Origin of the sequence: Rhizobium sp. Root491 (assembly GCF_001427205.1) — a bacterium.
In the GTDB taxonomy this organism is placed as follows: Bacteria; Pseudomonadota; Alphaproteobacteria; order Rhizobiales; family Rhizobiaceae; genus Agrobacterium; species Agrobacterium tumefaciens.
Genome location: NZ_LMFF01000017.1, coordinates 230,687 through 286,604, shown reverse-complemented (window position 1 = coordinate 286,604; position 55,918 = coordinate 230,687). Strand labels below are relative to the sequence as shown.

At 59.2% G+C, this 55,918-nt stretch carries 54 protein-coding genes (2 of these 54 cut by a window edge); 28 read left to right on the top strand and 26 right to left on the bottom strand.

Translation table 11 applies throughout. The features are described from left to right. From ASD46_RS21415 to pcaD, 11 genes are all read right to left on the bottom strand, one after another. On the bottom strand, nucleotides 1-757 hold the 5' portion of the coding sequence (locus tag ASD46_RS21415; RefSeq protein WP_013762364.1) for a shikimate dehydrogenase. Its footprint begins 131 nt before the window's first position; the window shows 757 of its 888 coding nt (coding positions 1-757); its start codon is at nucleotides 755-757; its stop codon lies off the left edge, out of view. Nucleotides 758-815: 58 nt separating this feature from the next. After that, complete coding sequence (locus ASD46_RS21410; RefSeq protein ID WP_004431018.1) at nucleotides 816-1,577, bottom strand: amino acid ABC transporter ATP-binding protein; 762 nt, start codon at nucleotides 1,575-1,577, stop codon at nucleotides 816-818. Between the two features lie 29 nt (nucleotides 1,578-1,606). Then, nucleotides 1,607-2,446, bottom strand: a complete 840-nt coding sequence (locus tag ASD46_RS21405) for a transporter substrate-binding domain-containing protein (protein WP_013762366.1) — start codon at nucleotides 2,444-2,446, stop codon at nucleotides 1,607-1,609. A 34-nt stretch (nucleotides 2,447-2,480) separates the two neighbouring features. After that, entirely contained in the window at nucleotides 2,481-3,317 is an 837-nt protein-coding gene (locus ASD46_RS21400) for a transporter substrate-binding domain-containing protein (RefSeq protein ID WP_004431022.1), read from the bottom strand. A 43-nt stretch (nucleotides 3,318-3,360) separates the two neighbouring features. Next, complete coding sequence (locus tag ASD46_RS21395) at nucleotides 3,361-4,011, bottom strand: amino acid ABC transporter permease (protein WP_004431025.1); 651 nt, start codon at nucleotides 4,009-4,011, stop codon at nucleotides 3,361-3,363. A gap of 10 nt (nucleotides 4,012-4,021) precedes the next feature. After that, the gene (locus tag ASD46_RS21390) at nucleotides 4,022-4,690 is read right to left on the bottom strand and encodes an amino acid ABC transporter permease (RefSeq protein ID WP_004431026.1); all 669 of its coding nucleotides are present in this window, start codon (nucleotides 4,688-4,690) and stop codon (nucleotides 4,022-4,024) included. Nucleotides 4,691-5,058: 368 nt separating this feature from the next. Then, the gene (locus tag ASD46_RS21385; protein ID WP_060642657.1) at nucleotides 5,059-6,120 is read right to left on the bottom strand and encodes a 3-carboxy-cis,cis-muconate cycloisomerase; all 1,062 of its coding nucleotides are present in this window, start codon (nucleotides 6,118-6,120) and stop codon (nucleotides 5,059-5,061) included. An 18-nt stretch (nucleotides 6,121-6,138) separates the two neighbouring features. Beyond that, a complete protein-coding gene (pcaG, locus tag ASD46_RS21380; RefSeq protein ID WP_025595017.1) occupies nucleotides 6,139-6,759 on the bottom strand; it encodes a protocatechuate 3,4-dioxygenase subunit alpha in 621 nt (206 codons plus the stop codon). A gap of 2 nt (nucleotides 6,760-6,761) precedes the next feature. Beyond that, nucleotides 6,762-7,502 (bottom strand): protocatechuate 3,4-dioxygenase subunit beta, encoded by a 741-nt coding sequence (gene pcaH / locus ASD46_RS21375; protein ID WP_060642656.1) that lies wholly within the window; start codon nucleotides 7,500-7,502, stop codon nucleotides 6,762-6,764. Further along, on the bottom strand, nucleotides 7,499-7,921 hold the full coding sequence (pcaC, locus tag ASD46_RS21370) for a 4-carboxymuconolactone decarboxylase (protein ID WP_004431033.1): 423 nt from the start codon (nucleotides 7,919-7,921) through the stop codon (nucleotides 7,499-7,501). The genes pcaH and pcaC overlap by 4 nt, the downstream gene beginning before the upstream one ends. A 3-nt stretch (nucleotides 7,922-7,924) precedes the next feature. Further along, nucleotides 7,925-8,722, bottom strand: coding sequence for a 3-oxoadipate enol-lactonase (gene pcaD, locus ASD46_RS21365; protein WP_060642655.1), 798 nt, complete (start codon nucleotides 8,720-8,722; stop codon nucleotides 7,925-7,927). Nucleotides 8,723-8,817: 95 nt separating this feature from the next. Between pcaD and pcaQ the strand changes: the two genes are divergently transcribed. Beyond that, entirely contained in the window at nucleotides 8,818-9,759 is a 942-nt protein-coding gene (gene pcaQ, locus ASD46_RS21360) for a pca operon transcription factor PcaQ (protein WP_019567002.1), read from the top strand. Here pcaQ and pobA read toward each other — a convergent pair. Then, nucleotides 9,756-10,928, bottom strand: coding sequence for a 4-hydroxybenzoate 3-monooxygenase (gene pobA / locus ASD46_RS21355; RefSeq protein WP_060642654.1), 1,173 nt, complete (start codon nucleotides 10,926-10,928; stop codon nucleotides 9,756-9,758). The genes pcaQ and pobA overlap by 4 nt on opposite strands. A 119-nt stretch (nucleotides 10,929-11,047) precedes the next feature. Here pobA and ASD46_RS21350 point away from each other — a divergent pair, with 119 nt between their 5' ends. Then, nucleotides 11,048-11,995 carry a helix-turn-helix domain-containing protein gene (locus ASD46_RS21350; RefSeq protein WP_060642791.1) on the top strand — a complete coding sequence of 316 codons (948 nt, stop codon included), beginning with the start codon at nucleotides 11,048-11,050 and terminating at the stop codon, nucleotides 11,993-11,995. Here the strand turns inward: ASD46_RS21350 and ASD46_RS21345 are convergent. Next, nucleotides 11,941-12,702: an IclR family transcriptional regulator gene (locus tag ASD46_RS21345; RefSeq protein WP_060642653.1), complete on the bottom strand. Its 762-nt coding sequence runs from the start codon at nucleotides 12,700-12,702 to the stop codon at nucleotides 11,941-11,943. The two genes, ASD46_RS21350 and ASD46_RS21345, sit on opposite strands and share 55 nt — an antisense overlap. A gap of 136 nt (nucleotides 12,703-12,838) precedes the next feature. On the opposite strand from ASD46_RS21345, the gene ASD46_RS21340 reads away from it, so the two are divergent. The 9 genes from ASD46_RS21340 (at nucleotide 12,839) to ASD46_RS21300 (ending at nucleotide 22,236) form a co-directional block, all read left to right on the top strand. Next, nucleotides 12,839-13,546 carry a 3-oxoacid CoA-transferase subunit A gene (locus tag ASD46_RS21340; protein ID WP_060642652.1) on the top strand — a complete coding sequence of 236 codons (708 nt, stop codon included), beginning with the start codon at nucleotides 12,839-12,841 and terminating at the stop codon, nucleotides 13,544-13,546. Then, nucleotides 13,543-14,238 (top strand): CoA transferase subunit B, encoded by a 696-nt coding sequence (locus ASD46_RS21335; protein WP_025595010.1) that lies wholly within the window; start codon nucleotides 13,543-13,545, stop codon nucleotides 14,236-14,238. The genes ASD46_RS21340 and ASD46_RS21335 overlap by 4 nt, the downstream gene beginning before the upstream one ends. A 10-nt stretch (nucleotides 14,239-14,248) precedes the next feature. Continuing rightward, nucleotides 14,249-15,454, top strand: coding sequence for a 3-oxoadipyl-CoA thiolase (gene pcaF / locus ASD46_RS21330; RefSeq protein WP_060642651.1), 1,206 nt, complete (start codon nucleotides 14,249-14,251; stop codon nucleotides 15,452-15,454). Nucleotides 15,455-15,857: 403 nt separating this feature from the next. Beyond that, a complete protein-coding gene (locus ASD46_RS21325) occupies nucleotides 15,858-16,886 on the top strand; it encodes a LacI family DNA-binding transcriptional regulator (protein ID WP_060642650.1) in 1,029 nt (342 codons plus the stop codon). 282 nt (nucleotides 16,887-17,168) lie between these two features. Continuing rightward, the gene (locus tag ASD46_RS21320; RefSeq protein ID WP_013762379.1) at nucleotides 17,169-18,110 is read left to right on the top strand and encodes a sugar ABC transporter substrate-binding protein; all 942 of its coding nucleotides are present in this window, start codon (nucleotides 17,169-17,171) and stop codon (nucleotides 18,108-18,110) included. Nucleotides 18,111-18,253: 143 nt separating this feature from the next. Next, nucleotides 18,254-19,153 (top strand): sugar phosphate isomerase/epimerase family protein, encoded by a 900-nt coding sequence (locus ASD46_RS21315; RefSeq protein WP_004431052.1) that lies wholly within the window; start codon nucleotides 18,254-18,256, stop codon nucleotides 19,151-19,153. Between the two features lie 10 nt (nucleotides 19,154-19,163). Then, the gene (locus tag ASD46_RS21310; protein ID WP_035200233.1) at nucleotides 19,164-20,174 is read left to right on the top strand and encodes a Gfo/Idh/MocA family protein; all 1,011 of its coding nucleotides are present in this window, start codon (nucleotides 19,164-19,166) and stop codon (nucleotides 20,172-20,174) included. A gap of 9 nt (nucleotides 20,175-20,183) precedes the next feature. After that, nucleotides 20,184-20,969, top strand: a complete 786-nt coding sequence (locus ASD46_RS21305; protein ID WP_035200234.1) for a TIM barrel protein — start codon at nucleotides 20,184-20,186, stop codon at nucleotides 20,967-20,969. Between the two features lie 220 nt (nucleotides 20,970-21,189). Further along, on the top strand, nucleotides 21,190-22,236 hold the full coding sequence (locus tag ASD46_RS21300) for a LacI family DNA-binding transcriptional regulator (protein ID WP_013762382.1): 1,047 nt from the start codon (nucleotides 21,190-21,192) through the stop codon (nucleotides 22,234-22,236). Between the two features lie 10 nt (nucleotides 22,237-22,246). On the opposite strand, the gene ASD46_RS21295 is transcribed toward ASD46_RS21300, so the two are convergent. Genes ASD46_RS21295 through ASD46_RS21270 form a run of 6 tightly spaced genes read right to left on the bottom strand, consistent with a single transcriptional unit; the run spans nucleotide 22,247 to nucleotide 30,393 of the window. Further along, entirely contained in the window at nucleotides 22,247-23,305 is a 1,059-nt protein-coding gene (locus ASD46_RS21295) for a carbohydrate ABC transporter permease (protein ID WP_013762383.1), read from the bottom strand. Nucleotides 23,306-23,307: 2 nt separating this feature from the next. Next, the gene (locus ASD46_RS21290) at nucleotides 23,308-24,303 is read right to left on the bottom strand and encodes a carbohydrate ABC transporter permease (RefSeq protein ID WP_004431062.1); all 996 of its coding nucleotides are present in this window, start codon (nucleotides 24,301-24,303) and stop codon (nucleotides 23,308-23,310) included. A gap of 1 nt (nucleotide 24,304) precedes the next feature. Then, entirely contained in the window at nucleotides 24,305-25,411 is a 1,107-nt protein-coding gene (locus tag ASD46_RS21285) for an ABC transporter ATP-binding protein (RefSeq protein ID WP_060642649.1), read from the bottom strand. Further along, nucleotides 25,411-26,763, bottom strand: a complete 1,353-nt coding sequence (locus ASD46_RS21280) for a glycoside hydrolase family 28 protein (RefSeq protein WP_025595002.1) — start codon at nucleotides 26,761-26,763, stop codon at nucleotides 25,411-25,413. Before ASD46_RS21280 ends, ASD46_RS21285 begins: the two co-directional genes overlap by 1 nt. Continuing rightward, nucleotides 26,760-27,854 (bottom strand): glycoside hydrolase family 88 protein, encoded by a 1,095-nt coding sequence (locus ASD46_RS21275; RefSeq protein ID WP_013762386.1) that lies wholly within the window; start codon nucleotides 27,852-27,854, stop codon nucleotides 26,760-26,762. The genes ASD46_RS21280 and ASD46_RS21275 overlap by 4 nt, the downstream gene beginning before the upstream one ends. A gap of 13 nt (nucleotides 27,855-27,867) precedes the next feature. Further along, nucleotides 27,868-30,393, bottom strand: a complete 2,526-nt coding sequence (locus tag ASD46_RS21270; RefSeq protein ID WP_060642648.1) for a hypothetical protein — start codon at nucleotides 30,391-30,393, stop codon at nucleotides 27,868-27,870. 194 nt (nucleotides 30,394-30,587) lie between these two features. Between ASD46_RS21270 and ASD46_RS21265 the strand changes: the two genes are divergently transcribed. Together ASD46_RS21265 and ASD46_RS21260 are read left to right on the top strand one after the other, a co-directional pair. Further along, entirely contained in the window at nucleotides 30,588-31,868 is a 1,281-nt protein-coding gene (locus ASD46_RS21265; protein ID WP_060642790.1) for an ABC transporter substrate-binding protein, read from the top strand. A 231-nt stretch (nucleotides 31,869-32,099) separates the two neighbouring features. Beyond that, on the top strand, nucleotides 32,100-34,082 hold the full coding sequence (locus ASD46_RS21260; protein WP_060642647.1) for a phosphatase PAP2 family protein: 1,983 nt from the start codon (nucleotides 32,100-32,102) through the stop codon (nucleotides 34,080-34,082). Between the two features lie 56 nt (nucleotides 34,083-34,138). Here ASD46_RS21260 and ASD46_RS21255 read toward each other — a convergent pair whose 3' ends face one another. Further along, nucleotides 34,139-35,287, bottom strand: coding sequence for an ROK family transcriptional regulator (locus ASD46_RS21255; RefSeq protein WP_060642789.1), 1,149 nt, complete (start codon nucleotides 35,285-35,287; stop codon nucleotides 34,139-34,141). A 145-nt stretch (nucleotides 35,288-35,432) separates the two neighbouring features. Between ASD46_RS21255 and ASD46_RS21250 the strand changes: the two genes are divergently transcribed. The 6 genes from ASD46_RS21250 (at nucleotide 35,433) to ASD46_RS21225 (ending at nucleotide 41,231) form a co-directional block, all read left to right on the top strand. Beyond that, nucleotides 35,433-36,662 carry an extracellular solute-binding protein gene (locus ASD46_RS21250; protein WP_060642646.1) on the top strand — a complete coding sequence of 410 codons (1,230 nt, stop codon included), beginning with the start codon at nucleotides 35,433-35,435 and terminating at the stop codon, nucleotides 36,660-36,662. Between the two features lie 85 nt (nucleotides 36,663-36,747). Continuing rightward, nucleotides 36,748-37,788, top strand: coding sequence for an ABC transporter ATP-binding protein (locus tag ASD46_RS21245; protein WP_025594997.1), 1,041 nt, complete (start codon nucleotides 36,748-36,750; stop codon nucleotides 37,786-37,788). Beyond that, nucleotides 37,788-38,642 (top strand): ABC transporter permease, encoded by an 855-nt coding sequence (locus ASD46_RS21240; RefSeq protein ID WP_060642645.1) that lies wholly within the window; start codon nucleotides 37,788-37,790, stop codon nucleotides 38,640-38,642. Before ASD46_RS21245 ends, ASD46_RS21240 begins: the two co-directional genes overlap by 1 nt. After that, a complete protein-coding gene (locus tag ASD46_RS21235) occupies nucleotides 38,642-39,505 on the top strand; it encodes an ABC transporter permease (RefSeq protein ID WP_060642644.1) in 864 nt (287 codons plus the stop codon). The genes ASD46_RS21240 and ASD46_RS21235 overlap by 1 nt, the downstream gene beginning before the upstream one ends. A 47-nt stretch (nucleotides 39,506-39,552) precedes the next feature. Next, the gene (locus ASD46_RS21230) at nucleotides 39,553-40,449 is read left to right on the top strand and encodes a glycerophosphodiester phosphodiesterase family protein (protein ID WP_060642643.1); all 897 of its coding nucleotides are present in this window, start codon (nucleotides 39,553-39,555) and stop codon (nucleotides 40,447-40,449) included. Beyond that, entirely contained in the window at nucleotides 40,437-41,231 is a 795-nt protein-coding gene (locus tag ASD46_RS21225; protein WP_162248397.1) for an inositol monophosphatase family protein, read from the top strand. Before ASD46_RS21230 ends, ASD46_RS21225 begins: the two co-directional genes overlap by 13 nt. 91 nt (nucleotides 41,232-41,322) lie before the next feature. On the opposite strand, the gene ASD46_RS21220 is transcribed toward ASD46_RS21225, so the two are convergent. Next, on the bottom strand, nucleotides 41,323-42,456 hold the full coding sequence (locus tag ASD46_RS21220; protein WP_004431088.1) for an ROK family transcriptional regulator: 1,134 nt from the start codon (nucleotides 42,454-42,456) through the stop codon (nucleotides 41,323-41,325). Nucleotides 42,457-42,750: 294 nt separating this feature from the next. Between ASD46_RS21220 and ASD46_RS21215 the strand changes: the two genes are divergently transcribed. From ASD46_RS21215 to ASD46_RS21200, 4 genes are all read left to right on the top strand, one after another. Next, nucleotides 42,751-43,743, top strand: a complete 993-nt coding sequence (locus tag ASD46_RS21215; RefSeq protein WP_013762397.1) for an ABC transporter substrate-binding protein — start codon at nucleotides 42,751-42,753, stop codon at nucleotides 43,741-43,743. Nucleotides 43,744-43,860: 117 nt separating this feature from the next. Further along, nucleotides 43,861-44,946 carry an ABC transporter ATP-binding protein gene (locus ASD46_RS21210; RefSeq protein ID WP_060642787.1) on the top strand — a complete coding sequence of 362 codons (1,086 nt, stop codon included), beginning with the start codon at nucleotides 43,861-43,863 and terminating at the stop codon, nucleotides 44,944-44,946. Beyond that, nucleotides 44,943-46,628 (top strand): ABC transporter permease, encoded by a 1,686-nt coding sequence (locus ASD46_RS21205; protein WP_060642642.1) that lies wholly within the window; start codon nucleotides 44,943-44,945, stop codon nucleotides 46,626-46,628. Before ASD46_RS21210 ends, ASD46_RS21205 begins: the two co-directional genes overlap by 4 nt. Nucleotides 46,629-46,727: 99 nt before the next feature. Beyond that, nucleotides 46,728-47,684, top strand: a complete 957-nt coding sequence (locus tag ASD46_RS21200; protein ID WP_060642641.1) for a hypothetical protein — start codon at nucleotides 46,728-46,730, stop codon at nucleotides 47,682-47,684. 185 nt (nucleotides 47,685-47,869) lie between these two features. On the opposite strand, the gene ASD46_RS21195 is transcribed toward ASD46_RS21200, so the two are convergent. From ASD46_RS21195 to ASD46_RS21180, 4 genes are all read right to left on the bottom strand, one after another. After that, a complete protein-coding gene (locus tag ASD46_RS21195; protein ID WP_060642640.1) occupies nucleotides 47,870-48,433 on the bottom strand; it encodes a flavin reductase family protein in 564 nt (187 codons plus the stop codon). Between the two features lie 11 nt (nucleotides 48,434-48,444). Then, the gene (fdxA, locus tag ASD46_RS21190) at nucleotides 48,445-48,780 is read right to left on the bottom strand and encodes a ferredoxin FdxA (protein ID WP_060642639.1); all 336 of its coding nucleotides are present in this window, start codon (nucleotides 48,778-48,780) and stop codon (nucleotides 48,445-48,447) included. A gap of 102 nt (nucleotides 48,781-48,882) precedes the next feature. Then, nucleotides 48,883-49,482 carry a superoxide dismutase gene (locus tag ASD46_RS21185; RefSeq protein ID WP_060642638.1) on the bottom strand — a complete coding sequence of 200 codons (600 nt, stop codon included), beginning with the start codon at nucleotides 49,480-49,482 and terminating at the stop codon, nucleotides 48,883-48,885. 164 nt (nucleotides 49,483-49,646) lie between these two features. After that, nucleotides 49,647-50,216, bottom strand: a complete 570-nt coding sequence (locus tag ASD46_RS21180; RefSeq protein WP_060642637.1) for a TetR/AcrR family transcriptional regulator — start codon at nucleotides 50,214-50,216, stop codon at nucleotides 49,647-49,649. A gap of 46 nt (nucleotides 50,217-50,262) precedes the next feature. On the opposite strand from ASD46_RS21180, the gene ASD46_RS21175 reads away from it, so the two are divergent. Continuing rightward, the gene (locus ASD46_RS21175) at nucleotides 50,263-50,790 is read left to right on the top strand and encodes a dihydrofolate reductase family protein (RefSeq protein ID WP_019567030.1); all 528 of its coding nucleotides are present in this window, start codon (nucleotides 50,263-50,265) and stop codon (nucleotides 50,788-50,790) included. A gap of 92 nt (nucleotides 50,791-50,882) precedes the next feature. Here ASD46_RS21175 and ASD46_RS21170 read toward each other — a convergent pair whose 3' ends face one another. Continuing rightward, nucleotides 50,883-51,950: a linear amide C-N hydrolase gene (locus ASD46_RS21170; RefSeq protein ID WP_060642636.1), complete on the bottom strand. Its 1,068-nt coding sequence runs from the start codon at nucleotides 51,948-51,950 to the stop codon at nucleotides 50,883-50,885. Between the two features lie 140 nt (nucleotides 51,951-52,090). Here ASD46_RS21170 and ASD46_RS21165 point away from each other — a divergent pair, with 140 nt between their 5' ends. The 4 genes from ASD46_RS21165 to ASD46_RS21150 all read left to right on the top strand — a co-directional run. Beyond that, nucleotides 52,091-52,894 (top strand): hypothetical protein, encoded by an 804-nt coding sequence (locus tag ASD46_RS21165; RefSeq protein WP_060642635.1) that lies wholly within the window; start codon nucleotides 52,091-52,093, stop codon nucleotides 52,892-52,894. A gap of 379 nt (nucleotides 52,895-53,273) precedes the next feature. Beyond that, a complete protein-coding gene (locus ASD46_RS21160; RefSeq protein WP_060642634.1) occupies nucleotides 53,274-55,154 on the top strand; it encodes a ShlB/FhaC/HecB family hemolysin secretion/activation protein in 1,881 nt (626 codons plus the stop codon). 18 nt (nucleotides 55,155-55,172) lie between these two features. Further along, nucleotides 55,173-55,625 carry a hypothetical protein gene (locus ASD46_RS21155; protein WP_060642633.1) on the top strand — a complete coding sequence of 151 codons (453 nt, stop codon included), beginning with the start codon at nucleotides 55,173-55,175 and terminating at the stop codon, nucleotides 55,623-55,625. Between the two features lie 36 nt (nucleotides 55,626-55,661). Further along, nucleotides 55,662-55,918: the beginning of a hemagglutinin repeat-containing protein gene (locus ASD46_RS21150; protein WP_060642632.1), read on the top strand. It continues 7,072 nt past the right edge of the window; 257 of the gene's 7,329 nt are visible here — the first part of the coding sequence; it begins with the start codon at nucleotides 55,662-55,664; the stop codon falls past the right edge of the window.

Genomic DNA, 55,918 nt, shown 5'->3' with positions numbered 1-55,918 from the left:
TGCGACAGCCTTTTTGGGCCGCCGTCGCCAGAAGCTCGGTCACCAGCGGCATATAAACGATATCGGCCACCCAGTGCCGTTGTTCAAGGAGGTCGGCCTTGACCGGCATGCCGGGATGGGCGGGCATGCCCATCGGTGTGGCGTGGATCAACCCATCCGCGAAGGGCAGGGAATCTGCCGGGTCTTTCACGGCAAAGGCGTGGCCTTCGCCAAAACGGGCGTTGAGTTCGGCAGCCAGATGCTCGGCGCGGCTGAAATCGCGGTCGCAGATATCGAGATGGGTAATGCCGAGTTTCAGCGCCGCATGGGCCACCGCAACGCCTGCACCACCAGCACCGACCAGCAGCGCCCGGTCTCGTTTCGCATCCGGCAGGCCGCGCATGAAGCTCTCGTAAAATCCGTACCAGTCCGTATTGTGCCCAATGCGACGTCCGTCCTTGAAGACGACGGTGTTGACCGCGCCGAGCATGCGGGCATCATCAGACAATTCATGCAGGTGCGGAAGGACCGCCTGCTTGAAGGGATGGGTAATGTTGGTGCCGGCAAAGCCGCGCGATTCCAGCTCATTGAGCAGATCGGGAAGCGCGCTTTCCGGCAGCTTGCGCGCCACGACATCGACAAGCTCGTAGGAATAATCGAGGCCGTGGGCAGCCCCTTCGCGCATGTGCAGCGCGGGAGATTTGGAAAGCTGGATGTCGGCGCCAATCAGGCCGACCTTGAAGGATTTGGTGTCTGTCATGATCAGGTCATCGCTCATCGAACGTGGTGGGAGAGGCGGGGGTCATCCCCGCCTGCCTGTCGGCTCCGGGTGAGCCTTAGTGATGGGCGAGAATTTCGCCGAGGAATGTGCGGGTACGCTGGTGCTTGGGATCGCGGAAGAACTCGTCCGGCGGGCCTTCCTCGATGATTTCGCCTTCCGACATGAAGACCACACGGTCGGCAACCTGCCGGGCAAAGCCCATTTCATGGGTCACGCAGATCATTGTCATGCCGTCGCGGGCAAGACCGATCATCGTGTCGAGCACTTCCTTGACCATTTCCGGATCAAGCGCCGAAGTCGGCTCATCGAACAGCATGGCTTTCGGCTCCATGCAGAGCGCACGGGCAATCGCTGCGCGTTGCTGCTGGCCGCCGGAAAGCTGCGCCGGATATTTATCGGCCTGATTGAGAATGCGCACGCGCTCCAGATATTTGCGCGCGGTCGCTTCCGCATCGGCTTTCGACAGGCCCTTCACCCGCATGGGCGCCAGGGTGCAGTTTTCCATGATGGTCTTGTGCGGGAAGAGATTGAAGCTCTGGAACACCATGCCCACTTCACGCCGAACGGCATCGATGGCGCGGGTCGAATCCGAAAGCGTGGTTCCTTCGACCGTGATCTTGCCCTCCTGGATTTCTTCCAAATGGTTGATGCAGCGGATAAGGGTGGATTTTCCTGAACCGGACGGGCCGCAAAGAACGATTTTTTCGCCTTTGCGAACCGTCATGTTGACGCCTTTCAGCGCATGGAAGGCTCCATACCACTTTCCAACCCCTTCAAGGGCGATCAGCGGAGCCTGTGCGGCGGAGGATTGCGACATGGAACTTTCCTTCATGCTGGGAAGCAGCGTTAGTTAACGGTGTAGGGAATGTCAGGAAGCGAGGCCGGGAAGTCCGGAACCGGGCGCTTCATCCATTTGGCATAGACTTTTGCGAGCTCGCCATTGGCCTTGGCTTTGTCGAGCCAAGCGTTGAGTGCCTCGTTCCAGTCCTTTTCACCGGGGCGCGTGGCGGCGCTGTTGTAGAGGGTCACGAGGTCGAACTTCACCTCGTAATCCTTGCCGCCAGCGGCTGCGAGACGGTCACCATAAAACTGGTTGCCGCCGATTGCCTCGATCTGGCCCGACAGGATCGCCTGAATGGTGGCGGCGTCATCGTCGAAACGCAGAATTTTTGCCTTGGTACCGGCACCTGCGGTCAACGCCGTGTCCATCGGACTGGATTTCGGCGCGCCGACGGTCATTCCCGTGAGATCGTCGAAGTTGGCGATCTTCTTGTCCTTGGTGGCATAGACCGACATGACGTTATGCGCGTAAGGCTGCGCATATTGTACGTTTTTCGCGCGTTCCGGCGTCATCCCCATCGACGCGAACAGGGCATCGACCTTTCCGGTGCGAAGCGACGGGATGCGGTTGGCGACTGCAAGCGGTACGAACTCCACTTTCAGTCCAAGATAGTCCGCAAACCCGCGGGCCAAATCCGCATCATAACCTTCCTGAACACCAGAGGAATTTATGAAGCCCCAGGGCGCGTTGTCGCCCTGAATGCCGATGATGATCTTGCCGCTGGACTTTGCTTCTTCAAGTGTTCTGGCTTCTGCGCCTGCGGGTGTCAGGATTGGCAGCAAAGCTGCTGCCAATCCGACGGCGATGGCTGTTCGCCAACGCGTCTGTTTGTTAAAGATTCCCATTGGTTACTCCTCCCAATCCAGCCTCTTCCGGTCTTCACTTCACGGTGAAAGGAATATCCGGCAGGCTTTCCGGGAAAGCGGGAACTTCGCGCTTCATCCACTTGTCGTAGATCTTGGCAAGCTGACCATCCGACTTGATCTTGTCGAGGAAGGCGTTGACGGTCTCGTTCCAGTCCTTTTCACCCGGACGGGTGCCGGCGCCGTTGTAAAGCGTCGTCAGGTCGAACTTCGGCTCGTATTTGCCGTTGGCAGCCTGATTGAGGCGGTCGCCATAAAACTGGTTGCCACCGACAACCTCGACCTGGCCGGAAATCAGTGCCTGAATGTTGGCGGCATCATCGTCAAAGCGCAGGATCTTGGCCTTGGAGCCTGCACCTGCCGTGATCGCCGTGTCCATGGCGCTGGACTTCGGAACGCCGACGGAGACGCCGGTCAGATCGTCATAGTTGCCGATCTTCTTGTCCTTGGGGCCGTAGACGGAAAGCACGTTACCGGCATAGGGCTTGGAATACTGGATGGTCTTGGCGCGCTCGGCGGTCATGCCCATGGTTGCGAACAGCAGGTCGACCTTGCCCGTCAGAAGGGCCGGAATGCGGTTTGCCACGGCAAGCGGTACGAATTCGACCTTGACGCCGAGATATTCGGCAAACGCCTTGCCGATATCGGCATCGAGGCCGTCCTGAACGCCGCTCGAATTGACGAAGCCCCAAGGCGAATTGTCGCCCTGAATGCCGATTACGACCTTGCCCTTGGCCTTGGCCTCATCCACCGTGCCGGCGAAGGCGTCGACCGGTGCGATAAAGGGCAGGGCGACCGTTGCTGCGGCGAGCGCGAGCAGGGTGCGACGTGAGAATTTACCGTTGGATTTCATCTTTTGCTCCTCCTTACAAAGCTTGATGACATGTTGATGGGTATTAGCGGGAAGCGGCTTGCATCCGCTTTTCTACACTGGCGCCCCACAGGGAAAGCGGCCAGCAGATCAGGAAATACATGATGCCGACGATGGCAAAGACCGTCAGCGGACGGAACGTCTGGTTGGAGACGATCTGGCCGGCGCGGGACAGTTCGACGAAGCCGACAATGGCGGCAAGCGACGTGCCCTTGATGAGCTGCACCAGAAAACCGATGGTGGCGGGCAGCGAAATCTTGAAGGCCTGCGGCAGAACCACGTCCTTCATTCGCGACACGTAGTGCAGGCCAAGCGCGTTGGCGGCTTCGGTCTGACCCTTCGGCACAGCCTGTATGCCACCGCGCCAGATTTCACCCAGAAAGGCGCTGGCATGCAGGGTGAATGCGATGGCGACCGCAATCCAGGCATCCACATTCAGGCCCGCAAGCGCCACGCCGTAATAAACGACGAAAAGCTGCATCAGGAGCGGGGTGCCCTGGAAAATCGCGATGAAGCCGGTGCTGGCGCGCTGGATCGCCGGGGTTTCGGCAACGCGGCCAAGCGCGACGCAAAGGCCGAAAATGCCGCCGCCGATGAAGCCGATCAGTGTCAGCGCAAGGGTCCATTTCAGGCCCTGCAGCAGGAAGAACAATTCGTTGGAACCGATGGATGCCATTGTCTTTTCCTCACTTGACCGGATAGCTGAACGATGTGCGGGAGATGAGGGAAAATACCCCCATCATCAGCGAGGAAATGACCAGATAAAGCAGCGTGATCGAGAAATAGACCTCAAAGGAGCGGAAGGTGTCCGCTTCGATCTGCTGGGCCACCGAGGTCAGCTCGTAAGCCGCAATCGAGGTACAGACCGAAGTGGTCAGCGTCAGCATGATGAACTGGCTGGTGAGTGACGGATAGACCGCCCGAAGCGCCGGCTTCAGAATGATGTGCCGGAAGATCTGCGCCCGGTGCAAGCCAAGCGCCAATCCCGCCTCAACCTGGCCCTTGGGAATGGAATCGACGCCGCCGCGAATGATTTCAATGGCATAGGCGCCGCCGTTCAACGCAAGCGCAATGATGGCCGTGACCGTGGGGTTAAGCTTGATGCCGATTTGCGGCAGGGCGAAGAAGATGAAGAATATCTGCACCAGAAACGGCGTGTTGCGAATGGCTTCCACGAATCCGATGACCAGACCGCGCAGCAGCTTGAAGCGCGAGCGGCGGGCCACGACGCCGAGAACCCCGATGACGGTGGCAAGCGACATGCCGGCGATTGCAAGGCCGATCGTTGCAAGACAGGCCAGAAGCAGCTCGGGCAGACGGTCTATGACCGCCGAAAAATCGAGACTGTAAGACATATTTCCTCCCAACCCGTTCGGGTCCGAACAGACGTTTCGCCTTGTTCGCATCGCTTTGGAAACCCTGTGGCTCCAAAGCCCTCCGTTTGTTTTTACCGTGCCGGGGAAGCTCCACACTTCTGTGCCAGCATAGCGTTAACCTGAATGTTTGTACCAGTTAGTTCAATTTTGTGTCAAGCGCCAACTCCGGTTAGAAACAGCTTAAAGATCACTTTTTCTTCATTCATCTTGTTCAAGAAAGTCGTTTTTTATCAACGACTAATGTGATTGGTCGCAAGCGTTTTCATCGCCCGCCCGCGCCATTCCCATCTCGCTGGCAAAAGCGCCCGAAGGCCGCTCAGTCCTCGCGAAAATCTGTCATTCCCTCTTTATTCTTCGCTTGCTCCCAGCCGGTCGATCTGCCCCGCGAGGCGCTCGGCGATCAGGAGTGAGGACCCCGTTGCCGTCACCATTTGCGGCAGCGACAGCCATTCGAGCATCCAGCCCGCGCCCGAACGTTCCTGTTCGTGTACGAGAGACTGGTGCAATGCCGAAATCTGCACGGCGTTGAAGCGTGCCAGCGTCACCAGCGTTTCCGCATTGACCGGGTTCTGCTTGTGCGGCATCGCCGAGGAACCACCCCCGCCGCTAATGCGAATTTCGGCGCCGACTTCGGCCAGAAGCGCGATATCCTGCCCGAACTTGCCAAGCGTGCCGGTGACGAGCGACAGCAGATTGGCAAGCTCGGCGATACCGTCGCGCTGGCTGTGCCACTGCGGCCTGTCAGAAAGGCCGAGGCGCTTTGCGAGATCGGCGCGGACAGTGCCGGCATTGTCGCCGAGCTTTTCCAGCGTGCCGGCCGCGCCGCCGAACTGGACGGCAAAACCGTGCTGCAAAAACGTGTCGATCCGAACCAGATGCCGTTCCAGCGGATCGATCCAGCTTTCCACCCTGTCGCCGACCGTGATGGCGATGGCGGCCTGCATGCGGGTATATCCCGTCAGCGGGTTGCTGCCATCGCGGACCGCAATATCACCCAGCGTATCGATGAGGCGGCCGAGCCGTGCCGCGATGATTTCCGCTGCCGCCTTCAGCCGCAGCATCAGGCTGGTATCGATGACATCCTGGCTGGTGGCGCCGAAATGCAGCTTTTCCGCCGCAGTACCGGCAACCGCCGCCCGCATCTGCCAGACAAGTTCCGGCACCACAACGCCGTCCTTGGCGACGCCATGGCGAAGCGCGGTGGTATCGGCGGCAAAATCGGAAAGGCGGGAGACGATCGCATCCGCCGCATCCGATTCAATGACGCCCGCCCCGGCTTGCGCCTGCGCCAGCGCCGTCTCGAAACGGATCATGGCATCGATATCCGCTCTGGCCGAAAACAGCTCAACGATTTCGCTGTCGCCAAAAAGGCCGGAGAGAAACGGATGTTCGAAGGGGGAAAGGCTCATCTCAGGTTACAGCTCCGCTCAGATATCGAAAAACACGGTTTCGCCCTCGCCCTGAAGGCGGATATCGAAACGATAGATGTTTCCTTCCTCCTTTTTGGCGACAAGGGTGGCGATGCGGCTTTTCTGCTCGACGCGGGCGAGGACCGGATCAGCGGCATTGGCCTCCTGCTCCTCGGGAAAATACATGCGGGTTTGCAGGCCGATATTGATACCGCGCGCCACGATCCAGAAAGTGATGTGCGGCGCCATCCACCGGCCGTCGCGGAAGGGCACCTTGCCGGGCTTGATGGTGTCGAAGATGAATTCGCCGGTATCCATGTCGCCGGGCGAGCGGCCCCAGCCGGTGAAATTTGGATCCGCCTTGCCGCGTGTTTCGCTGGGGCTGTTGTAATAACCGTCCGTATCCGCCTGCCAGATTTCTATCAGGGCGTCCTTAAGCGGCATGCCAGCGCCGTCGTAGACCGTGCCACGCACGCTTATGCGTTCGCCGCGAGCCTTGTCGTTATAGAGCGCGCCGGAGCCCAGGTCCTTTTCGAACACGCCCTCGATGCCAACGAAATTGGGGGTGCAGCCGATATGGACATATGGACCTGCCGTCTGCGACGCTGATTCCTTGAGATAACCGAGCGGCTGGACCATGATCAGTTGCCTTCCTTGCGATTTTCGAAAAACGTGGAGCGGCGGCCGCGAAGCACGATGTCGAACTTGTATGCCAGCATGTCCATGGGAATGTTTGAATTCATATCCAGCGGCGCGATCAGCCGCTTGATCGCATCCTCGTCCGGGATGGTTTTGACGATCGGACATTTCCAGATCAGCGGATCGCCTTCGAAATACATCTGGGTTATCAGCCGCTGGGCAAAGCCGTGGCCGAAGACCGAGAAGTGGATATGGGCAGGCCGCCAGTCGTTGACGCCGTTCGGCCAAGGGTAAGCGCCCGGCTGGATGGTCTTGAACCAGTAATAACCGTTCTCATCCGTGATCGTGCGGCCGACGCCGCCAAAATTCGGATCGATGGCGGCGAGATAGGTTTCCTTCTTGTGGCGATACCGCCCGCCGGCATTGGCCTGCCAGAATTCCACGAGCGCACCGTCCACGCCGCGGCCGCGCTCGTCCAGCACCCGGCCGTGGACCAGAATGCGCGGGCCAATCGGCATTTCGCCAGGGCGGGCATAATTGAGGATCAGGTCGTTATCCAGCTCGTTCAGCAGGCTGTGGCCGAAAACCGGCCCGGTGATCTCGCTTTTGGTGCCTTCCAGCGAAATCAGGGCGCGCTGCGGAGAACGCAGGACAGAGGTCTTGTACCAGGGAGCATAGGCCAGCGGATGAATGTCGCGGTCGCGTGCGAAGAACGGCCCGGTTTCGGGCTTTGTATTACTCATTTCGTCTCCTCCTCGTCGCGGGAACTATCGGCTTTCATGCCGGCCAGAGCAAGCTTGGCGGTCTTGAAAGCATGGTTGGCGGCGGGAACGCCGGCATAGATTGCGACATGCAGCAGCGCTTCGCGAATATCCGCTTCGGTGGCGCCGGTATTGGCGGTGGCGCGCACGTGCATGGCGAGCTCCTCGTCCTGACCGAGTGCGGCAAGCAAGGCGATGGTGACCATCGAGCGCTCGCGCTTCGTCCAGTGGTTACCGGACCACACCGTGCCCCAGGCCGCTTCGGTGATGAGCTGCTGAAACGGCTGGTCGAACCCCGTTGTCACCGTCTGCGCGCGGTCGACATGCGCGTCACCGAGCACGGCGCGGCGCGTTTTCATGCCCTGCTCAAATCTCTCGTTCTTGTCGATATTGTCCGCCATCTGTCAGTGCTCCGGCAAGGTCTTCAGAAAATCACCGACCGCCTGCGCATAGGCGAGCGGTTGTTCAAGGCAAGGAATGTGGCCGCAGCGTGCAATGGTGGCGAGACGACTTGCGGGAATGAGGTCCGCCAGCGATTTCACCAGTGCTGGCGGTGTCGACCCGTCTTCATCGCCCGCCACGCAGAGCGTCGGAACAGCGATGCGACCCGCTTCGTGCGTGAAATCGGCATCGCGTATGGCGGCGCAGGTGCCGCTGTAACCGGCCTCCGGCTGTTGGGAAAGCATGTTGCGCGCGCTCGCATAAACCACGTTGTCCGGCTGGCGAAAGGCTGGTGTGAACCAGCGCTCCATCACCGGATCGATCAGCGAGGCAAGGCCGTCTGCGGCGATCTTGTCGATGCGCGCGTTCCACATCTCGGTGGTGCCAATCCTGTGGGCGGTATTGCTGAGCACAAGGGCACGCACGAGATCGGGACGCCGGGCATAAAGTCCCTGTGCAACCAGTCCACCGACTGACAGACCCCAGATGACCGCATTGTCGACGGAAAGATGATCGAGGATGGCAATCAGGTCGTCCGCGTGATCGTCTATCGAATAGGCAGGGCGGCCGATATCGGACAGGCCATGGCCACGTTTGTCGTGCAGGACGAAAGCATAGTTGTCGCCAAGTTCCGCAATCACCGCATCCCAGATACGGAAATCGGTACCAAGTGAATTGATAAAGGCGATGACCGGCTTGCCTCTTTCCAGTTCGTGCGCACGATAATGGATCGCGTTTTCGCCACAGCGCAGAAAATGCATGATGTACGTCCTCCTGTTGACGATATTGCAAGCGCGTTCCGGTTAAGTAAAATGACATTATCGGTGAAAAATATAACCAATGGATTATATGTTCGATGGTCGAGCAGCGTATAAAGTTCCGGCATCTTCAGACCTTCGTGGAGGTGGCGCGCCAGAAAAGCGTCATTCGTGCGGCGGAAATCCTGCATGTCAGCCAGCCGGCGGTAACGAAAACCATCCGCGAACTCGAGGAGATTCTCGGCGTCTCGCTGTTCGACCGCGAGGGGCGCGGCATCCGCATCAGCCGCTATGGCGAGGTGTTCCTGCGCCATGCCGGGGCAACGATGACGGCACTTCGCCATGCGGTCGATTCCGTCTCGCAGGAGGCGGCGCGTGCCGGCCCGCCGGTTCGCGTCGGTGCCTTGCCGACCGTTTCGGTGAGGATCATGCCGAAAGCCATGGCGGGATTTCTTTCGGAAAAAACCGGCAGCCCGGTCAAGATCGTCACCGGTGACAATGCCGTTCTTCTGGAGCAGTTGCGCGTCGGCGATCTGGATCTCGTCGTCGGGCGCCTGGCTGCGCCGGAAAAGATGGCGGGCTTTTCCTTCGAGCATCTCTATTCCGAAAAGGTGCGGTTCGTCGTGCGCGCCGGCCATCCGCTGCTGTCGCCGGGCATTTCGGTTTTCGATCACCTGCACGAGTTCCCGGTATTGATCCCCACCCGCCAGTCGGTAATCGGTCCCATCGTCGAGCAGTTCCTGATCGCCAATGGGGTGCCGGCCTTGCCGATCCGCATCGAAACGGTATCGGATGCGTTTGGTCGCGCGTTCCTGCGCACCAGTGATGCCGTCTGGATCATTTCGGAAGGCGTGGTCGCAGGCGATGTGGCAGATGGAACTCTGGCGATCCTGCCGGTCGATACCGGCGATACCAGCGGTCCGGTCGGCTTGACGGTGCGGGCCGATACGCAGCCCTCACTGCCGCTGTCGCTACTGATACAGGCCATTCGCGAAGCTGCGCGCGAACTGCTCGACCCGAAGCCCGAAACTGTTTCCTAATAGGGAAGCCCGACATAGTTTTCCGCAAGCGCCGTGGAGGCCGCGCGGGAATGCACGAGGTAATCCAGCTCCGCTTCCTGAATGCGCTGGCCAAATTCGCCGGTATCGGGAAAGCGGTGCATCATTGTCGTCATCCACCAGGAAAAGCGCACGGCCTTCCAGACGCGAGATAGCGCTTTCTGCGAATAGGAATCGATGCCCGCTTCCGACCCTTCACGGTAAAATTCGATGAGCGCCTCGCTGAGATAATGCACGTCGCTGGCAGCAAGGTTGAGGCCCTTGGCGCCGGTCGGCGGCACGATGTGGGCGGCGTCGCCCGCCAGAAACAATCGCCCGAAGCGCATCGGTTCGCACACGAAGGACCGAAGCGGTGCGATGGATTTTTCAAACGACGGTCCGGTCACCAGGGCATCGGCATGGTTTTCCGGCAGGCGGCGGCGGATTTCATCCCAGAAGCGCTCATCGCTCCAGTCCTCCGGCCGGTCTTCCAGCGAACATTGCAGGTAATAGCGGCTGCGCGTGTGCGAGCGCATGGAACAGAGCGCAAAACCACTGGGATGGTTGGCATAGATGAGTTCGTGGCTGACAGGCGGCACTTCGGCCAGAATACCGAGCCAGCCGAAGGGGTATATTTTTTCGAATTCCTTGATCGAGCGCTCAGGCACGGATTTGCGGCTGACGCCGTGAAACCCATCGCATCCGGCAATAAAATCACAATCGATCCGGTGGCTTACGCCGTCTTTCTCATAGGTGACATAGGGGCTGGTACCATCGAAATCATGCGGCTTCACATTCGAGGCTTCATAGATTGTGGTGAGCCCCGCTTTTTCGCGGGCATCCATCAGGTCGTGCGTCACCTCCGTCTGACCGTACACCGTTACCCGTTTGCCGCCGGTAAGATCGAAGAGGTCGATACGGTGATCGCGCCCGTCAAAGGCCAGCGAGAAACCGTCATGCGGCAGACCTTCCTTGTGCAGGCGTTTGTCGGCGCCAACTTTTTCCAGAAGGTGCACTGTGCCTTCTTCCAGCACCCCGGCGCGGACCCGACCGAGGATGTAGTCCTTGCCGGCCCGGTCGAGAATGACGGTATCGATGCCTTCATTGGCAAGCAGCTGACCAAGCAGCAGACCCGAAGGACCGGAACCGATGATGACGACCTTGGTGCGCATTAGTTTCCTCCCGGAATTGTCTCCTGTCAGGAAATTGACCAAAGCGCGCGACAAGCTCAATGGACTTTCTGATCCGTAAATTGCACAATTCGACCATGATGCGGGGAGCCGGGGGTGACATGCGGGTTGCGGCGAATGAAGGCCTATATGGCGAGGAGACAGCGCAAGGAACCGCTTTCCGCTTTCATTGCGAGACGCTTTTTTCCAGAAGCAGCCTGCATCGCTTTGAAATCGGCCTGCACCGGCATGCCGCGTTCCTGCAAATCTTGTACATTTGGGGCGGCGAGGGCGATGCATTGCTGGATGGCCGCACCGAGGCTATCCGCCCACCGGTCGCCATTGTCGTGCCGCCGGGTTTCGAGCATGGCTTTCGTTTTTCGCGCGATATTGGCGGGGTGATCGTCACCGTGCTGCCCGGCGCGCTTGCCGCATCCGTGCAGGCGCTGCTGCTGCGGAATTTCCAGCAGCCCGTGTTGTTGCCGTTACAGGATTTCTCCGAGGGCGAGCGATTGCGCAGGGATTTCGAGCATATCTCCGCGGAGTATGAAAGCCACGAGATAGGCCGGGAGGCCATGATCGAAGGTCAGCTTGCCACCGTGGCTGCACTTCTTGCACGAGCGGCGCGGCCTCTACTGGAAAGAACCGGGGAAGGCCCTGCGGAACAGCGCTTCGAACTCCTGCTGTCACTGATCGCCCGACATATTCGCGAGCCGCGCAAGGCGGCGTTTTATGCGCAGAAGCTCGGCCTTTCCGAGACCCATCTCAACCGTCTCGTCCGTTCCGTTTCCGGCCTCAGCCTGCAACGGCTTGTTGCCAGGCGCCAGATCGAGATCGCCCAGCAGGAACTGATCTTCACCGTATCGACCGTGCAGATGATTGCGGAAGATCTCGGTTTTGCCGACCCGGCCTATTTCAACCGCTTCTTCAAGCGGGAAACAGGCATGACACCGCGGGCATGGCGATTGGCTGAACGGCGGAAAATGGGAGATGACGGCGCGGCTTCGGCCTCATCTCAGGCAAGCATTCTTCCCAGCTCACGCTGGACGGAAAGCAGTGGCGGCAAATAACGTTCCACCAGATCCTCCATGGACGCTACCGAGGCAGCAAGCCCGACATTGAGTGCTGCGACCGTCTGCCCGCGCACGGTTTTCACCGGCACGGCAATGGAGCGAAGGCCGATCTCCACCTCCTGATCGATCAGGGCATAACCACGATTGCGGGTCGCCTCAAGTTCGTCGAGCAGGGCGTCGATACCGGTCATCGTCTTTTCCGTCCGTGCCACCAGCCGCGAGTGTTCCAGGACCTCGCGCTGCCGTTCCGGTGTAAGGGCTGAGAGGAGAACGCGGCCCATGGAGGTGCAATAGGCGGGCAGGCGCGAGCCAGGCATGAGGGCGATGGACATGACCCTCTGCTGGGCGGCGCGCGCCACATAGACGATTTCGGTATCGTCCAGAATGGAGACTGATGTGCTGTGGCCGATCTCTTCCGAAAGACGGTCGAGAAGGGGCTGGACGATGCGCGGCAGCGGCATGGTGGCAAGACAGCCGGTGCCAAGCCGCAGCACCTTGGGCGTCACAGTGAAGAACTTGCCGTCATAGGCGGCGTAACCCATTTCCGACAGTGTCAGCAGACAGCGCCGCGTGGTGGCGCGGTCAAGGCCTGCGATGTCAGCGGCATCTGATATGGACAGGCGCGGGCGCTCGGCGCTGAACGCCTCGATCACCTTCAGCCCCTTGGCGAGACCGCCCATCATGTCTCTTTCATTGACGGCCATGTCACGCTCCATTTGTGCGATATACGAACAAAAATCATATAACGCACAAAATTGTTGCCGTCGAGGCGGATTCGGATTTAGCTCTGCGCCAAGCAGCCTTGCGAGTTCCCATTGCTGGGTTGGATGGAGGATTGATATGGACAAGACAATCAAGAGCGCGACTGATGCCATTTCCGGTATCGGCGACGGCGCGACGGTGATGATCGGCGGTTTTGGCGGCTCCGGCGCGCCCATCGAGCTGATCCACGCCCTGATCGACAAGGGACCGAAAAACCTGACGGTCATCAACAACAACGCCGGCAATGGCCGTATCGGCATTGCCGCAATGATCGATGCGGGCATGGTCAAGAAGATGATCTGCTCGTTTCCGCGCTCTTCCGATCCGCGCGCTTTCACCGACAGATATCTGGCCGGCGAAATCGAGCTGGAACTTGTGCCGCAGGGCACGCTTGCCGAGCGCATCCGTGCCGGTGGCGCCGGCATTCCGGCATTCTACACCCCGACTGCCTTCGGCACGGAGCTTGCCAATGGCAAGCCGATCGCCGAATTCGACGGCCGGTCGTATGTTCAGGAACGCTGGCTGAAGGCGGATTTCGCCATCGTCAAGGCTGAGCTTGGCGATACCTACGGCAATCTCACCTACAACAAGGCGGGGCGCAATTTTAACCCGCTGATGTGCATGGCGGCAGCCACCACCATTGCCCAGGTCTCCAAGATCGTCGCTGCCGGCGAGATCGACCCCGAGCATGTCGTCACGCCAGGCATTTTCGTCAACGGCGTCGTGGAGATCGCCGATCCGCAACAGGAAGAAATTCTCATTCGCGCGGGAGTAGCCTACGCATGACCCAGCCAATCAACACTCGCGACGATATCAAGCTTTCCAACGCCCAGATCGCCTGGCGCGCGGCGCAGGACATCGAGGATGGCGCTTACGTCAATCTCGGTATCGGTTTTCCCGAAATGGTCGCCCGTTACCAGCCGCCCGGCCGTCAGGCTATCTTCCACACCGAAAACGGCATCCTGAATTTCGGCGAAGCGCCGCCGGAAGGTGAAGAGGACTGGAACCTCATCAATGCCGGCAAGAAGGCCGTGACGCTGAAGCCGGGTGCCTCCTTCTTCCACCATGCCGACAGCTTCGCCATGGTGCGCGGCGGGCATCTGGATGTGGCGATCCTCGGCGCCTATCAGGTGGCGCAGAATGGTGATCTCGCCAATTGGCGCGTTGGCTCCAAGGGAGTGCCCGCCGTTGGCGGCGCCATGGATCTGGTGCATGGCGCCAAGCAGGTTTTCGTCATCACCGAACATGTGACGAAGAACGGCGAGCCGAAGCTTGTCGAAAAATGCGCCTTTCCGCTGACCGGCGTCGGCTGCATCACCCGCATCTACACCAGCCATGCGGTGATTGACGTCGTGGATGGCCGTTTCGTTTTGCGCGAAAAACTGGCTGACATGAGCTTCGATGAATTGCAGGCCATGACCGGCGCGCCTCTCCATGTCGATGGCGAAGTCGCCGATCTTGTCGCCCCGGAACTTTGAGGAACAACCGATGACCGATGCATTCATCTGCGACTATATCCGCACACCGATCGGCCGTTTCGGCGGTGCATTGTCTTCAGTGCGGGCTGACGATCTCGGTGCTGTGCCCTTGCGGGCGCTTGTCGAGCGTAACCCGTCCGTGGATTGGGAAGCCGTCGAGGACGTGATCTTCGGCTGCGCCAACCAGGCGGGCGAAGATAACCGCAATGTTGCCCGCATGTCGCTGCTGCTGGCCGGCCTGCCAGTTTCGGTGACCGGAACCACCATCAACCGGTTGTGCGGTTCGGGCATGGACGCTGTCATCGCCGCTGCCCGTGCCGTCAAATCCGGCGAGGCGGAATTGATGATCGCAGGCGGCGTGGAAAGCATGAGCCGCGCGCCCTTCGTGCTGGCCAAGGCCGAAAGCGCCTTTTCACGCAACGCCGAAATCTACGACACGACCATCGGCTGGCGTTTCGTCAACCCGCTGATGAAGGCGCAATATGGCGTCGATTCCATGCCGGAGACCGGTGATAACGTCGCCGTCGATTATCAGGTCTCCCGCGAAGATCAGGACGCCTTTGCCGTTCGCAGCCAGCAAAAGGCAGCCGACGCGCAGGCCAATGGCCGCCTCGATAAGGAAATCGTCTCGGTCACGATCCCGCAGCGCAAGGGCGATCCGCTGGTGGTGTCTAAAGACGAACATCCGCGCGCGACGAGCCTTGAGGCCCTTGCAAAGCTGAAGCCTGTCAACAAGCGCGACGGTGCGACAGTGACGGCGGGCAATGCATCCGGCGTCAATGACGGTGCGGCGGCTCTCATCATCGCTTCGGCTGAAGCCGCAAAGAAATACGGCCTGACGCCGATTGCCCGCATTCTCGGCGGAGCAACTGCCGGTGTTCCGCCGCGCGTCATGGGCATCGGCCCCGCGCCTGCCTCAGCCAAGCTTCTGGCGCGTCTAGGCCTGAAACAGGAAGAGCTTGACGTGATCGAGCTGAACGAAGCCTTCGCCAGCCAGGGTCTCGCAACGCTTCGCCAGCTCGGTATTGCCGATGACGATGCGCGGGTGAATGCAAATGGCGGCGCGATTGCGCTTGGGCATCCGCTTGGGATGTCCGGTGCGCGCATTGCCGGCACCGCAGCACTCGAGCTTTCTCTGACCGGCAAGCGTTATGCGCTTTCGACCATGTGCATCGGCGTCGGGCAGGGCATTGCCGTGGCGCTCGAGCGGGTCTGACGGGACCGCGGCATTCGGTTCTGTTGAACGGTCCGGATGCCGCTGCCGCCGTGTCTTCACCTATGTCGGCAGGTGCTCAGGAACTCCACGCATGATTTTCTCGCGTTGGTGCATTCCAACTCCCCTCATTCCTGTGCTTGTCACAGGAATCCAGCCGACGCGGGTCTGCGCGGCGGAGGGAGTCTTTTCAGCCCAAGGACTTGGGCTGGCTGAATCTCTGTGACAAGCACAGAGATGGGGGAAGTGGAAAAGCAGGCCTCGCACCGGACACCCCAGCCATCAATATTTATACCGCGCGTTATGGCACCCCTCGCCGAAATGTCGGTATGCGTTGGATTCTATCATGATCCGTGACATGTTTTGCGGGGTATGACAGGATTCTTTCCGTGTAAGGGGTGTCTTCATGAAGCGTCCGACAATCACAGATGTTGCAAACGCCGCCGGCGTCAGCGTTGCGACTGTCGACAGGGTATTGAATGGTCGCCTGCCGGTGCGGGAGGAAACCTCGCGGCGGGTGTTCGAGGCGGCGGAAAAGATCGGCTTTCATGCCACCAACATCATCCGCCAGCGCATGTTGGCCGATCTGCCGTCCTATAATCTCGGCATCATTCTGCGGAAAGAACGGCACTCCTTTTACCAGACATTTGCCGATGAGCTGGAGCTTGCGGCGCGCAACGTGAGGGATCGCCATCTGAACCTGCGCATCGAATTTGCGCAGTCGGGAGAGCCGAGCGAGCTTGCGGGCCTTCTGACGGCCATGAAAGGTCGGGTGCAGGCCGTGGCGGCCACCGGGCCTGACCATCATGACGTTACGGCGGCCGTTGAGGCGCTGAAGGCGAAGGGTATTCCCACCTTTTCGCTGCTTTCCGATTTCGCGCAGGGTGTGCGGGAGGCCTATCTTGGCGCGAATAACATGAAGGTTGGGCGCACGGCGGCGTGGATGATCTCGCGGCTGGCGCGCAGCAAGGGCAAGGTGCTGCTATTGCTCGGTGGCCACCGTTTTCACGGCCATTCACTGCGGGAAACCGGTTTTCGCAGCTATATCAGGGAATATGCGCCGGAATTCGAGGTGATGGATGCGCTGATCACGTTGGAAACGCGGCGGCTGACCTACGAGCTTGTCATGGACACCATCGCCAAACACCAAGATCTCGTCGGCATCTATTGCATCGGCGGCGGCATGGAAGGTGTGATCGAGGCCTTGCAGCAGGAGAACCGCCAGGAAACCATCGTCTGCCTCGTCAACGAGTTGACGCCGGAATCCCGTCAGGCGCTGCTTGAGCGGCGTATTACCGGCGTGTTCCAGACGCCTCTTCGCGAACTGTGCACGGACCTTGTTGCCACGATGGTTCACACCATCGAACACGGCATGGCGGAAACGCCGGGACAGAGATTTGTGCCCGCTCATCTATGGGTTCCTGAGAGCCTTTGATCGTTTGATAGATTCTATCATAAATGCCGCGTCTATTTCTATCAGGCATGATGGTTTTGCCCGCCGAAGACGCGTTGACGCCGGCCCCGGACTAGGATCATGTTGCCGGCATGTGGAGCGGGCAGGAGGCTGATCCACGACAATAACGATGTTTCAAGGTTGCCAAACGCCGCAGATTTCCATCTTCGGCGACGGGTATCCTTTTGCCGGCGATCGGCTGTGGCGCGATGCACTTGCGGCTGTGCGACCGGTTTCTTTTCAAGAGTTTCGGAGGAGGATGACATGAAAAGACATTTTGCGATTGCGGCTCTGGCCACCATGCTGGCGACCACGGCTTCGGCTCAGACCATCGGCGTTTCGATGGCCCTGTTCGACGACAATTTCCTGACCGTGCTGCGTAACGGCATGATCGACTATTCGAAGGGCATGAACGGTGTCTCGCTGCAGATCGAGGACGCCCAGAACGATGTCGGCAAACAATTGAGCCAGGTGCAGAACTTTGTCGCGGCTGGCGTCGACGCCATCATCGTCAATCCCGTCGATACGGATGCGACGGTTGCGCTTTCGCAGGCGGCTGCCGCAGCCGGCATTCCGCTTGTCTACGTCAACCGCCAGCCGGTCAATCTCGACAACCTGCCGGACAAACAGGCCTTCGTCGCTTCCGATGAAAAACAGTCGGGAACGTTGCAGACGCAGGAAGTCTGCCGGCTTCTGAAAGCTGCCGGCAAGACGGAAGCCAAGGCCGTGGTGATGATGGGCGAGCTCTCCAACCAGGCGGCGCGCATGCGGACTGAGGACATCAAGGAGGTCGTCGCCACTCCGGATTGCAGCTTCATCAAGCTCGTTGAGGAGCAATCCGCCAACTGGTCGCGCACGCAGGGGTCGGACCTGATGACCAACTGGCTCTCGGCTGGCGTTGAGTTCGATGCGGTGATTTCCAACAATGACGAGATGGCGATCGGCGCGATCCAGTCGCTGAAGGCGACCGGCCGGCCGATGGATGGCGTCATCATCGCGGGCATCGACGCGACCCAGGATGCACTTGCCGCGATGGCGGCGGGCGAACTGGATGTCAGTGTTTTTCAGAATGCCGCCGGCCAGGGCAAGGGCGCGGTGGATGCCGCGCTGAAACTCGCCAAGGGCGAGACGATCGACAAGAAGGTCTTCGTGCCCTTCGAACTCGTCACGCCCGCCAACCTCAAGGATTATCAGGCGAAGAACTGAGGCCAGCATTCACTGGGAATGCCGGCAATAAACCAAGGGGCCGCTCATGGACAAGCAGGCCCAAGGCCGCGGTCTCTTCTCCCGGACCGCGGCCTAACCTGTCCGCAACGACCTCAACAGATACCGACGACAAGGAAGCGTAAATGCGCATCGCCATCGACCCGTTCATGCACCGCCATCTCAGCCTCGAAGCCCTTCCCGCCAAAGTTAGGGAGCTCGGCTACGACTGGATCGAGCTCAGCCCGCGCGCCGATTTCCTCGAATGGTTCAAGGCGCCACGCGTGTTTCCCGAAAGGATCCGCTCGTTCAAGAAGGCGCTGGCGGCCGAAAACGTCAAGATTGCCTCGCTGCTGCCGATGTATCGCTGGGCCTCCAATGACGAGACCGAGCGGCAGGCAGCAGTAAAACACTGGAAACGCGCCATCGAGATCGCCGTCGAACTGGAGGTCGATACGATGAACTCCGAATTTGGCCGTGGACCGCATCCCGACAAGGGTTCCTGCTATTGCTGCCATACCGGCTCTATGATCGAGGCCTGCGAGGACGCCTGGTGGCGTTCAATGGAAGAGTTGGTGCCGATCTTCGAGCGCGAAGGCATCAATCTGCATGTTGAGCCGCATCCGGAAGACTGGTGCGAGACGCTTCAGCCGGCGCTCGACATCATCCGCACCGTCAATTCGAAGAATGTGAAGTTTCTCTATTGCGCGCCGCACACCTTCTATTTCGGCGACGACACCAAGGCGATGCTGCGCGAAGCGAAGGATGTGCTCGCCCACGTACATGTCGGTGATACCTTCAATCACAAGGCCAGTTCAGGGCTGCGCTACATTCTCAACCCGCCCGGCACGCAGGCGCGCGTGCACCAGCACTTGAACATCGGCCAGGGTGAGGTGCCGTGGGACGACTTCTTCGGCACGCTTTCCGAAATCGGCTTCGACGGCATCATGACCTCCTGTGTTTTTGCCTGGGAGGACAGGGCCGATGAATCGGGCAGGTTCATGTGCGCCGAGATCAACAACTATATCGAAAAATACCGCAAGTGAGGTTTTTCCCATGACTGTGAGAATTGGTGTCATCGGCACCGGCGCGATTGGCCGTGACCATGCCCGCCGCATCAACAAGGTCCTCGGAGGCGCAAAGGTCGTGGCGCTGAGTGACGTCAACCCTGCATCCGCCGAGGCGGTGAAGAACGACATTGCTCCGGACGCCGTCATTTTCGCCACCGGCGAGGAACTGATTGCATCGCCGGATGTGGACGCCGTTCTGGTGACATCCTGGGGTGCAACGCATGAGCAATATGTGCTGGCCGCCATTGCCGCCGGCAAGCCCTGCTTTTGCGAAAAGCCGCTGTCGACAACGGCGGAAGGGGCAAAACGCATCGTTGACGCCGAGGTGGCGCAGGGCAAGCGGCTGGTTCAGGTGGGCTTCATGCGCCGTTATGACGCCGGTTATGTGGCGTTGAAACAGGCCGTCGACACCAAGATCGGCGCGCCGATCATGGTGCACGCCGCCCACCGCAATCCGGCGGTTCCGGAGCAATATGTGACTGCTATGGCCATCCACGACACGATGATCCACGAGATCGACGTGCTGCGCTGGCTGCTCGACGATGACTATGTTTCGGCGCGGGTTCTCTTTCCCCGCTCGGCGGCCAGAAGCCATGCACAGCTGAAGGATCCGCAGATCGTCATTCTGGAGACCACCAGGGGCACGCTCATCGACGTCGAAATTTTCGTCAATTGCCATTATGGCTATGATATTCAGTGCCAGGTGGTGGGAGAGGATGGCATCGCCAGCCTGCCGGAGCCGATGTCCGTCCAGACCCGCCTTGGCGCCAAGCAGCAGAACGATATCCTGACAGACTGGAAGGATCGCTTTATCGCGAGCTATGATGTCGAGCTGCAGGATTTCATCCATGCGGCGGCGAAGGGGACTGCGGCCGGACCAAATTCCTGGGACGGTTACGTGGCCGCCATCACATCCGATGCCTGCGTCACCGCGCAGGAAACCGGTGGCGCTGCGGTCGCCATCGACCTTCCCGCGCGTCCTGCCCTTTATAAGTGAGGATATGTCATGCGTTTTGCCATCAACCACATCACCGCACCAAAACTCTCCCTCGAGGATTTCTTCGCGACAGCGCACAATCTTGGCCTTAGCGAAGTCGAAATCCGCAACGACCTGCCTGACATCGTCGGCACGGTGGACCCGGCTGCCGTGAAGGCTGCGGCCGAAAAGGCCGGCGTGACCATCATCTCCATCAACGCGCTATACCCATTCAACGTCTGGTCGGGCGATCTGCCAAAAAGGGCAGTCGTGATGGCTGATTACGCCGCCGCAAGTGGCGCGAAGGCGCTTGTCATGTGCCCGCTCAACGAGGGCCGACAGGTACCCTTCGACGATCTCGTGGCCGCGCTGAAGGCCATGAAGCCCATCCTTGAGGAACGTGGGCTGACCGGCCTTGTCGAACCACTCGGTTTCCCCGTCTCGTCGCTGCGCACCAAGGCTGAGGCCGTCAAGGCCATCGACGCGGCAGATGGAGGCGATGTCTACAGGCTGGTGCACGACACTTTCCATCACCATCTGGCAGGAGAGACGGTGTTTTTCCCCGAACGCACCGGCCTCGTCCACATATCAGGCGTGACAGACCCCGCTGTCTCCGTCGCCGACATGCTGGACGCCCACCGCGTTTTGGTGGATAGCGACGACCGGCTGGAGAATTTTGCCCAGATCAGGACGCTGGAGGCCGCTGGCTACAAGGGGCCTTACAGCTTCGAGCCTTTCGCGGCTGAGGTGCATGAGTTGAAAGACCCGGCTGCTGCCGTCAGAGACAGTATCGACCATATCTCCCAGGCGCTATGACCGCCTCACCGCCTGCGGTTTGCTGCAGGCGGTGCTTGCGTTCGAATACAGGCTGATTGGTAGAAAACACAGAGAAATCAATTCCGCTTTTACGGATGATGCTGTAATCTTTGCGTGACAAAACAGAGCAGCAATCGGGCTCGGGTATTCTTGAAATCAACTGCTTTGTGCCGGTTTCTTGCCCGCCCCATCCTTAAAAGAGTGGGTGAATTTCCCTTTTATGAAAATAGACAGGAAAACGACGCTTAAGGATGTGGCGCAGCAGGCAAATGTTTCGCTTAGCACCGCTTCGCACGCCCTTAACGGCACGGCCCCCTTGACGACGCTGGTGCGCGAGCGGGTGCTGGAAGCGGCCCGTTCGCTCGGTTATCTCGAAAACCGCCGGCAGAAGGCGACGATTGCGACCCTGCGCGTGGTGTTGCTGGCAATGACCAACGATGCGGCTCCGCAAAGTGATCTCAACATGGTCAGCTGGACGATGCTGAACGGCTTCCGGCGCGAATGCGAACGGCGCGGCATTCGCATCGTGCCCTTCGTCAGCGCCACAAGCCGGCTTGACCCTGTCGCGGTGGCGCAGGCGGCGGATGCCGACAATGTGGATGGCATCGTGGTGTTGAACGATGACCGGTCGCAACTGGTTCAGGCGCTTTCGGCGCTCGGCAAACCGGTGGTGCTGATCAATGGCGAGGACCCGGCCATGATCGTCGATACGGTGACGGCCGAGAACCGTTTCGGCGCCCGCCTTGGCATCGAGCACCTGCTTTCCCTTGGGCATCGCAATATTCTGCACATTACCTGGAAGGGGCGCACGACGATCCGCCGCCGTTACGACGGCTATAGCGACGCATTTCTTGCGGCGGGGTTTCCGGTGCCTGCGGATATGGTCATTGAGGTGGAGAGTTATGAACCCCAATGGGGCGAAACCGCCATTCGTCGCCTGCTGGCCGAGGAGCGCCCGCTCAGAAATGCAACGGCGATTTTCTGCGCTGCCGACAATCTGGCCCTCGGTTGTCTGAAAGCACTGACGGAAGCCGGTGTCCGGGTTCCCGATGACGTTTCGGTATTGGGTTTTGACGACATCATGCCGGCGGCCTTCAGTGCGCCGCCGCTCAGCACCATTCAATTGCCCGCCGACAGGCTGGGTGGTGCGGCACTTTCCCTGCTGGAGCAGCGGCTTGTCGCCGCCGACCCGACCCGGCCTGCGCACCGGCTGGAACTTGGCTGTCGACTTGTGCTGAGGGGCAGCATCGCACCGCCCCCCAAGTGATACCGAGCTTTTACTTCATGCCCGTCCCAGCAATGCCTGTCGTGATATAGCGTTGCAGGAACAGGAACACGACGGTAACCGGCGCCAGGCTGAGGAAGGTCATGGCGAGAATATAGTGCCATTGCACCGAGAACTCGCCCTGGAAGGCGTTCAGACCCACCTGCAGTGTGAAGTTCTCGCGGCTGCTGAGGACGATCAACGGCCAGAGGAAGTCGTTCCAGCGCCACAGCACCGAGAAGATTGCGAGAACCGCTAGTGCAGGTGCCGTCAGCGGCAGAATGATGCGCCAGAAGATGCGGAATTCGCTGGCCGCATCGACGCGTGCGGCTTCGATCAGTTCGTCCGGGATCGTCAGCATATATTGCCGGAGCAGGAACACGCCGGTTGGCGTCGCGACGGTGGGAATGATGACACCCCAGAGATTGTCGACGAGGCCGACACCGACGATAACAAGATAGGCTGGCACCATGACGACGGTAAGTGGGATCATCAGCGTGGAGATGATCAGCACGAAAATCGCCTTCTCGCCGCGGAAGCGGTATTTCGAGAGAGCAAACGCCGCCATGGCGTTGACGATCAAGGTTAAAACGGTCGCGACAACGGTGACGAAGACCGAGTTTTTCAGGAAAGTCAGGAAGTTGAACTGGGTCAAGGGATCGGTGAAATTCTGCGTCGCGATCGTCAGTTTCTGGACGGGCGACATTTCGCGCGTGTCGACGCTGACCGGCGGGCCGGGATTGGCCGGATCCACCATCTGCGCCTTGATGCCAACGCGCCGGACCATGGCCATCTCCCGCTCCATGCCGTCGATGGTGACGGTCCAGAGGCTGAGCGGCCTGTCATAACCTGGAACTTCCACCTGCACGGCGGCGCGCGGCAGAAGGCTCGGCGGAAACCGTGTGATCTCGGCTTCCGGCTTCAGCGAAGACATGGCGGCCCAGACGACGGGTATCAACACCGCGAGCGTGCCGCCGATGAGCCACACCCAGGAGAGAATATCGGTGAGACCGATCCTGCCGGGGCGGCGGGTTCGCGTCAGGAAAGTGACTGCGTTTATATTGCCGGACATGATCAGGACTCCATCTTTTTGCCGAGGCGCAGTTGCACGAGCGTCAGCGCGAGAAGAACAAGGCCCATCAGAACCGATGCGGCGGATGCGAGGCCGAAGAGCCTGAGATCGCTGCCGAAGGCCATCTGGTAGATGTATTGCACCACGAACGTGTTGGCCGTGCCCGGCCCGCCGCCATTGGTCAAAACCCAGGCTTCATCAAATATTTGCACTGAGCGGATCATCAAAAGGATCAGTACGACGAGAAGGTTGGGAGCCAGCAGCGGCAGGGTGATGCGCAGCAATGTGCGCCGGGGCGAAGCGGCGTCGATTGCGGCTGCTTCATAAAGGTCTTTGGGAATGGCCTGCAGCCCGGCCAGCAGGATGAGCGTGTAAAAGCCCATGTGGAACCAGACGGATACGACCACGACGAAGAAGCGCGACCAGCCGACATCCAGCAGGAAGATTTCCGGCGGCACGCCGAGCATCTGGAAGAAGGCGTTCAGCAGTCCGTTGCGGTCAAGAAACCATTTCCAGATGAGGCCGATGACGACAGGTGACAGCAGCACGGGATAAAAGAACATGGCGCGGAAGAAGCCGCGCGCGGCAATCGCCCTGTTAAGAATAAGGGCCGTGACCAGCGCGACGAACAGCGTGGCGACAACGTTGAAGCCGACAAACCAGAGCGTGTTCCAGATCGCTGTCCAGAACAGCGATTCCCGGCAGCTTCCGGGGTCCATATAGCTCTGGCAATCGAGTAGCTTGCCGAAATTCTCCAGACCGACAAAGGGACGGTCGGTGATCAGCAGCTCGGTGCCGCCGGTAAAGGCGTAACCGACGGCAATGGCAATCGGCAGGAAGGTGAAGATGCCGAAGAGAACGAGGTTCGGCATCAGGAAAATATAGGGCATGCGTCTTTTGCCGATCAGCCGCTCTATGAGGTTGAGCGGCACTTCGGCGATTGCCATCACGGCGTCGAGCACGCGGTCGGACAGTCTCGCAAGCGTCGGATTGGCCATGCTAATCTCTCCCGTGGCTGTCAAGGCGCGGCAGCGCCAGTTCGGTTTCGGGGTCGAAGACATGCACCCTTTCGCGCGCCGGCATGATGTTCAGAACTGAGCCTGAAGCGGGTGCGAAGTGGCCAGCCTGGTGCACGATGATCTGCTCTTTCTGGCCCTGAAGATTGCCGTAGAGATAGGTCTCGGTGCCGAGGCTCTCGTGATACTGCACTTCGAAGGGCAGGCCCATTTCCTGCGTGATGACAAAATGCGAGGGGCGGATGCCCGCCAGAACTGCCTTTCCGGGGGTAGCCACGGCGGGATCGACGAGGCAGGGCAGGGACACGCCGTATCCGGTGTCGATTGCGAAACCGCCGTCGCTGCCGGCGACGAATGTGCCCTTTAGTATGTTCATGCGCGGTGAACCGAGGAAGCCGGCGACGAAGAGGTTGCGCGGATTGTCGAAAAGCTCGAGCGGGCTGCCCACCTGTTCGATGCGGCCTGCACGCAGCACCACGATCTTGTCGGCCATGGTCATGGCTTCCACCTGATCGTGGGTCACATAGATCATCGTCGTCTTGATATCGCGATGCAGCCTTGTGATTTCGGCGCGGGTCTGCACGCGCAGCGCCGCATCGAGGTTCGACAGCGGCTCGTCAAACAGGAAAATGTCAGGCTCGCGCACGATGGCGCGGCCGATGGCGACGCGCTGGCGCTGGCCGCCGGAAAGCTGTTTCGGCTTGCGGTCGAGATAGGGTTCGATAGCCAGCATGCGCGCCGCCTCGTTGATGCGGCTTTCGATTTCCGCCCGCTTGAAACGCAGGTTTTCAAGGCCGAAGGCGAGGTTCTTGCGCACACTCATATGCGGATAGAGCGCATAGGACTGGAAGACCATGGCGATCTTGCGCTCGGCCGGCGAGAGCGCGCTGACATCGCGTCCGCCAATGCCGATGGTGCCTGACGTCACATCCTCAAGGCCGGCGATGATGCGCAGCAGCGTGGATTTTCCGCAGCCGGAAGGACCGACGAAAACGACGAATTCCCCGTTCTCGATCTGAAGATCGATATCATGCAGGACATGAACGGCACCGAATGCCTTGTTGAGGTTTTCCAGCTTTAGACTTCCCATTACCTGCTCCCTTCGGGCAAGGTCGTCTCTGCGACGATCTCTTTTGCATTCCAGCCCTCGGGTAAGGGCATCGTTCTTCCAATGGCAACGTCGCGCGCAGAAAATCCGTGAACGCCGGACAGATAGACCGCAGGCATGCCGCCGGGGTAATCTTCAAGTCCGACGATCCTGCCGTCGGCGCTGCGTGTCCAGGCATTGGCGCGGCCGGCAGCCTCCGGACTTGGCGCAATATCCGCATTGGTCGGGCGAAGATCATATTGCAGGCCGGTGCCGAGTTTGCCGGGCTGCTGTGACAGCGAAATGCGCGCGAGCGTGACATTGTGGATGCCGGCGCTCGAGGTGGCGACGAGGTTTATCGCCCCTTCCATCGAGCCGTTCAGGTCTTCCACCACAAGGTTTTCAACCTTACCGGCCTGACGTTCCGGCCGGCGGTCTACCACGGTGACAGTCACGGCTTCGCCCGATCCCCAGAACCCGCCCGGCGTTTCGTGGCACTCCGCCTCGATCCGCGAAAAGCGGATATTGCGCATGGCGCCGCCATCGCGGGAGAAAAGGCCGATGCCGCGATTGGATGCGATGACTTTGCAGTCCTCGAACGCCACATCGGTGAAATCGCCGAAGGATTCCGTGCCGAGCTTCAAGGCGCAGCTCATGCTTGAGACAGTGCAGCGGCGAACCGTGATATCGGCGCAGGCGCCAACAGCCTTGCCATCCGGTCCGGCGCTGGTCTTCAGGCAGATACCGTCATCGGCGGTGGAGATGGAGCAATCCTCGATCAGTGCGCGCCGGCAGGCATCCAGCACGATGCCGTCGGTGTTGGGCAGGCGGCGATCGTTTTCGACACGGATGTTGCGGAAACTCAGATCTTCGCAATCGACCATGTGCAGGGTCCACATTGGCGAACCGCTGACGACGAGGTTTTCAAGGCGAACGTCGCGGCAGGATTCCAGAACCATGACACGCGGCCTCTTTTTCGCGGGCACATAGGTTCCCATGGCTTCGTCGTCACCGATGATGAAGTTCTCACCGCCAGCCTCGATACGGCCGGGGCCGGTGACGGCGATGTTGCTCGCGCCCTTTGCGACGATCATGCCGCGATCGGAATCCTCGGCGATGACAGAAACGGACGTATGGGCATAGGCGTCGTAGTCGGAAATCGGCGCGAGCACAGCGTCTTGTGCAAGGTGAAGTTCCACGTCGCTTCTAAGATGGAGGCCGCCGCTGACATGCCGTCCGGCCAAGAGCGACACGACGCCGCCGCCTGCAGCCGATGCTGTATCTATTGCCTGCTGGATATCGGCAGTGGCGTCACGGCCCTCGGCGGCTATGGTGATATTGGTGTGAGCACTCATGATGCCTGCGGCCTCTTCAGAAAGACGTCGATCAGCAGCAGCATCGTCAGCGCCTGCCCATAGGGTGTCGGCAAATTGGGAATGCGGCGGTAGAAATCGAGGTCGTGGCCCATGGGCGTCCCGTCCGACACACCGTGCACGACGCCTTCGTCATCGATATTGCCCAGCACTGCCTTCAGCGCCCGCTCGGCATGGGCGCGGTTTTCTTCGCCGAGAATACCTGCCTCGATGCCGCGCAGAATGCCATAGGCGATGCCAGCGGTTGCCGACGTCTCGACCGGCGAAGTCGGATCGTCGAGGAGCGTGTGGAACATGCCATCCTCGCGCTGATACTGGCGCAGCGAACGCACCTGGCTTGCAAGCACATTGGCGAGGAAACGTTTGTCCTTTTCGGCAAGCGTCGGCACCAGTTCGAAGAGTTCGGGGATTGCAACGGTGATCCACGAATTGCCGCGTGCCCAGAAGGCATGCGCAAAATTGTGGCGTCCGATGAAGGTCCAGCCGTGATACCACAGCCCGGTCACGGGGTCTGACAGGTAACGCGCATGGATCATGAACTGGTAGACTGCCTCATCGATCCAGTCCTGGCGTTTGCAGACCACACCGGCGCGGGCAAGGAACAGACAAGCCATGAACAGCGTGTCGTCCCAGAGTTCACCCTCGTTAAGCCGTTCCTTGACCACGTGCTGGAAGCCGCCATCTTCGGTTTTCGGCAATTTGTGCACAAGCCAGTCGGCCCAGTCTTCAACCAGCGCCCGGAAATCCGGCCGGTCGACATGTTCGGTGAGGATGACGAGCGGCAGCATTGGCGCGGAACTGTTGATCTGGCGTGGCGGCAGGCCGCGATCGATCTGCCAGCCGTACCAGGTCACGAGATCGTCCAGAGCTTTCTGGTCGTTTGCGGCAAGCGCCCGGCGCAGGAAGCCGTAAAGGCCAACGCCCACTTCCCAATCCCATTCATCGAACTGGATCTTGCCGTCGGAACTGCCGCTTGCCAGGCCTTCCTGTATGCCCTTGAGGCGGCTGAAGGCGGCGGCGACGCTGTCGATCGTCGTTCTGAGAGTGTCTTTCTCGATGCTTTGCTGGTTCATCTGGTCATTCCGCTTAGGAGTAAAATGGCTGTGCCACGCCGTTGCCTGCGGCGGTTTTGGCACTGTCGAAGGTGATCTGTGGCTGTGGCTGCTCGTGGTCGAAGGCCATGGCTTGCCCGCCGATGGTGAAGTTGCCGTCCCAGTTGAGGGAGAGTTCGGGGCCACCGGGCGGTGTGACAGACAGCAGGCGCCTGTCGGCGTCGAACATGACCTGCGTGGCGAGAATTCTTTCGCGGAAGTGCGCGAATGCGTTCGTATCTCCGCAGCCGATAATGCCGATCCAGCCAGCGCGGCGGCCAGGTGATCTGATCTCGCGGTCGGCGGTGGCGCCTGCTGTTACAGGTTCAAGCCCATTGGTCGCATAAAGTGCTGCAAAGCCGCGGCCCGCGCGGGTGATGAGCCAGTTACCCTTCGTCACCACCTCGTCCAGCCCGTCGCGACCGAGATAGGCATGGGTCCAATCATTGCGGTGATCATCCGTATCGAAGATCATCATGGCGATATCCCGGTGCTGCGCCACGCGCGGCAGGATGCCGCTGCCGGCCCAATAAGAGGGGCGCTGCGTGCCCCAGGGGTCGTCTTCGCCGGGATGGTTGACCCACAGCCGCGCCATCGGATGGCCGGCAAGCTTGATGTCCATGACGTGCTGCTGGTGGCCCTTGCGACCTGTCTTGTGGTCCACCACAGTGGAAAGCTGGGCTGCTTCGTTCTTGAAAAGCACGAGTTTGCCCGGCTCCAGTCCCTGCGCATAACGCGCCTCGACCATGCGGCCGCCTGCCAGTTGCGACAGGGCGGCAAGATGCGGAGGCGGCAGGTAATCTCCACAGCAGAACATCGGCAGCGAGGCGACGCCATTGTTGAGCCAGCCCTGACCGAAGGCAACTTGCGCAAAAGGTGCAAGTTCCGTCAGCGGCCCGGCGCGCAGCTCCTTGTCATAGGCTCTGCCTTGGGAACCGGAGGGAACGCCACCAAGCGTGTGCAAAGCGATCATTTCGAAAATGAGATCGAGCTGGTGGCGGGCGCGGGCGGCAAGTCCCGGTTCGGCCCAATGTTCGATGGCGAGAAGGCCGATGAAATCCACCGGGTAATAGGCGGCCGAATTCCATTCGGCGAGACCGTGCGCCTCGACGCTGCCGAACCAGCGCTGCAGCCGCTCAGTGGCGAGTGCCGCCTGTCCTCTGCCGGTGCGCCCGGAGGCGCTGAAGATGGCGTCCGGCAGATAGTCTCCCGCGAGCAGCTGGCTGGTATGGAAGCACAGAACGTGGTTTTCGCTCCAGAACCACATGACGTCGTTGCCGGGTTCGTCCACCCAGTAGCGATAGGAGAGAATAGAAGAGTTGATCCGCTCAAGCATCTGAGGGGGAAGCCGGTCACCATAGGCGCGCACCAGCCAGAGAAGTGGCACCAGCACGAAATCGGAGCAATCCTCACGCCGGTCGATGGACCGCAGCGTTGCGTCGACGATGCCGGAAATCGTCTTCATGTCACCGCTGCCGGTAGCGACCATTGCCAGCGCGCGGCCGATGCGCCATGCACCAAAGCGGGCGCTGAAGGACAATGCCGCTTTCTTTCGCTCGGCAATATCGGTGGCGGCCGGTTGTGGCGCCATATCGCCCATGAAGGCTGCGTCGATGACGCGCGTTACCGTTCCGGCACCTGAACCGATGGTGATCCTGACGCCATGATATCCGTCCGAAATGCCTGCCGTCTCGGGGATCGTCAGGGTCGATTGCCCGGCTTTCAGCACGGTATCGACCTCGGCAAGGGCGGCGCGCTCGTGGCCGTGGCTTTTCACCGCAATGTGGACGGGAAGGTCGCTGGCAGGTGCTGCCCCGAAAACCAGCTCGAGGGCCGCGCCGGAAAAAACGTCGCGTGCGGGGCGAACATCGCGCACCAGTGCGGCAAGACGTTTCGTTTCTCCCCGGTCGAGCGGCACCGGCAGCACGACGGTGAGCGGCGTGGCGTCCGTAACCTCAAGCTCGAAGAACCAGATGATGTCACGTTCCGCCAGATCTTCGCAAAGCAGCAGCACTTCGTTATCGCCGGCCGCAAGTTCGAGCGTGATATCGCGGCTGCTTTCGACATTGCGGATAAAGGGCTCAAAGCGGACCTGTTCCACGCCGCCCACCCAGATGCGCACGCCGCCGCAGGTGCGCAGCCGGAAATGCGCCTGTCTTGTGGTGTCGCTGCGGAACGTGCCCTTCAGCCAGCGCTGCACATGGGTCGGAACGTGCCAGAAACCGGTGAATTCAACGCGTCGGTTAGAACCCGGCAGGTTGAGGTGCGAAACCGTAAAGCTGGAGTCGGGCGCGATGTCACGGCCGATCATCGTCTCTTGAAAGGCCTTGCGGCAGGGCAGGTCGCCAACATCCACAAAGCCGTTGATGAAGCGATAATCGACCCGGTCTTCCGCCGGTGCCGCAATTCCTGGAAATGAGGTTTCCACCAGATCCGAGACGATCCAGGCGGTAACCGTTTCGCCTGGCGGCACGGTATACGTGGGCTGCGACGTGCCCGTCGCCAATGGTCCATCCGTCATAATGGATCGCCTCCCGTCGACCTTTATGAAATTATTTTCACAAATCCATTTTCGCTTTGTTGCGGCGATTTGTGCGATTTAGCCGAAACAAACAGCTTGACGTTTATTCTGTCAAGTCGCAAAACAAACGAAATCGAATTAAGACGAGGAGCTTCAATTCGATTTGTGAAAAGTTTTTCATTGGGAGGATGAGCATGCTGAAACTGTTTTCGGGCGTCAGCGCCCTCGTATTGGCCTCTATCGCCGGCCTTTCGGTCGCAGAGGCCGAGACAAGAACGATCACGTTCCTTTTTACGGATGACGACCAGGGTTATGTGCAGCGCATGTCTGAACTCAGCAAGGAGTTCGAGGCGGCCAATCCGGGCGTGAAGATCAACTTCGTGTCTTCCGGTTATGATGCCGTTTCCAAGCAGCTGCCGGTACAGCTAGCGGTGGGCGAGGGGCCGGATGTTGCCAAGATCACCGACTGGCAGCTCGCTTCCTACTATCTCGACATGCGCCCCTACATGAAGGATGCGGACGGCTTTGCCAAACTGCACGGTTCGAGCCTTGCCCAGCTTCGTCTGCCTGGTGTCAACGATCCGCAGTCGATCAACGGTTACATGGCCTCGCAGACGCTGAACCTGCCCTTCGTCAACAAGACGCTGTTCGAGCAGGCGGGTGAACCCTTGCCCGGCCCGACAGCGAAATTGAGCGAGATCGTCGAGGCGTCCGCGCGCGTTGCCAAGTCGACCGGCGTGCAGATTCCCTTCACCATGGACCGCTCCGGCCACCGCTTCTCTGGCGGCGCCTTCGCTTATGGTGCGACCTATGTGAAGGACGGCAAGTTCAGCTTCCCCGACGACGCGGCGAAAAAATACATCTCCGACATCTATTCATGGACGCAGAACGGCAGCTTCCCAAAGGAAATGTGGGGTGCTGCGGGTGGCTCGCAATACAAGAACATGGGCGATGAATTCGTCAACGGCAATGTCGTGACCTATCTGGCCGGCAACTGGATGGTCAATCCATTCCAGAACAAGATCGGTGACAGCTTCGAATGGACCGCGATCAACGCCCCCTGCGGCGATGCCGGTTGCTATGCCATGCCCGGCGGCACGGCGATTGTCGGCTTCAAGCGCACCAAATATCCCGAAGATGTCGCCCATTTCGTCGAATTTCTCGGCTCTGAAAAGGTGCAGCGGGAAATCGCCGAAAATTACGTGATCCTGACGGGTGCCGAAATCGTCGATCCGCAATACAAGCTGAAGAGCGAAAACGCTAAGGCGGCGATGAAGGTCTTTCTGGACAACAAGAAGAATGTTCCGCAGGCCGCCCGCGAATTCGAGCACGCCAAGGGTGGCACTGCCATGTATCAGCAGATCGTCCAGCGCATGAGCCAGCTCATCGTCGGCGAACTGACGCTCGACCAGACCTGCAAGGTCCTGGAAGACGATGTCGCCAAGATCAATGAGGCCGTTGCGGTCAAGAAATGATGAGCGCCCGTTCTTTCATCACGAAATAACGATGCTCTCGATCTGCCCGGAGTTATGCTCCGGGCATACGTCGCCGCTTGTTCGCCGGCTGTTGTGGCATATGCGATCTGACTTAATCAGCAAGTCGAAAAAAAACTGCAATACGCCCGGCATAAAAGCTGACGGCGAGGCGTGCCGGAAGCTGCGTGCCCGCTTCGTCACGCGTCATTCGCTGAAATCATAGGATTCGTCATGGCTAAACTGAAGATGTCGTCTTTTCCGTTCGTGCGGTCGGCCTTGCTTGCCTCCGTCGCATTGCTGGTTCTTGTCCCGAACGCACAGGCATTCGAGCGCACTCAACCCGCAGGTCAGGGTTATGCCATCACGGTACCCGAACCCGCAGCAAGATATCCGCTGCCGCTTTCCGACACCTATCGCAACCAGACTGGCAAGAATGCCAAGGGCGAAGACGTCCGTGCCTATGACGACCGCGACAATCCCGTCATCGAAATCCTCTCGGGTTTTAATCGCATCTGGACGCTGGGCGATAAAAAATGGGCGGATGGCGGCGCCAATGGCGACGGTCCGAGTGATTTCAGCCATGCGAAGGCCGTCAATCCCGCTGTCTGGCAGGAAAACATGCGTTACGTGCTTTCCGTAACCGGTGAGAACCGCACCCCCGCCGCGGCCTTGAACGCCTATATGAAAGACCGCCGCTCGCAGGGTTACAGCATGATCGACGGGATGGGGCCGCTTGCTCCGTGGTATCGCGAAGGCGCGGGCGCGACGACGACCATCAACCACACCCTGGCGGATTTCGATCCGAACGAGGTCATCACGCGCAAGGAAGAGGACAAGGGCACCGAGGCTGGAGCGGCCGATTCCGAGCTGAAGGATGTCGTGGCCCTCATGAAGGTAATGCGTGGCCCGGAAGGCACGACGTCGCCAGCGAAATATTTCTATTCCACGCCGCGCCCATGGCGCATGAATGCCAAGGGCGAGGTGATAGAGACAGGCACCGAGACCATCGGCGACCGCAAGTTTGAAACTTACGAAACCGATCCCGGCGTCATTGTGCCCGCGCTCAAATATGCGCGCGAGAACCGTGGACGCGGCAAGGATGGCGGCTTTCCGAGCGGTCACACCAATGCCGCCTATCTCGCTGCCATCACTTATGCCTACGTTTTGCCGGAGCGGTTTTCCGAATTGTTGACTGCCGCTTCCGAGCTTGGCGAAAGCCGTATCGTTGCAGGGATGCATTCCCCAGTCGACGTGATCGGCGGCCGCATTACGGCCACCGCCATAGCCGCCGCTATTCTGGAGGATCCGAAAAACGCCGATCTCAAGAAGGCCGCGCATGATGAATTGCAGGCCTATTTTGCCAAACGCTTACCAGCGGGACAGTCCCTGATCGACTTTGCCCATAGCGCGAAACCGGATGTAGACCCTTTTGCGGATGCGGCGATCAACGAGGCTGATTATCGCCGGCGTATGACCATGTCCTTCAGCCGCGACAAAAAAGTTGGCGATGCGCCCATGGTGGTGCCGAAGGGTGCCGAAGTTCTGCTGGAGACACGCCTGCCTTATCTCGATGCCGCGCAACGCCGCGCCGTCCTGTTCTCCACCGGTATCGAGGCCGGTTATCCGCTGCTTGACGACAGCAATGGCTGGGGCCGGATCAATCTGGTGGCCGCCGCTGCCGGTTATGGTGCCTTCAACGGCGATGTCGACGTGACGATGGATGCTGCAGCCGGCGGGTTCAATGCGGCTGACCGCTGGACGAACGATATTGCCGGGGCAGGGCGTCTCGTCAAATCAGGCAGTGGCGCGCTCACGCTCACCGGCGCCAACAGCTATAGCGGCGGCACCGTCTTGCAGGACGGAACGCTTGTGGCATCCTCCGCCAATGCGCTTGGTACAGGCGGCGTGCTTGTCTCCGGCGGAACGCTTTTGCTGAACGGCGAAAGTGACATCGTCATTGGCGGCGATTATGCCCAGACGGGCGGCACGCTGGCGCTTGATCCGCAAAAGGCTCCGCTGCGGGTCAAGGGCAACGCGACGCTTGATGGCGCAACCCTGCGGCTCGCCTTCGATGGCGCCGCACCCGCTGCCGGCAAGCGCTTCAACGTCATCGCCGCAGACGGCCTGACTGGCACCTTCGCTGCGATCGACGCGGGCAATTTGAAGGTGCGGCCGGTTTATACCGGCTCGTCGCTGTCCGTGGTGGTCGAATAGGCTGCGAGGCCAAGGTTTCGCGGGCGCGGTTTAATCGCCGCGCCCGGCCGGCCCGGTTACAGGAAATAACGGACCCTGAGCGGCAGCAGGGTGGCGCCGAGTGCCGAGGAATCGCCTTCTGTCTCGCTGAGCACCAGTTTTGCTTCCTGCGGGCCGATGCCGTAACGGTGTTCGCGTTGCGAGGGCATGTGTACGCGTTCGATCATCATCCGGCCGAGTGCGCGCGGCAATTGTCCACCAAAGACGATCGCCTGTGGATCGAGAACCGCAATCAGGCTCGCCACCAGCCGGTCCACCTGCGGCATGGTCCGCTCAAGCCATTCCTCGACGCCCGGCCAGGCAGGGTCAAAATGCTGATAGAGCGCTTCGATCGAATCTATCTCGCTCCCGTGTTTCTGCAGCGTCGCGATCAGATATTGCAGCGCCGGCCGCCTGTCGGCTTCATCCGGGTTGAAGATGCCGCTGAATTCACCGGCATTGCCGTGAAAACCGTAGAAAGGCTGACCTCCCAGAATGAGGCCGCCGCCGAAACCATAGTTGAAGGATAGATAGGCGAAGGTCTGGCACCACAGTCCCACGCCGCGAAGGCTTTCGCCGATCGCGCCGGTGGTTGCGTTGTTTTCCAGCCAGACTGGCAGACGGAATTTCTCTTCAAGGATCGGTTTCAGGTCCATCAGCGACCAGTCGCGCAATGGTTCCGGCGCGTTGAACGCCCGATCTTCCGACACGAAAAATCCCGACATTGAAAAGCCGAGGCCGAGCAGGCGTTCGCGCGGGATGCCGTGGTCCGCCAGCAACCGTTCCAGAGCGAGCGACAATGCGGCAAGCGTCATTTCGCGATCGCTGGGAAGCATCCGCAATTTTTCTTCGACAACCACCATGCAGCGGAAATCGGCGATGCAGATCACCACGGAGTCAGTGTTGATGGAAATTCCGAGCGAATAGGCCGCCTCAGGCACCAGTTCAATGGTCGGGCTCGGCTGGCCACGCGTTCCTTTAAGCGGTGCGCCGGTACGCAAAAGGCCGCGTTCCAGCAGGCCTTCGATCAACCGATGCACGGATTGCTGCGTCAGGTTCGTGTGACCGGTGATTGTTGCACGGGCAATGGGGCCGTGGCGGCGCACGATATCGAGAATGAGGCGCTCATTCTCGCTGGCAAGCGGCTGGCGGTCGAAGGTCTGGCGCGGTGTCTTATCTGTTGTCATGACCTTGGATAGCGGCTGCACAAGGCCTTCGCAACTCGGGCCGCGCGCCGGGGACGGCATTTTTCACTGGACTGTCACAAATAATACACTTAGAGTGTAGTAATAAGAAGCCGGTCAATAACGGATCCCCAGGAGGAACCATTCAATGAGCATGAAATTTATTGCGATCGCCGCGCTTGCGCTGGCGACGACGGTAGCGCCTTGCCTTGCGGCGGATACCAACATGAAGAACCTCGACTTCGATCTGTCGAAGGTCACGCGCGAAAATTTCTATGACATCGTCGTTCCCGCTGCCAAAGCGGAAGGCACGGTGACGATGTACAATTTCGCCGGCAGTTTCGCGGATACGTGGAAAGAACTGATCACCCGGTTCGAGGCCAAATATGGCATCAAGGTTACCTATAGCGACGTGAAGGGAGATCAGGCGAACCAGCAGCTCATCGCCGTGCAGGCGGCTGGGCAAGATTCGCCTGTCGACGCCTATTTCGCTGGCGGCGGCGGCTATCCGCTTTTGTCTTCCAAGGGCGTCGTCGGCAATATTCCGCTGACGAAGATCTTGCCCAACATGGCCAATTACAATCCGGAACTGGCCGAGACCGTTTTCGGCAAGGCGCATGGCGGCAGCTTCCCTCTGGTGCATCTCAACCAGACCGCACTCGGCTACGATTCCGCCTTCGTGAAAGCCGAAGACGTGCCGAAGAGCTTCGACGATCTTCTCGTCTGGGCTGAAAAGAACCCGAAGCGCCTTGGCGTCACCCTGCCAGCCAAGGGCGGCTCCGGCGGCGGCTTCATCTATTCGGTGGCGCTCAATTATCTCACCGGCGACTGCCGCAAGCAGCTTACCGACTATAATCAGACGCTGCAGCAGGCCGAAGACTGGGCAATGTCGTCCGAGTGCCTTACGCCGGTCTGGGATTATTACCGTCGTCTTCTTGCCGTGGCTGAACTGACAAACGGCAACGCCGACACGCTTAACCTGATCAACAACCAGCAGCTCTACATGGGCACCGTCTGGGAAGACCAGGTCATGAGCTTCCTCGGCACCAAGCAGTTGCCGGAGAGCTTCCGCGTCACGTTGCTGGAAAAAGGCCAGGTCGGCTCGGGCGATGCCATTTTCGTGCCGGCAAATGCCAAGAACGTCGCGTCCGCCCTGCTTCTGATCGATATGGCGATGAGCAAGGAGTTCCAGCTCTGGAAGCTGGAGAACAAGGCTTCGCGGTCTCCGCGGGCGGATGTCACCAACGACCTGATGCCCAGAGCCGTACAGGAGCATGTTCTGCCGCAAAGCGTTTATCCGCGCCTGTCGGTTCCGGCGTTCTGGGACATGTCGACGGCCCTTGCCGAAGCGCTCGATGAAAAAGTGCTCAACCAGTAACACCTGCCCGGATCGACCGGACCGTGGGGCTGGAAACCGCCAAACGGTCCGGGAGCCTTGGTCGAAACCATGAGGGAGCCTCGCCATGAGTGAACTCGAGATCAGCAATATCAGCAAGGATTACGGTTTGAGCCGGGCGCTTCATCCCGTGTCGATCACTGTCGAGCGGGGCGAATTCGTCACCATTCTCGGCCCCTCGGGCTGCGGCAAGTCCACGCTTTTGCGCATCCTCACCGGCATCAGCCAGCCTTCGGGAGGCGAAATCCGGCTGGGCGGCAAGCGTATCGATCAGGCGCCGCCGGAAGCGCGCGACATCGCCATGGTTTTTCAGTCCTATGCGCTTTTCCCGCATATGTCGGTTGCCAAAAACCTTGGCTTCGGCCTGAAGATGAAGAAGGTCCCGAAGGACGAGCGCGCGCGCCGCATCGCCCATGCGCTTGAAATCTGTAATCTTGCCGGCCTGGTGGACCGCATGCCGCGGCAATTGTCCGGCGGGCAGCAGCAGCGCGTGGCGCTGGCGCGCGCCATTGTCATGCAGCCAAGCCTCTTGCTGTTCGACGAGCCGCTCTCGAACCTCGACGCCAAGCTCCGCGACACGCTGCGTCATGAACTGACTGAACTTCACCGCCGGATCGGCGCGACCAGCCTTTATGTGACGCATGATCAGGCCGAGGCCATGGCGATGTCGGACCGGATCGTGGTGATGAATGCCGGCCGCGTCGTTGAAGTGGGAACACCGCTCGAACTTTACCGTGCGCCCAAACACGCCTTTACCGCCGGTTTTCTGGGTCAGACCAACCTTTTGCCGGTTTTGGCTGAGGGTAGGCACGCGCAATTGCCTTGGGAGCAGTCCGTAACGCTGGATGCGACTGCTGCCGGCTCCGCACAGATTTCGGTTCGCCCGGAAAACATCCACATCAGCGCCGACGAGGCGGGTGCCGGCACGGTCTCTGCCGTTTCCTTCATGGGCGCCAATGCGCTTTATACGGTCGAAATCGGCAGCCACCAGATCAAGATCAGCCAGTCCGGTGCGGAAAATCTTATCGATGCGGGACGCAGGGTCGCCTTGCGTTTTCCCGGATCGGTGCATCTGCTCGATGACGGGCAGGCAGGGGAGGCGGCGTGATGCGCGGGGTGCTTCGCGACAGGCGCGCCCAGCTGCTGGTCCTGCTTGCGCCGGGGGTGGGTTATTTGCTGATCTTCTTCGGCGGTCCGCTGCTTTCGGCACTGATCGGCAGCTTCAGGCAGGACGATGGCAGCTTCACGCTGATGTTCTACGAGCGGATTTTCACACGTCCCTCGATGATCCGCGGCCTGACGACTTCCATCTATTACGGTGTCATGCCGGTGATGGTGTCGCTTGCGGCTTCGGTGCCGCTGGCGCTTCTGATCCGCAAGAGCTTTCTCGGCCGCAAGCTGTTCAGCGGCCTTTACAAGCTGCCGATGGCGGTGCCGGGCATCATCGTCGGCCTGATGGTGATCGTCGTTTTCGAAAGGGGCGGTTTTCTCGACCGGCTGGTCGCGCCGCTCGGGCTTGAATTGCCCAAACTCGTGCGTGACGACTGGGGCATTGGCGTCATTCTCGCCAGTGTCTGGAAGCAGATACCCTTCATGACGCTGATCATCACCAGTGCCTTTGCCGCCATTCCGGAGGACATCCGTTACGCGTCGCGCACGCTCGGCGCCTCGAGGCTGAAGACCTTTCTGTTCGTCGAAGTTCCGCTCGCGATGCCAGGCATCACCGCCGCCATCCTTCTTACCTTCATCGGCTCCATGGGCTCCTACGCCATTCCCGATATTGTCGGTCCGCCCACTGCCCGGCCGCTTTCGGTTCTCATGGTCACGGAGTTCAATCAGGGGCGATTCAATCAGGTCTATGCCATGGGCATGGTGCTGAGCCTCTTCGCGGTCTCCGTCCTGCTTCTGTATTACTCCCTGACATCCCGCATCGGCCCCGGCCAAACCCGAGGAGACGCATAATGAGCGCCATTGCCCTCGAACCCGTCACCATGACACGCCGCCGCACCTTCACGCCGGACGACCGGATTTTCGTCTCCATCGGGCTCTTCACCGCGCTGGCGCTCGCTATCGCCGTGCCTCTGGCGCTGATGTTCCTGTGGAGCATTGCCGATGGATGGACGCCGCCTCTGGTGGTGCCGAAGGATTACACCACCACGCGCTGGGCGAGCATTCTTGGCGATGCCAGCCTCATCCAGGCCGCCGTCAACAGCATCCTCATCGCCATCGTCGTGACTTTCTCCACGGCCGCTATCGCACTGCCGACCGCGTGGGCCATGGCCCGTTTTCCCTTCCGGCTGAAACGGCTGGTGGAGATCTTCATTCTGGCCCCCATCATCATTCCGGGGCTGGTCGTCGCTGTCGGCATCGGCCAGGTGTTTCTTCTTTTTGGTCTCGCTTATTCGGTCACCGGGGTCATCCTTGTGCAGATCGTCGGCACGCTGCCGCTGATGATACGGCTGATGACGGCGACGCTAGAAACCATTCCCGACGACCTGATCCATGCCGCCCGTTCGCTCGGCGCGGGAACGGCCGGCATTGTCATCCACATCATCCTGCCGCTTGCGGTGCCCGGCCTTCTGGCCGGTGGCCTGATGTCCTTCATCGGCAGCTTCGAGGAATTCGACAAGTCCTTCATCGTCGGTGCGCCTGTCGTGCAGACGCTGCCGATCAAGCTCTACATGTATCTCGACCCCTATTCGATGCAGATCCCGCTCGCCTCCATCGTCTCCTTCATCCTGCTTCTTCCCGCACTCGTCGTTTTCATCATCGCCGGCCGCATTCTGCGTGACGACCTGATGGCGGCGGGCATGGGGAAAATCTGATCCGGGCAACCCAACTCCGGTAAACGCAACATCCGAAAGTGAAAAAAATGCCTCAAGCCCTTGCAGCCCAACGAAAAGTCTCCAATCCGTGCAACGTTCTCGCCCTCTGCTCGCGCGACAATCCCGCGATCCTCACCATCGCCCATCGTGGGTTCTGGACCGCGACCGCTGAAAATTCGCTGGCTTCGGTTCGCGCAGCGGTCGCTGCCGGGGTCGAGATGATCGAGATCGACACGCAGGCGACGGCCGATGGTCGGCTGGTCGTCATTCACGACGAGACGCTCGACCGCACGACGACGGGGCGGGGGACAGTGAGCGAACTGGCCTTTGATGTCGTCCGTTCCGCACGGCTGAAGGCAGGTGCTGGCGGCGATGCAGCCGATGTGACGGAGGAATGCGTACCGACGCTGGAAGAATTGCTGGAAGAGGCGCGTGGCAAAATCACCGTCAATATCGATACCAAGTTCACCCGTGACCTGCCGCAGGTCATGGAAACCGTACTGCGCCTCGGCGTCGCGGATCAGGTTCTGGTGAAAACCGATATCGATCCTGAAGCCGAGCATTTCGATGTGCTGGATACCGACTGGTTCGGCAAAATTCCGCATATGCCGATGTTTCCGGTGAGAAAGGGCAAGTTTGCCGAGGATCTGCGCCGCATCGAAGCGTTGCGCGCGCCGATGATAGAGGTAAAATTTACCGATATCGCTGATCTGGTCGAAGGCCGCGCCGAAATGGAGCGTCAGAATATCCGCCTCTGGATTAACACGCTCGACGTTTCCCATTGCCTCGATCTCAACGACACGCGCGCACTTTCCGATGCAGAAGGTGTGTGGGGCGCACTGGCGCAGGTCGGCGTCGGTGCAATCCAGACGGATGAAGTCGAGGCCTTCACGGGCTGGCTGAAGGCTGATGCAGGCGAGACGGGCAGGTCATGGACACGATGAACCAGCGCCTCGAGCGTGCAGCCGGCATCATAGAGGAGGCGATGGGGCTTGCCCTTCGCTTTTTCGAAGCGCGCGGCAGCATCGCCACCCGCACCAAGGGTTTTCAGGACTTCGTCTCGGAAGCGGATACCGCGGTTGAAAGGCTGGTGCGCGACCGGCTGGCGGCGGCATTTCCGGGTGAAACCGTTCTCGGCGAGGAGATGGGCGGGATCGCAGATGACGCCTATTGGATCATCGATCCCATCGACGGCACCGCAAACTTCCTTCGCGGCTCACCACTCTGGGGCATCTCGCTGGGCTTCGTGCGCAACGGCGTCCCGGAAATCGGGGTCGTCGCCATGCCAGTCTTCCAGGAGATCTATTCGGCTGCCGAAGGAACAGGGTTGTTGCTGAACGGCAAGCCGCTTGCGCGCGATGTTCCATTTAAGGAAGTGCAGGTGATGTCGCTCGGTGACAGCGCGTCTGCCGATGCCGCGGAGGTGGCGGCGCTCAATGTCGGCTTGAGGCATGCGGGCTGGGTGGTGGAATCCATCCGTTCGACCTCGATTTCACTGGTTTTTGCAGCGCGCGGCATCTTTGATGGCCATCTGCAAAAACTGACGACCATGTGGGACATCGCCGGTGGCGTTGTCCTGGCACGGGAGGCGGGTCTTGACGTTCGGATTGGAACGCGCGGCGAAACCGGCATTCCCTGGGTTGCCGCCGCAACGCCTGAATTGATGGCCGCGACGGAAACTCTCTGGCCGGAGATCGCGGAATTGGTGCCGGCCGAACTTGCCTGAAATTCCCATAAAAATCGGTGCCGGGTGAGAGATCCAGACACTTGGCGCCTTCCACCGGCAACTGGACCGAAAAGCCTCTGACGACTGGTGGTTATGCCCAACCCTTCAGCGCCCGGCCGGAATAATAGCTGGGCGTTGTGGCGCGGTAGATCGGTATGCTGGCGGCACCGAGATGGGGCAGGTCGCTCATCATCGATTTGCGTATTTCAGGTGGCTCGACGAAAAAGTCTTCGCCGAGCATTTCCAGCGAGCCGATGCGCTGCACGATGTGTTCAAGAACCCAGTCAGGTAGCGATCCGCCAAAAATGATGGCGCCGGGATCCATCGTCCGGGCAACCGTCAGCGCCAGCAGACGAAGCTGGTCGGTCGCCCTTTCCAGCCAGGCAACCACGGCGGGGTGGTCGCAATAGCTTTCATCAATATCCTTCAAACGCCGGATGCCCACTCCGTGGGCGGCCAGCGTGTCGCAAAGGTCCTGTCCAGAGGGACGTGGATGGGATTTGGGAAACAGGCCGCCAAACTCGCCGGCATTGCCGTTCGTGCCGCGATAGAGATGGCGCTGAACCACAACGGCGCCGCCTATGCCGTATGTCAGCCAGATCATCGCAAAATTGCGGATGCTTCGACCCGCTCCGTAATACAGCTCCGAGAGGATGACGGTATTGCCGTCATTTTCGTGAAAGACCGGGAAATCGAAATAGGGCTGGAAGTCCTTGTCCACGTCGATGTCGCGCCAGCTCTCGAATTGCTTGATGCGAAAGACATGGCCTCGATCACGTTTGAAGTGGCCTGGAAAGCTGATGCCGCAGCCAAGCACATCCTTCTTTTTGATCTTTGCCTTTTCAACCACCTGTCGGGCGGCCGTCTCGGCCATCTCCATGATATGCTCGAAACTGTGTCCCTCAAGCTCGGACCTGATTTCCTGCCTGATCGTGCCGTTGAGATCGGCCAGGCAGACACGCAGATCGTCCGGGTTGAAATAGACCCCGAGCGTGAAAAGTCCGTTCGGATTGATCTCGATGGCAGTGGATGGCTTCCCCCGTTTGCCGTCGCTGCGCGCTTCCTCGGCTTCCAGGATCAGGCCGGATTCCAGAAGATTGGCCGTCAGGCGGGTGAGGGTCGGTGCGGAAACATCCATCTCGCGCGCCAGTTCGATGCGCGACATACCTCCCTTGCCGCGCAGGATTTCGAGCAGACGCCGTTCATTGTAGCCGAGGTCGATCAACCAGGTCTCCCACGAGAAGTTAAGTCGGATGATTAGCGCAATTTCAGTGGCTGTGCACCTTGTTTTCCGGAACGTCCTGACTTTTCAGGTTCGCAGATTAAGCGCGGCTGTCTTCAAATGTTGAGTTTTTTCAGACGGATATTGGATTTTTGTATTCAAGATAAATTGCAGCTTGACTAATTAATTTACGTAAAGAAAATAAATAGCAGACGGCGGGTAGCGACACGCAAAATCAATAAGAAATTATGTCGTACTGCCTTGCCAGTCAGGGAACAAAAAAACGGAGCACCCTTTATGCGTCAATCATGCACTATTTTCGCGCGCCTTGTTGCTGGCGCAACTTTCCTTGCCAGTGCGGCTTTTGCCCATGCGGAAGGTACCGTCGTGGTCTATTCGGCAGCGCCGCAGCAGCTCATGGATGAGTTGCTGCCCATGTTTGAAAAGAAGACCGGCACCAAGGTCGAGCTTGTCAAAGCCGGGTCCGGCGAGCTGATGAACCGCATCAAGGCGGAAAGCGGCAAGGCGGCTGGCGACGTGATCTGGAGCGTTGATGGCACCGTCATCGACTTTTCCGCCGACCTCTTCGAACCTTACAAGCCTGTCGAGGCAGCATCGATCAACCCTGCCTTTTCGCCGAGCACCAACTGGGTTCCTTTTACCGCAGTCGTTACGGCCTTCATCGTCAACAAGGAAGCGCTGAAAGGTGCGCCGGTTCCGACATCCTGGGCCGATCTTGCCAAGCCTGAATACAAGGGCCTGATTTCCTCGGCCCGTGCCGATCAGTCCGGCTCCGCCTATATCCAGATGGCGACGGTTTTGCAGGATTTCGACAGTGAGGAGAAGGGTTGGGAAGTTTATACCGGCATTCTCGGCAACTCCGTTCTTTCCACCTCTTCAGGCGCTGTTCCGCGTTTCGTCAATGATGGCGAGCAGGCGGTTGGTATCACGCTCGAAGACGCCGCCCTGCGCTACAAGCTTGGCAGCGCCCCGGTAGAGATCGTCTATCCGAAAGAAGGCACGGCAATCGCGCCTGACGGCATGGCGCTCGTCAAGGGTGCGCCGAACGCCGAAAACGGCAAGGCCTTCATCGATTTCATCGTCTCCAAGGAAGCGCAGGAAGTCGTGGTGAAAGCCGGTCGTCGCTCGGTCAGAACCGATGTTCCTGCCAATTCGGCGCTCGTTCCGCTGTCCGATGTTCCGGATGCGAAATACGACTTCAAGTGGGCTGCGGACAACCGCTCGCGTCTGATGGAAAAGTGGAACGAGATCCTGCTCGACGTCCAGTAAGAACATTGCCGGGGGCGGTGCGTCAGGCAACCGTCCCCTGCTTACCTCTTTCACAACAGCATTTTCGTTCCGTCCACCGTGGTCGTGTGCCGCGCAGGATATGTCATGGAGCAGCACATGGCCGCCGTAGAAATTACCAGCATCAAGAAAAGTTACCGGGATGTCGTTGCCCTCTCCGACATCAACATCTCCATTCCCTCCGGATCGTTTTTTACGCTTCTTGGACCCAGCGGTTGTGGCAAGACGACCCTTTTGCGCACGATTGCCGGTTTTCACCAGCAGGATAGCGGCAGCATCAGCATCGAAAGACAGGCGATCGAACATGTGCCCGCCCATAAGCGCGATGTCGGCATGGTCTTTCAGGATTATGCGGTGTTTCCGCATATTTCGGTGTTTGACAACATTGCCTTCGGTCTGAAACAGCGCAAGGCGTCTTCAGCCGAGATCCGCGAACGGGTCGGCAAGATTCTCGATGTCGTGCAGCTCGCTCCCTATGCCAAGCGTATGCCTCACGAACTCTCCGGCGGCCAGCAGCAGCGTGTGGGTCTTGCGCGCGCACTCGTCATCAACCCGAAAGTGCTGTTGATGGACGAGCCGCTGTCCAACCTCGATGCCAAACTTCGCGTGGACCTGCGCCGGGAACTGCGTGAAATCCAGCAGGCCATGAACATCACCACCGTCTATGTCACGCATGATCAGGAAGAGGCGCTTGCCATGTCCGATCTGGTTTGCGTCATGTATGGCGGCGTCATTCAGCAGGCGGCACCACCCTGGGAAGTCTATAACAATCCCGCTAACCGCTTCGTCGCGTCGTTCGTGGGCGCAAACAACTTCCTGACGCTTGACCGTGCAGGCGGACAGACATCCATTTCCGGCCACAAGGTCGCATTGCCGCAGGCGGGTGCGATTTCCCCGCAGCGGAAGATCGTCGCCGCCATCCGCCCGGAGGCGATTTCGGTCGGTCCTGCCGCGATCGATGGTGACGAGCGCATCGAACTGCCCGTGACCATAAGACTGGTCAGTTTCACGGGGCGTGAGATGAACGTTGCAGCCGTTCTCTCGTCGGGCGAGGAAATCGAGGCGATCACCAAGCCATCGCCTGAGATCATTGCACTGCAGCCCAACCAGAAGACCACTTTCTCCTGGCGCGCGGCCGATGCGAAGCTGTTCGGCGAGGGCGTAACCGGGGAGCGCCTGTCATGACGGATATGACTGCGACTGCAACTCCCGGCGGTTTCCGCCTGCGACTGCCAGGTTTTTGGACAAGCGTGACGGTATTTGCCGTCATCCTGCTGGCGATCTTCCTGATCCTGCCGATTTTCAGCGTCTTCTTCATCAGTTTCTTCGATGCCAAAACCGGTGCGTTCGGTCTCAGAAACTATGCGGAAGTGTTCACACGGCGTTTTTATACCGTCGCACTCTGGAATACGCTTCTCATCGGTGTGCTGGGCATGCTGGGCGCCTGCCTTCTCGGTATTCCGCTTGCCTTTTGCACCTCCCGTTATCGCATCAAGGGGCGCACTTTTATTGCCACCTTCGCGGTTCTGGTTCTGTGCGCACCGCCGTTCATTGGTGCTTATGCCTGGATTATGCTGTTCGGTGCCAACGGTGCTGTCACCAATCTCTTGTCCTTCGCCGGCATTTCATTGCCGACGATCTACGGGATCCCGGGTATCGTGATGGTCTTCAGCCTGAAGTTCTTTCCCTACATCTTCCTGATGACGGAGAACGCGCTGAACACCATCAACAAGTCCTATGAGGACGCGGCGGAAAATCTCGGCTGCACGGCGTTCGAGCGTTTCCGCAAGATCACCTTGCCGCTGGTCTTTCCGGCAGTCAGCACCGGCGCGATCATCTGCTTCGTGCTGTCCATCGCCGACTTCGGAACGCCGGCAATCCTCGGCAAGGGCATCAGAACGCTTTCGACCATCGCCTATGCACAATACACCTCCGAAATGGCCGGTACGCCGACCATGGCGGTTACGATTTCCATGGTGATGATTGCAATTTCGATGGCGGCACTTCTGTTGCAGCGGCACATTCTTGCCAAGCGCCGCTACGCCAGTTCATTGACCAACAGGCCGGTAAAGCAGTCCATGCGCCCGTTGAAGTCGTTCATCGTGCACGGCTTCTGCTATCTGGTCGTCTTCATCGCCATGCTTCCGTCGCTCACGGTCATCTACACCTCGTTCCTCGCAACCAGCGGTCCCGTCTTCACCGGCGGCTTCGGGTTGGACAGCTATGCCCGTATCCTTCGTGATTCACCGCAGGCGATTGCCAACAGTTTCACGTTTGCACTGGCTGCCGTGGTACTGATTGCGATCGTTTCCGGCCTGCTGTCGTTCATCGTGGTGCGACGCGACAATGCGGTCTCCGGCTCGCTCGATCTTCTGCTGATGGTGCCTTACCTCATTCCCGGCGTTGTCATGGCGATCGGCTACGTCACGACGTTCCGCTATCCACCCTTTGATATCACTGGGACGGCGCTCATCATCATCGTCCTGGTGTTTATCCGCCGGCTGCCTTACGGCGTCCGCTCCACGACATCGATCCTCAGGCAGATCAAACCGTCCATCGAGGAGGCTGCGGTCAATCTCGGGGCTTCGCCGGCAAAGACCTTCGTGTCGGTGACGGTGCCGCTGATGCTGCCCGGTCTCATCATCGGTTCGCTGATGAGCTTCATAACGGCTATCAACGAGCTGTCCTCGACGCTGATCCTCTACACGGCACGAACGATTACCATGCCGGTTCTCATCTATGTTCAGGTGATTGACGGCGAGTTTGGCACGGCTGCGGCGCTTTCAACCGTCCTTCTGGTCAGCACCGGACTTTGCGTCTTCATCGTGTTCCGCCTCTCGGAAGACAAAGAAGCCTCTTTCGTCTGAAACCATACCAGCCCTCACCAAAAGCCTGCAGTAGCGGCGACATACGTGTCGCCGCCAGCCTCCCTCTGCCCAGCCTCCCTCTGCAAGGAATACACGACGATGAATATCGCGAGCTTTTCGCAATCGAAATACAAGAACGCCGCAACGCCCGGGGACGATGTGGCACTGATCATACCGGGACGGGTTCTGGCCGTTTTTGACGGTGCGACCGACCCGACCGGTGCAAGTTACGGCGGCTTGAGCTCGGGCCGTATCGCAGCACTCGCTGCCGCAAATGCCGTGGCGAAAATGGGCCTCGATGGCACGCTGGAAAAAATTGCCGCGCCCAAGCTTTTTCAGAACATCAGCGATATCTTGAAGCAGGAGGCCGAGCGCATCAATGCCAGCCATCCACCGTCGACAACCCTGGCAATTGTTGCCGACCTGGGAGACAGTTTCCGCCTGCTTCTGGCTGGCGATTCCGGTGTGCGTATCAACGGCTCCCGGTTGCTGCAGCATGCCAAGCTTATAGACAAGGTAAGTACATCGGCGCGCATCCTTGTCTTCAAACAGCTTTTTGCCGCTTTGAGGGATGGTGATGCAGCCGAGGCACGCACGCGTGCGACCATCTTTTCCGGCCTGCGTTCCGCTGTCGAAAACGGCATCATGACTGCGCAGGAGGCGAAGAATGTTGTCATTGCCGCAGCCCACATGAGCGGTCTTGAGAGCGATATCGAAGCAGTCGAGGAATTTCTGATGGGAGGAATTCGCGTCCAGCCGCAATTCGCAAACAGGCAGGGACACGTACTGGGATACGCCTCGGTCAATGGCGGAACGGTCATAGAAGAGGGGACGGTCGATCTTAGCATCGCCAAGGACACGCTTGTGAGCCTTGAAATCTTTTCCGACGGTTATCTGTCTCTGCCGGCTGGAACCGATGTCGCTGACTGGGAAGCGGAATTTGCCCGCGTCGAGACGGCAGATTTTCACAAGATCAACGAGTACCCGTCGGTGAAGGGGTCAACATCGAGCGAATTCAGCGACGACAGGACCGTGGTGTGCATGAAGGCGCGGTGAAGAGATATCCGCGCCGAAAAGTATTTCGAAGCTGTCCGTCTTTCGAAGTGACAACCGCGAAAATTCCACCGCTCGTTGGCAGTGTTTGTCGTCCGCTATCGCCCCCAATTCGAAAGGCCTTGCCCTTGAAGGCGAAGAAAGACGCTGCGCACATGAGATCATGGGAAGGTAAGTCTATGGTTTAGCTAACGGCTTACCTCCGTACCTAGATAGTTGCGTTCACTCCAGAGCAAGGGTTTGCGCAGCGGATCGAAGCTCGCTTCGATGATCGATCCAACAAACAGGATGTGGTCGGCGGCATCAATGGAGCCGACGAGTTCGCAATCCATCGAGAGCAGCGCGTCAGCAAGCCTTGAGCTTCCCGACGGCCAGACATCCCAGTGGCCGACGGAAAACCGGTCCGGCAGGTTTCCTTTTCCGGCGAACACATCGGCGATCTCCTCCTGCCCTCTGGACAGCGTCGTGACTGAAAAGCGCCGGCTTGCTGCGACAAGATCGACCATACGGCTGCTGGCATCGATGGAGATCATTAGAAGCGGCGGTTCGGCGCTGAGCGGCATGAAGGACGTGATCGTACGTCCGATCCGCTCGCCCGCATGGGAGGCCGTGGCCACGGCCACGGTGAAGACGAGGCTCGCCATAGCGTCCTTGAATTCACGCGGCGAGATTGTCGGAGAGGGGGGTGCTTTCAGCGGGACATGCGCGTGATTGACCACACCACCATCGATCAGCATGAAATTATGAGACATGCAGTGCCGGGCTAACCGCCCGCTCCCGGGTTCTTCGAAAAAATGGAAAACTTGGCCGCAGCACCATTCATGATGTCGGCATCATCAGGCGGCGTTCTTTTCTGGTGCACGCGCGGCCAGATGCCGGAATAGTGGCGGTTGAGGTCAAGCCAGACATGCAGACCCGCCTCGGTATCCGGCCGGATTGCCGCGGCCGGACATTCGTGCTCGCAGATGCCGCAATCGATACATTGATCCGGGTGAATGACGAGCATGTTCTCGCCTGCATAAAAACATTCGACCGGGCAGACTTCCACGCAGTCCATGTATTTGCAGGCGATACAGTTTTCGGTGACGACATAGGACATGGGGATGCTCGCATGGAGTTGCAGCCGGACGGCGGCTGTCCGGCTGCGCCTGACCCGGTCGCCCCCATGGCAGCGAGACCGGTCGGCTCGGTGGGGCTCAAATCAGAGGCGGGCGGCCACTGCCTGCCAGTTCACCAGATTGTCGAGGAAGTTCTCAATATAGGCCGGACGCTTGTTGCGGAAATCGATGTAATAGCTGTGTTCCCACACGTCGCAGCCGAGAATCGCCTTCTGGCCGAAGCACAGCGGGTTAACGCCGTTTTCCGTGCGGGTGATCTTCAGTGTGCCATCGGTATCCGCCACCAGCCACGCCCAGCCCGAGCCGAATTGCGAAGCGCCAGCGAGGGCAAAATTCTGCTTGAACAGCGCCACCGAGCCGAAAGACTGCGTCAGCGCATCTTCCAGCACCTTGGGAATCGCATGTTTTTGTGGCCCCATGATTTCCCAGAAGAGATTGTGGTTCCAGTGCTGGGAGGCATTGTTGAAGATGCCGGACTGCGCGACCGCACCTTTTTCATAGGTGGCGCGCACGATCTCCTCGAGGCTGCTGTTTTCCCATTCGGTGCCTGATATCGCCTTGTTGAGATTGTCGACATAGGCCTTGTGATGAAGATCATGATGGAACTTCAGCGTCTCCTCGGACATGCCAGAAGGGGCGAGCGCATCATGGGCATAGGGGAGGTCGGGAAGCTGGAAAGCCATGGGGTATTCCTTTGTCACTGTTTGCTCAAGAGCATGGAAAAAGCCTTGCGAAAACAAGGTGACAATACTTCTAGGACCTCAATCACAGTTGAGGTCAAGCGGTTTTTCGGGGGATAAATCCACGAACTGGCGGGCTTATGAAACATGCGCCACGATGGCGCGGATTATCGCTCGTCGACGTTCACCGCGGCGACCCATTCTTCGAGTGCCCTGCGAATTGCCGAGTTCGCATCTTCCCCGCGGACGAATGCCCACCATGTATGTGCGCCTTGCCACAAGGCGGCCATCTGCCAGCCAAGCCGTTCCTCTCTAGCCTTGTCGTGGGTAAGGCGGCAGCCAAGCGCCTGGGCGAGGGTGTGTCCCCAGAGTGCTCCTCTCGCGCGCAGCTGTGGATTGCGAATGTCTTCTCTCAGCAGCAGCAACCCGTCACTGGCGTTTTGTTCTGCGGCTTCGGGGGGCATGAGGCGCATGAGAAGGGATATGGCGCCCTGCGGCGTCAATGGTTCCTCCTCATCGGCTGTTTCCGTTTCCGCCTGCAGCTTGTCCCAGGCGCGCAGAAGCACGGTTTCGACAAGGTCTTCGCGCTTGCCGTAACGCTGCACCAGGGTTGCCGCAGATAGGCCGCAGGCCTTTGCGGCTGCGGCAAAAGTCAGCCCGTCGGGGCCTGTCTGCAACATGAGGGGCAGCAGGACATCCAGCACCTGATCATCTGAAACCGACTTGTGTCTTGGCATGACATATATATAAACGTATATTCATTTATAAATCAAGGAGGATAATATGGCGGTCATTCGCGGATATATCGCGGCGAGTCTGGACGGGCGGATCGTTTCTGGAGACGGCTCCTTGGACTGGCTCTACAAATATGATGATATGGACCTCGGCGAACACGATTATCGCCTTTTCCTGAAAGGAATTCGAACGGTGGTCATGGGGCGGGCGACCTATGATTTCATCGCCGGTGAACAGGCGCCCTGGGCTTACGGAGATCAACGCGTTATCGTCGTCACCTCAAGGCCGATCGAGGGCCCCAAGGGACCTCTGGAGGCGCGCAGCGATGTGGGCTCGTTGATCGAGGAATTGCGCGCACTCGATGATGGCGATGTCTGGATGCTGGGCGGCGGAAAGCTGCAGATGGCCTTTCTGGAGCGTGATGCACTGGATGAGATCGAGATTTATGTCATCCCGGAAATCCTTGGCTCAGGTGAGCCCCTTTTTCCGCTCACCGGGCATCGGGCCAGTCCCACTCTCGTGAGCGCAACGGCAATCGAAAAGGGCTGCGTTCGATTGCACTACCGCTTCTCGTGATGCTCTCGGGTTCATGATGTTAGTGAGGTGGCGAGGAATGGTCGATACAGACCGTGCCAGCTGCTCCCGGCCTAACTGCGCGGTTTCCGCCGTCAAAGCCCGAGAAACTTAAAAGGCTTGGTGTCCTTCAAGCTGTCATTCGCCATCCCCGAATAAATCTGCATCTGATTGGGGCCCAGGTCGAGTTTCTTGACCTTACCCGTCTCTTTCGAAAGGTCGAGTTTTGTCATGTCGATCCAGAAGATGTTCGGCGTCAATGCGGATTCGAAGAAATAGAGCTTGCGCTTGTGGTCTATCACCGTGCGCCAGCGGGTAGAGGAAATATTCGGCTGGTCCGGCGTGGTGATACCGTAGGGAACGGAAACATTGCGGATGACGCTAAAGACGCTGGCTATCGCCTCGACCGGATTTTCGCTCTTGGGGATGGCATTGGCGTAGAATGAAGCCCGGGCGAACCGGTCCGCGGCGCGATTGGTGCCCGGCAGCATGACGGTGCCGCCGATCTGCTTCCAATATTCGTTGAGCGCCAGCTGGTGATCGAAGGTCGGCGAATTGGTCATGACCTGATATTGACGACCGTGGTGGATGACCTGCTTGCCGTCAATATATTCGATGATCGCACTGTCACCGGTCGCATCCGAAAGGGAAAGGTGTAAGGTCGCCAGACGTTCTTCGCCGGGAACATTGTCGGTGACAATGGTGAAAGGGTTCTTCTCGAGCGCGCTGACGGCCTCGTCCACCGTTGCGAAATTATCGAGCGCATATTGCGCCCAGGCGGCGATGGAGAGGCCCGGCGATTTCCCGTCATAAGCGGGATAGCTCGACTCGACCAGCCAGAGAACATTTGCAGCAAGGCCTGCCTCATTCATGCCGTCTGTCGTCGAAATATCGTAACCTGAAGCAATGACGCTGCCGTATTTCGAGGTCCATTTGACCGAATTCGGCCCGGCCTCGCCGGCGCGTTCCATGCCGCGCGGGAATACCCAGATGTTGGTTCCGACATCCGTCTTCCAATCCATCGACCGGGCCGTCATCACCTGATCATTTTCGCCCAGATAGACGAAGCGCGTGCAGGCTTCGGCCACAGATGTCGTCAGTGTGGCGACAGACAATATCGCGGCGGTGCAGGCGGAAAAAATCGGCAAGGTCTTCAGGTGCATGGAAAAGCCTCCGGTGTTCGCGGCACAAGATGCAGCGTATGATAGAAAATCGGACTTGTTGCCGGAAGTCAAATAGGCTTAGCTGCGGACGATTGTCGGGGGGGAAGGCATTGCTAAAATTACCAATTTTTTCGGCCCTTATGGCTTTTTCCGCAACCGCGGCCACAGCTGCGGACGACGTTGTTGCCACACCCGCGCCGGTTGATGTGGCACCAGACTGGGCATTTCAGGCGACGGGTTATCTCTGGGCGACCGGCTTGAATGGCAACGTGTCGCCGTTCCAGCGTGCCCCGACCCTCCATGTGGAGAAATCCTTTTCAGATGTCATGGATGATCTCAATTTCGGTGGGTTTCTCAACATCTGGGGACGTTACGACCGTTTCGTTCTTTCCGGCGATTTAATGTATGTCGATACCACCGACAGCAAGGCAGCCGGTCCGCTGCCTGCGCTGCAAATTCCAGGTTTGCCAACCTTGCCGGCCGGTGCCGCCATTGATGCGACTGTCGACACACAGGAATTCATGGCAACACTGCAGGCGGGTTATCGTCTTATCGACGCGGACGGATTTTCTCTCGACGCGCTTGCCGGCGGGCGCTTCTGGCATATTTCCAATGACGTTGCGGTTACTGCCAGCCACCCACTGATCGGCAGCGTTTCCGCCAGTCATAGGGAGAGTTTCGGCTGGGTGGACCCCGTCATCGGCGCGCGCGCATTTTTCAGCCTCACGGACAAGCTGTCCGTTCAGGGGCAGGTGGATATCGGCGGTTTCGGCGCGGGTTCCGATCTCACCTGGTCAGCACTCGCGACGGTGAACTACATCTTTACCGACACATTGTCGGTCTCGGCAGGCTATAAGGTGCTCGACGTTGATTACTCGCGCGATGGTTATGTCTTCGATTCACGGCTGAGTGGACCGGTTGTCGGGTTGACGTACCGGTTCTAGTGACTGTTGTCGCGAGTCTCATCGCCTTTTCACACCCATCCCAGAAACAATTTTAGTTTCTCCTTAACTTTGGTCTTCATCTCGGTCTTGCAGGGAGATGCGCATTGCAGTAACTTCTGGTTGTTATTTGACTCGAAGAACCAAAGGGCATGAAATTGGCGGGTCGCGCTTAAAATTCACGGATGAAAAATAATATCCATGCCATGGTGTTGGCAGGATTGATTATTTCGTGAATTTCTAATGTGTACGGTTCTTTCAGAAAATGACTAAAGACTATCGTCTCGTAAAGAAAGTTACTACTTTAACGCTTCTTGGATCAGATGAACTGATCTATGTACCCGGTAGGGGATCGACAGCAAGGACAGCTGCAGAGTGAAGCATGGGCGGCATTGCCGCGACAAACTTCATTTCAAATGCAGGCCTCCGAAATATGCCACTTGCTGCTTTCATTCCTGGTTTCCGACGGCTAGTCTCTCCTGACTTTTGTCTCGCAATTGTGCCGGCCGCTCAAATCTCAGCCAATTCCCCGAGGAGCGCGGCGAATGGTTTCAAGCGAACCTTTGCCATTGCGATTTTTGCAAACCTGCTCGCGTCAGGGCAGGCAACTGCACAGTCGCCCGCCGATGATTTTTCCCGCCGGCAGGACCAGCAACAGCAGTTGCAGCGGCTTGAAAACCTGAAACAGATAACTCCTGATGGCGTCGCTGGTCGTGAGAGCCGAGCGCCAGGAGGCGGCGCGAAGTCCGCTGGTCCATGCTTCAATATCTCGCGTGTAGAGATAGAAGGTGCTGCAAGTCTGTCCGCCATTGCGGTCGGAAAAGTCACGAAGCGCTACGACAATCGCTGCGTCGGCGTTGCGGATATTACCACGTTGCTCAAGGCCATCACCGACCTTTATCTGGACAAGGGATTTGTGACTTCGCGCGCTTATGTTCCCCCACAGGATATTGCCGGAACAAGATTGCTGCGGCTGGTCGTCGTCGAGGGTAGGATCTCGGATATCTACCTTAATGGCCACCCGGTCGCGAGAAACGGCGCATTCGCGACGGCTTTTCCCGGCGTGAAGGGTGAGGTCGCCAATATTCGCGATATTGAACAGGGGCTGGACCAGATCAACCGCCTGTCATCGAACGACGCGAAAACCTCCATGTTGCCGGGCAAAGAGGACGGCACGTCCATCCTCAACGTCGAGAACAAGCCGCGCAAGCGCTGGTACGCGAGCATTTCCAACAACAACCTCGGTCAAGAGAGTACCGGTTACTCCCAGACCAATGTTTCCGTCGGCTTCGACGACCTGTTGGGCATCAATGATCAGTTGGGGTTCTCCTACGGTCGGAGCGGCCCGGATTATCCTTGGGACGACGATGGCCGCGGGCACAGCAACAGCTATTCGGTTAATACAAGCATACCTTATGGATACTGGACGTTTTCAACAAATGGCTCCTGGTACGAATATAACAGCACCATTCCCGGCAATTTTGGGCCGATCGAAACCTCGGGCAATTCCGGTCAGGTTGGATTTGGCATAGATCGCGTCATTCTGCGCGACAAGGATTCTATCACGACGCTCAGAGGCGGTCTCACCTACAAGCAGACCGACAACTTTCTTCTCGGCAATCGAATTGAGGTGGGAAGCCGTCGATACACGATTGGCAGTCTGGGCTTGTCGCGTTCACAGAGAATTCTGGGTGGCGTCATCGCTCTCGATTTTGCCCTTGATAAGGGTCTTGATCTCTTCGACGCCGTGGAGGCCGGAGAGCCGGGGGCGGGCACGGCGGATCCCCGGTTTTTGAAATTCAACACTACCGTCAGCGCGACGCGGCCGTTCGAGGCGGCTGGCCAGCGGTTCGAATTAACGACGCTCCTCAATGCCCAATATTCGCCCGATAACATGTTTGGCGCAGAACAGATCGGGCTTGGTGGCTCCAGCAATGTACGGGGCTCAAGGGAAAGCGTCATATTCGGTAACAACGGATTTTTCAGCCGCAACGAACTGGTTTGGCGGACAATGCCATGGGAGGGCACAAGTCTGGCGCCCGTTCTGGGCGAATTACGCCCCTACATGGCCCTCGATTATGGCCGCGTGTTCTCGCAGCATCGCTTCGATTTTCCAGACGGCTATCTCGCGAGTTGGACCGTTGGTGCGAAACTCGTTGGCGGAAACATCAGTGCCGATTTCGGCTACTCCCAGGCATTTTCCAGCAGCGTCAGTCACGGACGCGGCAATCTCATTTTCGCCAGCGTGACGGCACGCTGGTAGGCTTCAAAAGAGAATATTATGGTCAGATCTTCTTTTCACGCCCCCAAATTGTCTGTCGTATTCGCGCTGGTGGCGACTGCCAGTGTCGTTTCCGGCTGCGGTGGCCGGGCAGCGCATCCGGTTGCCTCGACAAACCCTGCCGACAGCGCTTTCGATTGCGCCGGCATCAAGCGCGAATTCGAGGCTAACGAACGGCAGGTCCTGGCAACGGTGAAAGAACGATCCGATGCGAAGGGTAAAAACGTCGTCCTCGGTGCGACAGGTGTTCTTCTGTTTTGGCCGGCTCTTTTCTTTATGGATCCGAAATCGCCAGAGAAACTGGAGATCGACGCATTGCGTAACCGCAATCAGGTCCTTGGCGAGATTGCCAAAAGCAAAAAATGCCCGGCCCCGCAGTCGAAGCTGGCGGATGTCTACAAGAAACTCGACGCCAAGCCGTCCCAGGCCGACACGAGCAGAAAAGACCGCTAAGCCCCAAATTCCGTCTGCCACGAGAGGCGAACAACAATGACATCACAGTTTAAGCGTCTTCCACGCAAAACAACCGACCTCGCATTGTTCGCCAATGCCGGGACGCTGGCTCAAAAAATCATTGCCACCGTTGTCAGTTTTACGCTCGTGCTTCAGCCAGTGCTTCTTCACGCACAGGACATATCGCCGGAAGTTGGAGGATCTTTTGCAAATCGCCCCGGGATAGGGGCTGCTCCGAACGGCGTGCCGCTCATCGATATCGTCGGACCCAACAGCCAGGGTCTGTCGCACAA

Bases quoted from the DNA above. Each gene is read 5' to 3' on its own strand.
- ASD46_RS21270 (WP_060642648.1), bottom strand. From the start codon at position 30,393: ATGACGGATGGACCATTGGCGACGGGCACGTCGCAGCCCACGTATACC.
- ASD46_RS21255 (WP_060642789.1), bottom strand. From the start codon at position 35,287: ATGACAACAGATAAGACACCGCGCCAGACCTTCGACCGCCAGCCGCTT.
- ASD46_RS21180 (WP_060642637.1), bottom strand. From the start codon at position 50,216: ATGCCAAGACACAAGTCGGTTTCAGATGATCAGGTGCTGGATGTCCTG.
- ASD46_RS21185 (WP_060642638.1), bottom strand. From the start codon at position 49,482: ATGGCTTTCCAGCTTCCCGACCTCCCCTATGCCCATGATGCGCTCGCC.
- ASD46_RS21285 (WP_060642649.1), bottom strand. From the start codon at position 25,411: ATGGGAAGTCTAAAGCTGGAAAACCTCAACAAGGCATTCGGTGCCGTT.
- ASD46_RS21395 (WP_004431025.1), bottom strand. From the start codon at position 4,011: ATGGCATCCATCGGTTCCAACGAATTGTTCTTCCTGCTGCAGGGCCTG.
- pobA (WP_060642654.1), bottom strand. From the start codon at position 10,928: ATGCGCACCAAGGTCGTCATCATCGGTTCCGGTCCTTCGGGTCTGCTG.
- ASD46_RS21310 (WP_035200233.1), top strand. From the start codon at position 19,164: ATGACTGTGAGAATTGGTGTCATCGGCACCGGCGCGATTGGCCGTGAC.
- ASD46_RS21320 (WP_013762379.1), top strand. From the start codon at position 17,169: ATGAAAAGACATTTTGCGATTGCGGCTCTGGCCACCATGCTGGCGACC.
- ASD46_RS21340 (WP_060642652.1), top strand. From the start codon at position 12,839: ATGGACAAGACAATCAAGAGCGCGACTGATGCCATTTCCGGTATCGGC.
- ASD46_RS21405 (WP_013762366.1), bottom strand. From the start codon at position 2,446: ATGGGAATCTTTAACAAACAGACGCGTTGGCGAACAGCCATCGCCGTC.
- pcaG (WP_025595017.1), bottom strand. From the start codon at position 6,759: ATGGTCCAGCCGCTCGGTTATCTCAAGGAATCAGCGTCGCAGACGGCA.
- ASD46_RS21225 (WP_162248397.1), top strand. From the start codon at position 40,437: ATGGACACGATGAACCAGCGCCTCGAGCGTGCAGCCGGCATCATAGAG.
- pcaC (WP_004431033.1), bottom strand. From the start codon at position 7,921: ATGGCGGACAATATCGACAAGAACGAGAGATTTGAGCAGGGCATGAAA.
- ASD46_RS21280 (WP_025595002.1), bottom strand. From the start codon at position 26,763: ATGAGTGCTCACACCAATATCACCATAGCCGCCGAGGGCCGTGACGCC.
- ASD46_RS21240 (WP_060642645.1), top strand. From the start codon at position 37,788: ATGCGCGGGGTGCTTCGCGACAGGCGCGCCCAGCTGCTGGTCCTGCTT.
- ASD46_RS21305 (WP_035200234.1), top strand. From the start codon at position 20,184: ATGCGTTTTGCCATCAACCACATCACCGCACCAAAACTCTCCCTCGAG.
- ASD46_RS21390 (WP_004431026.1), bottom strand. From the start codon at position 4,690: ATGTCTTACAGTCTCGATTTTTCGGCGGTCATAGACCGTCTGCCCGAG.
- ASD46_RS21260 (WP_060642647.1), top strand. From the start codon at position 32,100: ATGGCTAAACTGAAGATGTCGTCTTTTCCGTTCGTGCGGTCGGCCTTG.
- pcaH (WP_060642656.1), bottom strand. From the start codon at position 7,502: ATGAGTAATACAAAGCCCGAAACCGGGCCGTTCTTCGCACGCGACCGC.
- ASD46_RS21350 (WP_060642791.1), top strand. From the start codon at position 11,048: ATGCGGGTTGCGGCGAATGAAGGCCTATATGGCGAGGAGACAGCGCAA.
- ASD46_RS21410 (WP_004431018.1), bottom strand. From the start codon at position 1,577: ATGTCGCAATCCTCCGCCGCACAGGCTCCGCTGATCGCCCTTGAAGGG.
- pcaD (WP_060642655.1), bottom strand. From the start codon at position 8,722: ATGCATTTTCTGCGCTGTGGCGAAAACGCGATCCATTATCGTGCGCAC.
- ASD46_RS21215 (WP_013762397.1), top strand. From the start codon at position 42,751: ATGCGTCAATCATGCACTATTTTCGCGCGCCTTGTTGCTGGCGCAACT.
- ASD46_RS21265 (WP_060642790.1), top strand. From the start codon at position 30,588: ATGCTGAAACTGTTTTCGGGCGTCAGCGCCCTCGTATTGGCCTCTATC.
- ASD46_RS21400 (WP_004431022.1), bottom strand. From the start codon at position 3,317: ATGAAATCCAACGGTAAATTCTCACGTCGCACCCTGCTCGCGCTCGCC.
- ASD46_RS21200 (WP_060642641.1), top strand. From the start codon at position 46,728: ATGAATATCGCGAGCTTTTCGCAATCGAAATACAAGAACGCCGCAACG.
- ASD46_RS21155 (WP_060642633.1), top strand. From the start codon at position 55,173: ATGGTCAGATCTTCTTTTCACGCCCCCAAATTGTCTGTCGTATTCGCG.
- pcaF (WP_060642651.1), top strand. From the start codon at position 14,249: ATGACCGATGCATTCATCTGCGACTATATCCGCACACCGATCGGCCGT.
- ASD46_RS21385 (WP_060642657.1), bottom strand. From the start codon at position 6,120: ATGAGCCTTTCCCCCTTCGAACATCCGTTTCTCTCCGGCCTTTTTGGC.
- ASD46_RS21295 (WP_013762383.1), bottom strand. From the start codon at position 23,305: ATGTCCGGCAATATAAACGCAGTCACTTTCCTGACGCGAACCCGCCGC.
- ASD46_RS21175 (WP_019567030.1), top strand. From the start codon at position 50,263: ATGGCGGTCATTCGCGGATATATCGCGGCGAGTCTGGACGGGCGGATC.
- ASD46_RS21235 (WP_060642644.1), top strand. From the start codon at position 38,642: ATGAGCGCCATTGCCCTCGAACCCGTCACCATGACACGCCGCCGCACC.
- ASD46_RS21300 (WP_013762382.1), top strand. From the start codon at position 21,190: ATGAAAATAGACAGGAAAACGACGCTTAAGGATGTGGCGCAGCAGGCA.
- ASD46_RS21165 (WP_060642635.1), top strand. From the start codon at position 52,091: ATGGCTTTTTCCGCAACCGCGGCCACAGCTGCGGACGACGTTGTTGCC.
- ASD46_RS21335 (WP_025595010.1), top strand. From the start codon at position 13,543: ATGACCCAGCCAATCAACACTCGCGACGATATCAAGCTTTCCAACGCC.
- ASD46_RS21210 (WP_060642787.1), top strand. From the start codon at position 43,861: ATGGCCGCCGTAGAAATTACCAGCATCAAGAAAAGTTACCGGGATGTC.
- fdxA (WP_060642639.1), bottom strand. From the start codon at position 48,780: ATGTCCTATGTCGTCACCGAAAACTGTATCGCCTGCAAATACATGGAC.
- ASD46_RS21290 (WP_004431062.1), bottom strand. From the start codon at position 24,303: ATGGCCAATCCGACGCTTGCGAGACTGTCCGACCGCGTGCTCGACGCC.
- ASD46_RS21160 (WP_060642634.1), top strand. From the start codon at position 53,274: ATGGGCGGCATTGCCGCGACAAACTTCATTTCAAATGCAGGCCTCCGA.
- ASD46_RS21230 (WP_060642643.1), top strand. From the start codon at position 39,553: ATGCCTCAAGCCCTTGCAGCCCAACGAAAAGTCTCCAATCCGTGCAAC.
- ASD46_RS21205 (WP_060642642.1), top strand. From the start codon at position 44,943: ATGACGGATATGACTGCGACTGCAACTCCCGGCGGTTTCCGCCTGCGA.
- ASD46_RS21275 (WP_013762386.1), bottom strand. From the start codon at position 27,854: ATGAACCAGCAAAGCATCGAGAAAGACACTCTCAGAACGACGATCGAC.
- ASD46_RS21345 (WP_060642653.1), bottom strand. From the start codon at position 12,702: ATGGCCGTCAATGAAAGAGACATGATGGGCGGTCTCGCCAAGGGGCTG.
- ASD46_RS21170 (WP_060642636.1), bottom strand. From the start codon at position 51,950: ATGCACCTGAAGACCTTGCCGATTTTTTCCGCCTGCACCGCCGCGATA.
- ASD46_RS21195 (WP_060642640.1), bottom strand. From the start codon at position 48,433: ATGTCTCATAATTTCATGCTGATCGATGGTGGTGTGGTCAATCACGCG.
- ASD46_RS21315 (WP_004431052.1), top strand. From the start codon at position 18,254: ATGCGCATCGCCATCGACCCGTTCATGCACCGCCATCTCAGCCTCGAA.
- ASD46_RS21245 (WP_025594997.1), top strand. From the start codon at position 36,748: ATGAGTGAACTCGAGATCAGCAATATCAGCAAGGATTACGGTTTGAGC.
- ASD46_RS21325 (WP_060642650.1), top strand. From the start codon at position 15,858: ATGAAGCGTCCGACAATCACAGATGTTGCAAACGCCGCCGGCGTCAGC.
- pcaQ (WP_019567002.1), top strand. From the start codon at position 8,818: ATGGTCGAGCAGCGTATAAAGTTCCGGCATCTTCAGACCTTCGTGGAG.
- ASD46_RS21250 (WP_060642646.1), top strand. From the start codon at position 35,433: ATGAGCATGAAATTTATTGCGATCGCCGCGCTTGCGCTGGCGACGACG.